Source organism: Caballeronia sp. dw_276 (genome assembly GCF_018449635.1).
Taxonomy (GTDB): domain Bacteria; phylum Pseudomonadota; class Gammaproteobacteria; order Burkholderiales; family Burkholderiaceae; genus Caballeronia.
Genome location: NZ_JAAVUV010000009.1, coordinates 228,365 through 286,035, shown reverse-complemented (window position 1 = coordinate 286,035; position 57,671 = coordinate 228,365). Strand labels below are relative to the sequence as shown.

The 57,671-nt window shown below is 60.4% G+C and carries 53 protein-coding genes and 1 tRNA gene (2 of these 54 running past the window's edge); 32 read left to right on the top strand and 22 right to left on the bottom strand.

Annotated elements, in window-relative coordinates:
- A protein-coding gene (locus tag HB633_RS20615) for a molybdopterin oxidoreductase family protein (protein WP_213780013.1) crosses the window boundary here: on the top strand, window positions 1-2,078 show its 3' portion. Its footprint begins 4 nt before the window's first position; only the last 2,078 of its 2,082 coding nucleotides appear in the window; its start codon lies off the left edge, out of view; its stop codon occupies window positions 2,076-2,078.
- Window positions 2,079-2,236: 158 nt separating this feature from the next.
- Complete coding sequence (locus HB633_RS20610) at window positions 2,237-3,910, top strand: long-chain fatty acid--CoA ligase (RefSeq protein WP_213780012.1); 1,674 nt, start codon at window positions 2,237-2,239, stop codon at window positions 3,908-3,910.
- Window positions 3,911-4,065: 155 nt separating this feature from the next.
- Here the strand turns inward: HB633_RS20610 and HB633_RS20605 are convergent, their stop codons facing one another.
- Window positions 4,066-5,217, bottom strand: coding sequence for a porin (locus HB633_RS20605; RefSeq protein WP_213780011.1), 1,152 nt, complete (start codon window positions 5,215-5,217; stop codon window positions 4,066-4,068).
- A 311-nt stretch (window positions 5,218-5,528) separates the two neighbouring features.
- Between HB633_RS20605 and coq7 the strand changes: the two genes are divergently transcribed.
- From coq7 to lpxC, 18 genes are all read left to right on the top strand, one after another.
- Entirely contained in the window at window positions 5,529-6,188 is a 660-nt protein-coding gene (coq7, locus tag HB633_RS20600) for a 2-polyprenyl-3-methyl-6-methoxy-1,4-benzoquinone monooxygenase (protein ID WP_213780010.1), read from the top strand.
- Between the two features lie 412 nt (window positions 6,189-6,600).
- The gene (mraZ, locus tag HB633_RS20595; RefSeq protein WP_062000341.1) at window positions 6,601-7,029 is read left to right on the top strand and encodes a division/cell wall cluster transcriptional repressor MraZ; all 429 of its coding nucleotides are present in this window, start codon (window positions 6,601-6,603) and stop codon (window positions 7,027-7,029) included.
- 16 nt (window positions 7,030-7,045) lie between these two features.
- The gene (gene rsmH, locus HB633_RS20590) at window positions 7,046-8,011 is read left to right on the top strand and encodes a 16S rRNA (cytosine(1402)-N(4))-methyltransferase RsmH (RefSeq protein ID WP_213780009.1); all 966 of its coding nucleotides are present in this window, start codon (window positions 7,046-7,048) and stop codon (window positions 8,009-8,011) included.
- Complete coding sequence (gene ftsL, locus HB633_RS20585) at window positions 8,008-8,352, top strand: cell division protein FtsL (protein WP_213780008.1); 345 nt, start codon at window positions 8,008-8,010, stop codon at window positions 8,350-8,352. Before rsmH ends, ftsL begins: the two co-directional genes overlap by 4 nt.
- A complete protein-coding gene (locus HB633_RS20580; RefSeq protein WP_213780007.1) occupies window positions 8,349-10,208 on the top strand; it encodes a penicillin-binding protein 2 in 1,860 nt (619 codons plus the stop codon). Before ftsL ends, HB633_RS20580 begins: the two co-directional genes overlap by 4 nt.
- Window positions 10,205-11,743, top strand: a complete 1,539-nt coding sequence (locus tag HB633_RS20575) for a UDP-N-acetylmuramoyl-L-alanyl-D-glutamate--2,6-diaminopimelate ligase (RefSeq protein ID WP_213780006.1) — start codon at window positions 10,205-10,207, stop codon at window positions 11,741-11,743. The genes HB633_RS20580 and HB633_RS20575 overlap by 4 nt, the downstream gene beginning before the upstream one ends.
- A complete protein-coding gene (murF, locus tag HB633_RS20570; RefSeq protein WP_213780005.1) occupies window positions 11,740-13,152 on the top strand; it encodes a UDP-N-acetylmuramoyl-tripeptide--D-alanyl-D-alanine ligase in 1,413 nt (470 codons plus the stop codon). The genes HB633_RS20575 and murF overlap by 4 nt, the downstream gene beginning before the upstream one ends.
- Window positions 13,153-13,167: 15 nt before the next feature.
- Window positions 13,168-14,337 carry a phospho-N-acetylmuramoyl-pentapeptide-transferase gene (mraY, locus tag HB633_RS20565; RefSeq protein WP_056354651.1) on the top strand — a complete coding sequence of 390 codons (1,170 nt, stop codon included), beginning with the start codon at window positions 13,168-13,170 and terminating at the stop codon, window positions 14,335-14,337.
- A 30-nt stretch (window positions 14,338-14,367) separates the two neighbouring features.
- Window positions 14,368-15,894: a UDP-N-acetylmuramoyl-L-alanine--D-glutamate ligase gene (gene murD / locus HB633_RS20560; RefSeq protein ID WP_213780004.1), complete on the top strand. Its 1,527-nt coding sequence runs from the start codon at window positions 14,368-14,370 to the stop codon at window positions 15,892-15,894.
- Window positions 15,891-17,219 carry a putative lipid II flippase FtsW gene (ftsW, locus tag HB633_RS20555; protein WP_213780003.1) on the top strand — a complete coding sequence of 443 codons (1,329 nt, stop codon included), beginning with the start codon at window positions 15,891-15,893 and terminating at the stop codon, window positions 17,217-17,219. The genes murD and ftsW overlap by 4 nt, the downstream gene beginning before the upstream one ends.
- Window positions 17,216-18,361, top strand: a complete 1,146-nt coding sequence (gene murG / locus HB633_RS20550; RefSeq protein WP_213780002.1) for an undecaprenyldiphospho-muramoylpentapeptide beta-N-acetylglucosaminyltransferase — start codon at window positions 17,216-17,218, stop codon at window positions 18,359-18,361. Before ftsW ends, murG begins: the two co-directional genes overlap by 4 nt.
- A complete protein-coding gene (gene murC / locus HB633_RS20545; protein ID WP_213780001.1) occupies window positions 18,358-19,770 on the top strand; it encodes a UDP-N-acetylmuramate--L-alanine ligase in 1,413 nt (470 codons plus the stop codon). Before murG ends, murC begins: the two co-directional genes overlap by 4 nt.
- Window positions 19,767-20,726 (top strand): D-alanine--D-alanine ligase, encoded by a 960-nt coding sequence (locus HB633_RS20540; RefSeq protein ID WP_213780000.1) that lies wholly within the window; start codon window positions 19,767-19,769, stop codon window positions 20,724-20,726. The genes murC and HB633_RS20540 overlap by 4 nt, the downstream gene beginning before the upstream one ends.
- A gap of 10 nt (window positions 20,727-20,736) precedes the next feature.
- A complete protein-coding gene (locus HB633_RS20535) occupies window positions 20,737-21,489 on the top strand; it encodes a cell division protein FtsQ/DivIB (RefSeq protein ID WP_213779999.1) in 753 nt (250 codons plus the stop codon).
- A gap of 26 nt (window positions 21,490-21,515) precedes the next feature.
- Window positions 21,516-22,748 (top strand): cell division protein FtsA, encoded by a 1,233-nt coding sequence (gene ftsA / locus HB633_RS20530; protein WP_031360698.1) that lies wholly within the window; start codon window positions 21,516-21,518, stop codon window positions 22,746-22,748.
- 96 nt (window positions 22,749-22,844) lie between these two features.
- Window positions 22,845-24,038 carry a cell division protein FtsZ gene (ftsZ, locus tag HB633_RS20525; RefSeq protein WP_056354673.1) on the top strand — a complete coding sequence of 398 codons (1,194 nt, stop codon included), beginning with the start codon at window positions 22,845-22,847 and terminating at the stop codon, window positions 24,036-24,038.
- 257 nt (window positions 24,039-24,295) lie between these two features.
- Window positions 24,296-24,799 carry a peroxiredoxin gene (locus tag HB633_RS20520; protein WP_213779998.1) on the top strand — a complete coding sequence of 168 codons (504 nt, stop codon included), beginning with the start codon at window positions 24,296-24,298 and terminating at the stop codon, window positions 24,797-24,799.
- A gap of 351 nt (window positions 24,800-25,150) precedes the next feature.
- A complete protein-coding gene (gene lpxC / locus HB633_RS20515; RefSeq protein WP_056354678.1) occupies window positions 25,151-26,068 on the top strand; it encodes a UDP-3-O-acyl-N-acetylglucosamine deacetylase in 918 nt (305 codons plus the stop codon).
- 48 nt (window positions 26,069-26,116) lie between these two features.
- On the opposite strand, the gene HB633_RS20510 is transcribed toward lpxC, so the two are convergent.
- Window positions 26,117-26,608, bottom strand: a complete 492-nt coding sequence (locus HB633_RS20510) for a DciA family protein (protein ID WP_213779997.1) — start codon at window positions 26,606-26,608, stop codon at window positions 26,117-26,119.
- A 262-nt stretch (window positions 26,609-26,870) separates the two neighbouring features.
- Here HB633_RS20510 and secA point away from each other — a divergent pair, with 262 nt between their 5' ends.
- The 4 genes from secA (at window position 26,871) to HB633_RS20490 (ending at window position 32,419) form a co-directional block, all read left to right on the top strand.
- Window positions 26,871-29,678, top strand: a complete 2,808-nt coding sequence (gene secA, locus HB633_RS20505) for a preprotein translocase subunit SecA (protein ID WP_213779996.1) — start codon at window positions 26,871-26,873, stop codon at window positions 29,676-29,678.
- A 193-nt stretch (window positions 29,679-29,871) separates the two neighbouring features.
- The gene (gene argJ, locus HB633_RS20500; RefSeq protein ID WP_213779995.1) at window positions 29,872-31,113 is read left to right on the top strand and encodes a bifunctional glutamate N-acetyltransferase/amino-acid acetyltransferase ArgJ; all 1,242 of its coding nucleotides are present in this window, start codon (window positions 29,872-29,874) and stop codon (window positions 31,111-31,113) included.
- Window positions 31,114-31,127: 14 nt separating this feature from the next.
- A complete protein-coding gene (locus HB633_RS20495) occupies window positions 31,128-31,991 on the top strand; it encodes an ATP-binding protein (protein WP_213779994.1) in 864 nt (287 codons plus the stop codon).
- On the top strand, window positions 31,988-32,419 hold the full coding sequence (locus HB633_RS20490; RefSeq protein ID WP_213779993.1) for an NUDIX domain-containing protein: 432 nt from the start codon (window positions 31,988-31,990) through the stop codon (window positions 32,417-32,419). Before HB633_RS20495 ends, HB633_RS20490 begins: the two co-directional genes overlap by 4 nt.
- Before the next feature lie 8 nt (window positions 32,420-32,427).
- Here HB633_RS20490 and yacG read toward each other — a convergent pair whose 3' ends face one another.
- The 10 genes from yacG to HB633_RS20440 form a co-directional block, all read right to left on the bottom strand.
- Entirely contained in the window at window positions 32,428-32,616 is a 189-nt protein-coding gene (gene yacG, locus HB633_RS20485) for a DNA gyrase inhibitor YacG (protein ID WP_062000319.1), read from the bottom strand.
- A gap of 57 nt (window positions 32,617-32,673) precedes the next feature.
- Complete coding sequence (gene zapD / locus HB633_RS20480) at window positions 32,674-33,429, bottom strand: cell division protein ZapD (RefSeq protein WP_213779992.1); 756 nt, start codon at window positions 33,427-33,429, stop codon at window positions 32,674-32,676.
- A gap of 155 nt (window positions 33,430-33,584) precedes the next feature.
- Entirely contained in the window at window positions 33,585-34,208 is a 624-nt protein-coding gene (gene coaE, locus HB633_RS20475; RefSeq protein ID WP_213779991.1) for a dephospho-CoA kinase, read from the bottom strand.
- Between the two features lie 16 nt (window positions 34,209-34,224).
- On the bottom strand, window positions 34,225-35,115 hold the full coding sequence (locus HB633_RS20470) for an A24 family peptidase (RefSeq protein ID WP_213779990.1): 891 nt from the start codon (window positions 35,113-35,115) through the stop codon (window positions 34,225-34,227).
- Window positions 35,116-35,154: 39 nt separating this feature from the next.
- Window positions 35,155-36,363: a type II secretion system F family protein gene (locus HB633_RS20465; protein ID WP_213779989.1), complete on the bottom strand. Its 1,209-nt coding sequence runs from the start codon at window positions 36,361-36,363 to the stop codon at window positions 35,155-35,157.
- Window positions 36,363-37,610 carry an ATPase, T2SS/T4P/T4SS family gene (locus HB633_RS20460; protein ID WP_213779988.1) on the bottom strand — a complete coding sequence of 416 codons (1,248 nt, stop codon included), beginning with the start codon at window positions 37,608-37,610 and terminating at the stop codon, window positions 36,363-36,365. The genes HB633_RS20465 and HB633_RS20460 overlap by 1 nt, the downstream gene beginning before the upstream one ends.
- Before the next feature lie 183 nt (window positions 37,611-37,793).
- A complete protein-coding gene (locus tag HB633_RS20455; protein ID WP_213779987.1) occupies window positions 37,794-39,083 on the bottom strand; it encodes a CNNM domain-containing protein in 1,290 nt (429 codons plus the stop codon).
- A gap of 126 nt (window positions 39,084-39,209) precedes the next feature.
- Window positions 39,210-40,868 (bottom strand): tannase/feruloyl esterase family alpha/beta hydrolase, encoded by a 1,659-nt coding sequence (locus HB633_RS20450; protein ID WP_255581033.1) that lies wholly within the window; start codon window positions 40,866-40,868, stop codon window positions 39,210-39,212.
- A 46-nt stretch (window positions 40,869-40,914) separates the two neighbouring features.
- The gene (locus HB633_RS20445) at window positions 40,915-41,925 is read right to left on the bottom strand and encodes a hypothetical protein (protein WP_213779986.1); all 1,011 of its coding nucleotides are present in this window, start codon (window positions 41,923-41,925) and stop codon (window positions 40,915-40,917) included.
- A complete protein-coding gene (locus tag HB633_RS20440) occupies window positions 41,926-43,278 on the bottom strand; it encodes an MFS transporter (protein ID WP_213779985.1) in 1,353 nt (450 codons plus the stop codon).
- Between the two features lie 122 nt (window positions 43,279-43,400).
- Between HB633_RS20440 and HB633_RS20435 the strand changes: the two genes are divergently transcribed.
- From HB633_RS20435 to HB633_RS20425, 3 genes are all read left to right on the top strand, one after another.
- Window positions 43,401-44,342: a LysR family transcriptional regulator gene (locus HB633_RS20435; RefSeq protein ID WP_213779984.1), complete on the top strand. Its 942-nt coding sequence runs from the start codon at window positions 43,401-43,403 to the stop codon at window positions 44,340-44,342.
- A gap of 187 nt (window positions 44,343-44,529) precedes the next feature.
- A complete protein-coding gene (locus HB633_RS20430) occupies window positions 44,530-45,132 on the top strand; it encodes a cytochrome b (protein ID WP_213779983.1) in 603 nt (200 codons plus the stop codon).
- 5 nt (window positions 45,133-45,137) lie between these two features.
- Window positions 45,138-46,643, top strand: coding sequence for a glycosyltransferase (locus HB633_RS20425; RefSeq protein WP_213780024.1), 1,506 nt, complete (start codon window positions 45,138-45,140; stop codon window positions 46,641-46,643).
- 12 nt (window positions 46,644-46,655) lie between these two features.
- Here HB633_RS20425 and HB633_RS20420 read toward each other — a convergent pair whose 3' ends face one another.
- The 4 genes from HB633_RS20420 to HB633_RS20405 form a co-directional block, all read right to left on the bottom strand.
- Window positions 46,656-47,201 (bottom strand): YbhB/YbcL family Raf kinase inhibitor-like protein, encoded by a 546-nt coding sequence (locus tag HB633_RS20420; RefSeq protein WP_255581032.1) that lies wholly within the window; start codon window positions 47,199-47,201, stop codon window positions 46,656-46,658.
- Window positions 47,198-47,992, bottom strand: coding sequence for an anti-sigma factor (locus HB633_RS20415; RefSeq protein ID WP_213779981.1), 795 nt, complete (start codon window positions 47,990-47,992; stop codon window positions 47,198-47,200). Before HB633_RS20415 ends, HB633_RS20420 begins: the two co-directional genes overlap by 4 nt.
- Entirely contained in the window at window positions 47,989-48,507 is a 519-nt protein-coding gene (locus HB633_RS20410; protein ID WP_056354731.1) for a sigma-70 family RNA polymerase sigma factor, read from the bottom strand. Before HB633_RS20410 ends, HB633_RS20415 begins: the two co-directional genes overlap by 4 nt.
- Before the next feature lie 62 nt (window positions 48,508-48,569).
- Window positions 48,570-48,896 (bottom strand): hypothetical protein, encoded by a 327-nt coding sequence (locus HB633_RS20405; RefSeq protein WP_255581043.1) that lies wholly within the window; start codon window positions 48,894-48,896, stop codon window positions 48,570-48,572.
- Between the two features lie 229 nt (window positions 48,897-49,125).
- Here HB633_RS20405 and HB633_RS20400 point away from each other — a divergent pair, with 229 nt between their 5' ends.
- Entirely contained in the window at window positions 49,126-50,388 is a 1,263-nt protein-coding gene (locus tag HB633_RS20400) for a CaiB/BaiF CoA-transferase family protein (protein WP_213779979.1), read from the top strand.
- Between the two features lies 1 nt (window position 50,389).
- Here the strand turns inward: HB633_RS20400 and cls are convergent, their stop codons facing one another.
- Both cls and HB633_RS20390 read right to left on the bottom strand, forming a co-directional pair.
- A complete protein-coding gene (gene cls / locus HB633_RS20395; protein ID WP_213779978.1) occupies window positions 50,390-51,673 on the bottom strand; it encodes a cardiolipin synthase in 1,284 nt (427 codons plus the stop codon).
- A gap of 66 nt (window positions 51,674-51,739) precedes the next feature.
- Window positions 51,740-52,183, bottom strand: a complete 444-nt coding sequence (locus tag HB633_RS20390) for a MarR family transcriptional regulator (protein ID WP_056354743.1) — start codon at window positions 52,181-52,183, stop codon at window positions 51,740-51,742.
- 151 nt (window positions 52,184-52,334) lie between these two features.
- Here HB633_RS20390 and HB633_RS20385 point away from each other — a divergent pair, with 151 nt between their 5' ends.
- A complete protein-coding gene (locus tag HB633_RS20385) occupies window positions 52,335-53,876 on the top strand; it encodes a DHA2 family efflux MFS transporter permease subunit (RefSeq protein WP_213779977.1) in 1,542 nt (513 codons plus the stop codon).
- 3 nt (window positions 53,877-53,879) lie between these two features.
- On the opposite strand, the gene HB633_RS20380 is transcribed toward HB633_RS20385, so the two are convergent.
- The 4 genes from HB633_RS20380 to HB633_RS20365 all read right to left on the bottom strand — a co-directional run bounded on the left by HB633_RS20380 (window position 53,880) and on the right by HB633_RS20365 (window position 56,023).
- Window positions 53,880-54,389, bottom strand: a complete 510-nt coding sequence (locus HB633_RS20380) for a M48 family metallopeptidase (RefSeq protein WP_213779976.1) — start codon at window positions 54,387-54,389, stop codon at window positions 53,880-53,882.
- A gap of 15 nt (window positions 54,390-54,404) precedes the next feature.
- Window positions 54,405-54,806, bottom strand: coding sequence for a hypothetical protein (locus HB633_RS20375; RefSeq protein WP_255581031.1), 402 nt, complete (start codon window positions 54,804-54,806; stop codon window positions 54,405-54,407).
- A gap of 116 nt (window positions 54,807-54,922) precedes the next feature.
- Window positions 54,923-54,999: transfer RNA gene (locus tag HB633_RS20370), tRNA-Pro, on the bottom strand.
- 31 nt (window positions 55,000-55,030) lie between these two features.
- A complete protein-coding gene (locus HB633_RS20365; protein ID WP_213779975.1) occupies window positions 55,031-56,023 on the bottom strand; it encodes a polyprenyl synthetase family protein in 993 nt (330 codons plus the stop codon).
- Window positions 56,024-56,300: 277 nt separating this feature from the next.
- Here HB633_RS20365 and rplU point away from each other — a divergent pair, with 277 nt between their 5' ends.
- The 3 genes from rplU to cgtA form a co-directional block, all read left to right on the top strand.
- Complete coding sequence (gene rplU, locus HB633_RS20360) at window positions 56,301-56,615, top strand: 50S ribosomal protein L21 (RefSeq protein ID WP_056354755.1); 315 nt, start codon at window positions 56,301-56,303, stop codon at window positions 56,613-56,615.
- Window positions 56,616-56,654: 39 nt separating this feature from the next.
- Window positions 56,655-56,915, top strand: coding sequence for a 50S ribosomal protein L27 (rpmA, locus tag HB633_RS20355; protein WP_056354760.1), 261 nt, complete (start codon window positions 56,655-56,657; stop codon window positions 56,913-56,915).
- A gap of 180 nt (window positions 56,916-57,095) precedes the next feature.
- Window positions 57,096-57,671 carry the 5' portion of an Obg family GTPase CgtA gene (gene cgtA, locus HB633_RS20350; RefSeq protein ID WP_213779974.1) on the top strand. Its footprint extends 558 nt past the window's final position, so 576 of the gene's 1,134 nt are visible here — the first part of the coding sequence; it begins with the start codon at window positions 57,096-57,098; its stop codon lies beyond the right edge, outside the window.

Here is a 57,671-nt window from a genome sequence, read left to right as displayed (position 1 = left end):
ACGCTCCCGCCGAATTCGTCCGTGCCGTATGCCCGCACGACTGCCCTGACACATGCGCAATGCGCGTCACGGTAAAGGACGGCCGCGCGATAAAGATTTCTGGCGACCCGGATCATCCGCCAACCCAAGGCGTGCTTTGCACGAAGGTGACGCGGTACGCGGAGCGCACGCATCACAAGGATCGGCTGCTTACGCCGATGCGCCGCGTTGGCCGTAAAGGGGAAGGTCGTTTCGAAGCGATCGGCTGGGACGAAGCGCTGAAACTTGCCGCTGATAGGCTCGGCGAGATTGCCGCCCGTTCACCCGAAGCGATCATGCCGTACAGCTATGCGGGCACGATGGGCCTCGTGCAAGGCGAAAGCATCGCGGCGCGTTTTTTCAATGTATTGGGTGCGTCCCGGCTGGATCGAACGATTTGTGCGGCAGCTGGCGCCGCGGGTTTGCGCTACACGTACGGCGGAAGTCTCGGCATGCATACCGAGTATTTCGAGGAGAGCGAGTTGATCCTGATTTGGGGATCGAATCCGATCGCATCGAATCTGCATTTCTGGACCCGTGCGCAGGAGGCCAAGCGGCGCGGAGCTCGGCTGATTGCAATCGATCCGTATCGATCACTCACAGCGGAAAAGTGCCATCAGCACATCGCGCTGAAACCAGGGACGGACGGCGCGCTCGCACTTGGCATGATCAACGTGCTGATCGGCGATGGATTGCTCGATCTGGAATATATCGCTGCGCATACCTTGGGTTTCGATCAATTGAAGGATCGGGCGCACGACTATCCTCCGTCACGCGTCGCGGAGATTTGCGGGATTGAAGCGCAAGTCGTCATCGATCTCGCGCGCGCGTTCGGCGCAACAAAGAAAGCATCCATCCGTCTCAACTACGGCATGCAGCGCGTGCGCGGCGGCGGCAATGCGGTTCGCGCGATCGCTTGCTTGCCATCGCTGACCGGTGCATGGCGCGAGCGGTCGGGCGGTTTGCTGCTTTCATCGTCGAATTGGGCGCCTGTGGACGTCAATGCGCTCGAACGCCCCGACTTGCTACCGGGTTGGCCATCGAAATTGCCGCGAATCGTGAATATGAACGCCATCGGCGACGCACTTCTGCATTCCGGCGATGCCACGTTCGGTCCGAAGATCGAAGCGATGATTGTCTACAACTCGAACCCGGTCGCCGTCGCGCCGGATTCGGTGAAAGTCGCGGCGGGTTTCGCGCGCGAAGATCTTTTCACAATCGTGCTCGAGCATTTCCAGACCGATACCGCCGATTACGCGGACCTGATTTTCCCGGCGACCACGCAACTCGAGCATCTCGATGCCCACAAATCCTACGGCCACACGCATGTGATGGCGAACTTGCCGGCGATCGCGCCGGTGGGCGAGTCGCGCGCGAACACGGAGATTTTCCGCGGCCTGGCGAAAGCGATGGGGCTGACGCATCCCGAATTGTTCGAAAGCGATGACGAGGTGGCATCGAAGGCATTCAGATGGAACGATTCCGCGCTTGCAGGCGTGACTTGGGAAACGCTGAAGTCAAGCGGATGGGCACAGCTCAAGCTTCCGGACGCGCCATTTGCGGAGGGCGGATTCCGCACGCCATCGGGGAAATGCGAGTTTTTCAGCGAGCGTCTTGAGCGCGCCGGGCTCGAACCGGTGCCCGACTATCTGCCGCCGTATGAATCGGCAGCATACGCACCGGCACTGGCCGCGCGTTATCCGCTCGCAATGATCTCGCCGCCTGCCCGGAACTTCCTCAATAGCAGCTTCGTCAACGTCGATAGCCTTCGTTCAACCGAAGGTGAGCCGCATCTCGACATCCATCCGGTCGATGCCCACGCCCGCCAGATCGCCGATGGCGAAATGGTGCGCATCTTCAACGATCGCGGATCGATGCAAGCCCGGGTTCGCATTACGGATCGGGCGCGCGAAGGCGTGGTGGTGGGATTGTCGATCTGGTGGAAGAAGCTCGCGCCGGACGGCTGCAATGCGAATCAGGTTACGAGTCAGGCGCTGACCGATCTCGGCGGTTCTGCGACATTTTATGACTGTCTTGTGGAGGTCGAGGCAGCTTACTGAATCAGCAGAAAAGCCAGGTGGAGAAAGGGGATGGCGCGTGCCGGCCCGGTTTGGAAGCTGGCGTCTAACCCGGTTGTCGGAAAGTGCTCCAGCCGCTACGATGCGCAAGAGACAAATTTTCGCACGACCATTCTAAAATCATACAAAGGAGACGCCGTATGGAAAAAATCTGGCTGAAGTCCTATCCGGCAGGCGTGCCCGAGGAAATCGATCCAACCCGCTACAACTCGCTGTCCGATCTGCTGCTGGAGAGCTTTCGCGAAAATCGCAGCAAGCGCGCGTTTGTCTGCATGGGCAAAGCCATCACGTACGGCGAACTCGACACTCTTTCGACCCGCCTCGCTGCCTGGTTCCAGGCCCGTGGTCTGAAGCCGGGCGCGCGCATCGCGATCATGATGCCCAACGTGCTGCAATATCCTGTCGCGATCGCCGCGATCTTGCGGGCCGGGTATGTCGTGGTGAACGTGAACCCGCTTTACACGCCGCGTGAACTCGAACACCAGTTGCGAGATTCCGGCGCACAAGCCATTGTCGTGCTCGAAAACTTCGCGCATACCGTGCAGTCGGTCGTGAAGAACACCGCGATCGAACACGTTGTAGTCGCCACGATGGGCGACCTGATGGGCGTGAAGGGCATGATCGTCAATTTCGTCGTGCGCCACGTGAAGAAACTCGTGCCCGCGTGGAATCTTCCGGGTCATGTCGGGTTCAACACCGCGCTTCGGCAAGGCGCGAGCGAATCGCTCAAGTCCGTCAGCCAGGGACCGAACGATATCGCTTTCCTGCAGTACACCGGCGGCACGACCGGCGTAGCGAAAGGTGCGATGTTGCTGCACCGGAATTTGATCGCGAACGTGCTGCAGTCGGAAGTGTGGCTCGAACCCGGACGCAGGAACCGGCCGGATATCGACCAGTTCATCACCGTCGTGGCGTTGCCGCTTTATCACATCTTCGCGCTGACGGTTTGCGGGTTCCTGACCATCCGAACGGGCGGCATGGGCATCCTGATTCCGAATCCGCGCGATATCGCCGGTACGATCAAGGAGCTGAAAGGCTTTCCGATCAATACGTTCCCCGCTGTGAACACGCTGTACAACGCGTTGCTGAACAACCCGGAATTCGCGAAGCTCGATTTCTCCAAATTGATCGCGGCGAATGGCGGTGGCATGGCGGTGCAGGAAGCCGTGGCAAAACGCTGGTTCGAGATCACGGGCTCGCCGATTATCGAAGGGTATGGATTGTCCGAAACATCGCCGTGCGTAACGTGCAATCCGGTGACCGCAACGGAATACACCGGGACAATTGGTTTGCCGTTTCCATCGACGGAAATTTCGATTCGCGACGACGACGACAACGAAGTGCCGCTCGGCCAACCAGGCGAAGTTTGCATCCGCGGACCGCAGGTGATGGCGGGTTACTGGAATCGTCCCGATGAAACCGCGAAGGTGATGACGCCCGACGGCTTCTTCAAATCCGGCGATGTCGGCGTGATGGACGAACGCGGCTACGTGAAGATCGTCGACCGTAAGAAGGACATGATCCTGGTGTCGGGCTTCAACGTGTACCCGAACGAGATCGAGGACGTGGTGGCCAAGCTTCCTGGTGTGTTCGAGGTGGCCGCGGTTGGCGTAAAGGACGCGGCATCAGGCGAGGCGGTGAAATTGTTCGTGGTGCGTCGGGACCCGCATCTGACCGAAGCCGATGTCATCGCCTATTGCAAGGAGCGGCTGACCGGCTACAAGCGGCCACGTGTGATCGAATTCCGGACCGAGTTGCCGAAGAGCAATGTCGGCAAGATTCTGCGCCGGGAGTTGCGCGACGGCAACGCCTGACACTTCCAGGCCAACGAATACAGCGCACTGATACGAAACCTCCGCATCGAAAGATCCGGAGGTTTTTTTCGTCCCAATAACCGCAGCAACATGCGCGCGGACGAAAAAAAGGCGCCCGAAGGCGCCTTTCAAGACAACTGTTTTATTACGACTTATTAGAACTTGTGGCGGATACCGACGATAGCCGCAACCTGGTTCGACGTCGTCGATGCCGACAGACCGTTGATCTGCGCAACCGCCTTGCCGACCGAGTCCGTGCCGCTTGCGTGCTGGTACACGCCATCGACGTAGACGTCCGTACGCTTGGACAGGAAGTAGTCCGCACCGATCACGCCTTGGTGGTACTTCGCGTCGTTCACGCCGTAGCCCTTGGTGTAGTCGTATGCAGCACCCACCAAGAACGCCGGCGTCAGCTGATACTTGAAGTTCACTTCGGCGTTGTGGAACTTGGCGCTGCCGTTGGTGACCTGGCCTGCGCCCGTCACGCCGCTTTGGCCCAGATCCTTGAACTGCGTATTGCTGTACGTTGCGCCGACAGTTGCCGGGCCGAATGTGTAAGCACCACCAGCCGTGATGATCTGCTGCGTCTTGGCCGTTGCATAACCCGAGTACACGCGCGAGCCGGTCATGTTCGAAGCCGTAGCGCTCGACGTTGCGTTGTTGCCGAAGAACGAGAAGTTCGGGTTCTTGACGTTCACGTAACCTGCGCCCAACGTCAACGGACCTTGTGCATAGCCAACACCGCCCGACCAGATCTGGTTACGGTTGAACTGGCCTGCCACGCCGCCCAAGCTGTACAAGCCGCCGAACGTGATGCCCGAGTAGTTTGCGCTCGTGTACTTGACCGCATTGTTCACGCGGTTCGAGTTGTTCATGTTGTCCAGGTCGCCCGGGTGCGCACCGTAGAACGTGCCCCATTGGCTACCGACTTCCAGCGCGCCGGTGTAGTCAACCACTGAGTCGTATTGACGACCGAGGGTAACCGTGCCGAATTGCGACGACAGACCAACATAAGCCTGACGGCCGAACTGGTCGCCACCTTGGTTCAGACGACCGGTGAACACGTTGAAGCCGTTTTCCAACACGAACAGCGCCTTCAGGCCACCGCCCAGGTCTTCAGTGCCACGCAGGCCCCAGCGATCGCCTTGCAGGTTGCCGGCGCTGGTTGCATACAGCTTCTGGCCGCCCGCGTTGTTGTTGTACACAAAACCGGCGTCGATAATACCGTACAGCGTCACGCTGCTCTGAGCGTGCGCGGCACCAGCAAACGTACCTAACGCAGCCAGAGCGAGAAGCGACTTTTTCATTGATGATCTCCAAAGGGTTGAAACTGTTTGGCGAGGTCACTGTTCTAGCGCCAGTGTGTTGACGTCCCCGCCGGGTACTTCAAAATTGAAGTTGAACGTAATGTAACAAAGAGCTTTTTGGCAACAAAGGAAAAGCCGTCCCTCCCTTTCCCTCGTGTGACGTTTACGCAACATGCGCTAAAATCAAGGCCTTACGGCGTTTTGCGACCCGTATTTGCCCTAGTTACGGCTTTCCAAGAGTATGTTTTTCGCAAGTTGATCGGCTCCGTGCGAACCAGAATCGCTCAGGAGATCGAAACAGGAGTTTTGAAATGACACTCGATGAACTGATCTCTGAGTTCGATCGTGGACTTCGGTCAATGACCGGTGTTTCCCGGATGTCCCGTCCGGTACCCGAGCCGCAAGCGGCGTATGTCGATGCAACCGATGCGATCGAGCATCCTGCGGAGACCGCTTTGACGGCCGAAGAGAAGGCGCATTCAGCCGGATTGATGCGCGTGAATCATGTCGGCGAGGTCTGCGCGCAGGCGCTGTATCAGGCGCAGAAACTGGCGACCAGCTCCGCGCCTTTGAAGCGCGGCTTCGAGGAAGCGGCGCGCGAAGAAGAAGACCATCTCGCGTGGACTGCGCAGCGTCTGCGCGATCTCGATTCAAGGCCGAGCCTGCTCAACCCTTTGTGGTACACGGGTTCGCTGGCGCTGGGTTTTCTCGCCGGGCGGTTTGGTGACCGCGTGAGTCTTGGCTTCATGGCCGAAACCGAGCGCCAGGTCGAGAAGCATCTGGACAGCCACATGACGAGTCTGCCGGCCAGCGATTACGCCTCGCGGGCGATCGTGGAACAAATGCGAGTCGATGAAGCCGCGCATGCCGTCGCCGCGACGGAGGCGGGTGGGATCGAATTGCCATTTCCGGTGCGGGCGCTGATGCGCGCGACATCGAAAGTCATGACCCGCACGGCGTACTATATTTAATCAACGCGCTCTGCTTTATCGCCTCTCGACGTTCGCGCGAGAGGCGTTTGCAACCTTCTGCACCGATCTGCGCTCAATCTGGCCCGTAATTCCCTTCTTCGCGGCTTTGAGCATCGAAATCTTCTCCCCACTCTCCCACCTCAATTCACGTAGTACCTTCACATTCTTCACTACCTCATTCATTCATAACGGTTTTCAAGAAATCAGCCTACTTTAGCGGTCTGCGCTAAGTCATTGTTCTAGCAAACAAATTTAGTCAAAAAATGCCGGATCGTATTGACCGGCGAAATGCCTTCCTCTACAGTGGGAAATGGTGTGAGAAAGTGTATTTTTGTGTGAGTCAAAGGACACTTTCAGGCAATATTCCAACAAAGTTCGCTGCGCGCCACCGGGCGCGAAGAGGAGAGGGCGAGTGTTCCAAGGGGCTTCAGCGCTATCGCTCGATGCGAAAGGACGGATGTCCGTCCCGTCTCGCTATCGCGACGCGCTGCAAGGACAGGCAGAAGGCCGGGTCACGCTCACCAAGAGCCCGGATGGATGCCTGTTGCTCTTTCCTCGCCCGGAGTGGGAAATCTTCCGTTCGAAAATCGCTGCACTCCCCATGGACGCAATCTGGGTTCGCCGCATCTATCTTGGCAACGCCATGGATGTCGAACTCGACAGCGCCGGGCGCGTGCTGGTATCGCCGGAATTGCGGGCTGCGGCCACGCTCGCTAAAGAAGTGACATTGCTTGGAATGGGTAATTACCTGGAAGTGTGGGACGCGGCTACATACGCCGAGAAGGAAAAAGCAGCAATGGCGCAAGGCATGCCCGACGCGCTGAAGAATTTCACGTTTTGACGCAGAGCTAAAGAACATGGCCCCTGCGATGAAAAACGAGTTGCAGCATCGCACGGTGCTGCTGGATGAAGCGGTCAATGCGCTGATTACGCGTGTTGACGGTACTTATATAGATGGCACGTTCGGGCGAGGCGGTCATAGCCGGCTCGTGTTGACGAAGCTGGGTGAAACCGGCCGGCTGATCGCTTTCGACAAAGACCCGCTGGCCATTGCCACGGCAGAGCAGATTCAGGATTCGCGGTTTTCGATCGTGCATGAGAGTTTCGCCTCGTTAGCCGATGCCGCAGCCGAGCGAGGAGTTGGGAAAGTGTCGGGCGTGTTGCTGGATCTGGGTGTGTCGTCGCCACAAGTGGACGACCCGGATCGCGGCTTCAGTTTCAGGGCTGATGGCCCGCTCGACATGCGGATGGACCCGAGCCGCGGCGAATCCGCAGCGGACTGGCTGGCGCGGGCAACGGTGCAGGAATTGACGGAGGTGATCAGAGATTATGGGGAAGAACGGTTTGCTTTTCAGATTGCAAAGGCGCTTGTTGCTCGCCGGGCAGAGTCCGACCGTCTTGGGCCTCTCGTCAGCACGGGCGAGCTTGCCCAAATCGTGGGTCACGTCGTCAAAACCCGTGAGAAGGGCAAGGATCCGGCAACCCGCACCTTTCAGGCTATACGGATTCACATCAATCAAGAGCTTGCGGAGCTGCAAGTAGTTCTGGACGCAGCATTGGCGTTGTTGGAGCAAGGGGGGCGCCTCGTCGTGATCAGCTTTCATTCGCTCGAGGACCGGATCGTCAAGCGTTTCATGCAGGCCCACGCAAGCGGGCCTGCGATCGATCGCCGCCTGCCCATTCGCGCCGCTGACATTCCCACGCCACCGCTCAAGTTGCTTGGTCGTGTATTCGCTTCCGAAGCCGAAGTTGCGGCCAACCCGCGCGCGCGTTCCGCAGTCATGCGGATCGCCGAACGCGTCACTGAGCAGACGGCGCCATGAACCGTCTGAATATCTTCCTGCTGATCGTCGTGCTGGGCTGCGCGTTGTCGGCGGTGAGCTCGTCGAACAAGCAGCGGCAGATTTTTATCAATGTGCAGCGGGCGCAGTCGCAAGAGCGTCAGCTGCAGCAGGATTTTTCCCAGCTTCAATATCAGCAGAGCGCGTTGTCCAAAACCTCGCGTATCGAGCAGTTGGCTATTACATCCCTGAAAATGCAGCCCGTCACGACGGGCCGCACGCAATATTTGAACTATGACCCGGCGACATCGAAGGCTACGGATGCGCCGTTGCCCGCGCCCGTGCCGGCGTCGGCGCCTCCCGCACGCGGGGTGAAACGATGAAACCCACGCCAAAGAAAAACAAGGGCGTCGCCTTCACGCCAAATCCCATTCTCTCCGTGCGCCTGCCAATGTGGCGCTCGAAGCTCGTCGTATTCCTGCTGTTCATGGCGTTCGTCGCGCTTGCCGGGCGTGCGTTCTGGATTCAGGGTCCGGGCAACGCGTTCTTCAAGAAACAAGGCGAGAGCCGCTATCAACGCACGCTCGAACTGCCGGCCACGCGCGGCCAGATCAAGGACCGTAACGGCCTCGTGCTTGCGACCAGCCTTCCCGTAAAGGCCATCTGGGCAATTCCCGAAGCCGTTCCCGACGACCTCGGCGCGGACAAGCTCGGCCAGCTTTCCACGCTGCTCGAGATGTCGCCGAAGGAATTGCGTTCCAAATTGTCGATGGACAAGACCTTCGTCTACGTGAAGCGCCAGGTGCCCATGGAAGTCGCGCAGAAAGTCGCTGCGCTGGATATCCCGGGCATTTACACGCGCGGCGAATACAAGCGGTTTTATCCGGAAGGCGAGATCACGGCGCATCTGATCGGCTTTACTAATATTGAAGACAAAGGTCAGGAAGGCGTCGAGCTGGGCGATCAGGGCATTCTCGCCGGAACGCCGGGCATGCGCCGCGTGATCAAGGACCGGATGGGACATATCGTCGAGGACGTCGATGAACAGGTCGTGCCGCATAACGGCGAAGACGTGGATCTGTCGATCGACAGCAAGATCCAGTACATCGCTTATACGAACCTGAAAGCGGCCGTCGAGAAGTTCAAGGCGAAAGCGGGCGCGGCCATTGTTATCGACGTGAAGACGGGCGAAGTGCTCGCGCTCGTCAACTATCCGACCTACAACCCGAACGACCGCTCGCGCATGACCGGCGAGCAATTGCGCAACCGCATCATGACGGACACGTTCGAGCCGGGCTCGATCATGAAGCCGTTCACGGTATCGCTCGCGCTCGATCTGCATCGGGTGACGCCGAACACGCTGGTCGAAACGGGCAACGGCCAGTTCGTGCTCGACGGTGCGCGTATTACCGACGATTCGGGCTTCGGCACGCTCACCGTGGGTGGCGTGATCCAGAAGTCGAGCAACATCGGCGCGACCAAGATTGCGATGCAGTTGAAGCCGGAAGAGATGTGGAACATGTACACGAGCATCGGGCTCGGGCAAGCGCCGAAAGTGGGATTTCCGGGCGCCGTGTCCGGACGTCTGCGGCCGTGGAAAAGCTGGCGCCGGATCGAACAGGCGACCATGTCGTACGGCTATGGTTTGTCGGCTTCTTTGTTCCAGTTGGCGCGCGCTTACACGGCTATCGCGCATGACGGGCAAGTGCTGCCGGTCTCCATTTTCCGCACGCCGGGCGATTCAGCCGTGACCGGCCCTCAAGTGTTTGCGCCGACCACCGCGCGTGAAGTGCGCGCCATGCTCGAGACCGTGACGGCGAAGGGCGGCACGTCGCCGGATGCGGCTGTGCCGGGTTATCGCGTGGGTGGGAAGTCAGGTACGGCTTATAAACACGCGGGCCGCGGCTACGATAAATCCAAATACCGCGCGTCGTTCGTCGGCATGGGTCCGATGCCGAATCCGCGCATCGTGGTGGCGGTTTCCGTCGATGAACCTACGGCCGGCAGTCACTTCGGCGGTCAGGTTTCGGGTCCGGTGTTCTCCGCGATCGTCGGGGATACGTTGCGTTCGCTGAATGTTCCGCCCGACATGGCCGTGAAGCAGATGGTCGTCTCTGACGACCCCGCGTCCGGCACGCCCGCAACCGACATCAAGAAGCCGAACGCGACGACGACGAATCCGCCGAAGAAGCTGAAGGTATCGGCGAATACGAAAACGCATCCGGGAGTCGTTCGATGAGCGACTTGATCAAGCAACAGGCGCAGATCGCGAAGGCGGTCGAGTGGTTGCGCGCGCACGCCGATGCCGGTGCACAACTGCACGCCGACTCGCGTTCGCTCAAACCCGGCGATGTGTTTTTCGCTTATGCCGTTGATGGTGCCGACAGCCGTCCGCATATCGATGCTGCCTTGCAAAATGGCGCCGCTGGCGTGCTGTATCAGCCGGAGAACTTTGCGGGCAAGCCGGACGCATCGCGTTCATTTGCCGTCAAGGCGCTGAACGAATTGGCCGGGCCGATAGCATCGGCATGGTATGGCGAGCCGACTGAATCCATGCTCGTCGTGGGCGTAACCGGAACGAACGGCAAGACGTCGTGCAGCCAGTGGCTTGCAACGGCGCTGTCCGCGCTGGGCACGCCGACTGCGGTGATCGGCACGCTTGGCAGCGGCATGCCGGGCAAGCTCGTGCACTCTGGTTTCACCACGCCCGACGCGCCGCAATTGCAACGCACGTTCGCGCAATTCAAGGCGGAAGGCGCGAAGGGTGTCGCCATGGAAGTGTCGTCGCACGCGTTGCATCAGGGACGCGCGAACGGCACGAAATTCGACATCGCCATCTTCACGAATCTCACGCAGGACCACCTCGACTATCACGGCACGTTCGCCGCATACGAAGGCGCGAAGGCGAAGCTGTTCGCGTGGCCGGCACTGAAAGCGGCCGTCATCAATCGCGACGATGCCGCCGGTCAACGCCTGATCGCCGCATGTCACGGCCGCACGCGAACGATTGCTTATGGCATTGAAGGTGCATCGGACGTGACGAACGTGAAAGCCGATGCGTCGCTGATCGCAAGCCGCGTGCGCGCGACCGCAACGGGAACGGCGTTTCACGTGAGTTCCGATTGGGGCAATGCCGACGTGGAAGTCGCGACGCTCGGCGAATTCAACGTCAGCAATTTGCTCGGCGTCCTGGGCGCATTGCTGGCCGCGCATGTCCCACTCGATGCCGCGCTCGCACAGATCGCAAAGCTCGAACCGGTGAACGGCCGCATGCAGCGTCTCGGCGGCCGCTTGCAGAACGACGAGCCTCTCGTCGTGATCGATTACGCGCATACGCCGGACGCGCTCGAAAAAACGCTTGAAGCACTGCGTCCCATTGCGCAAGCACGCGGCGGTCAGCTGATCTGCATGTTCGGTTGCGGCGGTGATCGCGATGCAACCAAGCGTCCGCTGATGGGTGGCATCGCGGAAAAGAATTCGGATCATGTGGTGATCACGAGCGATAACCCGCGCAGCGAAGATCCGCTCGCGATCATCGATCAGATTGCCGCAGGCTTTCAGGACGCGACCAGGGCGCGCCGCATTGAAGACCGCGCGAGCGCGATTCTTCAGGCGGTCCGCACGGCGGCTCGCGAGGACGTGGTCGTGCTGGCCGGAAAAGGCCACGAAGCCACGCAGGAAATCATGGGCAAGAAGCGCGCGTTCTCCGACCAGGATCATGCGCGCCTGGCTCTCGCCGCTCGCGCCACGCAAGCGCGCGGAGGTGGTGAATGACGCTATTTACATTGCGCGATGCAGCCCTGGAAATTCCCGGCGCGATCGTTATAGGTGACGAAAACATCGCGTTCGATCGTGTATCCACGGACAGCCGTACGGCCGGTCCGGGCGATCTGTTTATCGCGATCAAGGGCGATCGATTCGATGCCCACAATTTTCTGCCGCAAGTCGCGCAACGTGGCGTTGCCGCCGTGCTCGCTTCGCGTTTGCCCGACGACTTTGCAGCGCCAGCCATCAAGGTAAAGGACACGCGTATCGCGCTCGGTGCGCTGGCGCACGGCTGGCGCAAACGCTTTACGATTCCGCTGATTGCCGTGACCGGCAGCAACGGCAAAACTACGGTCAAGGAAATGATCTCGTCGATTTTCGCGGCGGCTGTGGGCGAAAGCGCGCGGCTTGCGACGGCGGGAAATTTCAACAACGACATCGGCTTGCCGTTGACGCTGTTCCGTCTGAACGAAACCCACAAGCTGGCCGTGATCGAACTCGGCATGAATCATCCGGGCGAAACCGAAACGCTCGGCAAGATCGCCGCGCCAACGGTCGCTGTCGTGAACAACGCGCAGCGCGAGCATCAGGAATTCATGGCAACGGTCGAAGCAGTCGCGCTGGAACATGCGTCCGTGATTCACGCACTTGGCGCGAACGGAACGGCCGTTTTCCCCGCGGATGACAAATACGCGAGCATCTGGCGCGTCGCCGCGACTGGCAATCCGATCCTGGATTTCGCGCTGCACACGGACGCTTCGCAAACGCAGGCTGCGGTGACCGGCAAGCTGGCTGGCGCGAAGCTGCACATCACAACGCCGGAGGGCGCAACGGAAGTCGCATTGCAAGTCCTCGGCGATCACAACGCGCGTAACGCTCTGGCGGCAACGGCAGCAGCGCTTGCAGCAAACGTCTCACTCGATGCCATCAAGCGCGGACTCGAAGCATTCGAGCCGGTGAAAGGCCGTTTGCAAGTGAAGCGCGCGGCGGTGAAGCCAATTGAAGGCGCGACGGTTATCGACGATACGTACAACTCGAATCCCGATTCCATGCGCGCGGCCATCGACGTGCTCGCTTCGCAAGCTTCGCCGCGTGTGCTCGTGATGGGCGACATGGGTGAAGTTGGCGATCAAGGTCCGGCGTTTCATCGTGAAGTGGGTGCGTATGCGGCGCAACAGAAAATTGATGTGCTCTTCGCACTTGGCGATGCAAGCACTGACGCCGCGAAATCCTTCGGCCCGGCAGGACAGCATTTCACTGATATTTCCTCACTCATTGCAGCACTCACCGGCGCGGGCTTCGGACCCGGCGCCACGTTTCTCGTGAAAGGCTCGCGCTTCATGCAGATGGAGCGCGTGGTGGACGCCGTGACGAGTCCACACCAACCCGCAGCGGGCGCTACGCCTGCTGTGCACTGAAGAAGAAGGTCCAGCATGCTACTCGCACTCGCGCAATGGCTTCAGAATGACGCCAGTTTTCTGCGCGTGTTTACCTACCTCACGTTCCGCGCAGTCGGCGCGACGATCACGGCGTTGTTCGTCGGTCTCGTTTGCGGCCCGTGGGTGATCCGCAAATTGACGCAGCTGAAAGTCGGTCAGGCCGTGCGCACGAACGGTCCGCAAACCCATTTGGTGAAGTCGGGCACACCGACCATGGGTGGTGTGCTGATTCTGCTGGGCATCGCGTTTTCGACTTTGCTGTGGGCCGATCTGGCCAATCGATTCGTATGGATCGTGATGCTCGTCACGTTCGGTTACGGTGTGATCGGTTGGGTCGATGATTACCGCAAGGTCGTGCACAAGGACCCGCGCGGCATGTCGTCGCGCGAAAAGTACTTCTGGCAATCGGCGATCGGCTTGTTTGCCGCCGTGTATCTCGCGTTCAGCGTGTCCGAGGCGAACAACGCGCGCGTGTTCGACCTGTTCATGGCGTGGGTGCGAAGCGGTTTATCGATGGGCTTGCCCGCGCGCGCCGACCTGATGCTGCCGTTCCTCAAATCGATCAGCTATCCGCTTGGCACGTGGGGCTTTATCGCGATGACGTATCTCGTGATCGTCGGGTCGAGCAATGCGGTGAATCTCACCGATGGCCTCGATGGTCTCGTGATCATGCCGGTGGTTCTGGTCGGTGCATCGCTTGGCGCGTTTGCCTATGTGATGGGCAGCTCGGTGTACTCGAAATACTTGTTGTTCCCACACATTCCTGGCGCCGGCGAATTACTTATTTTTTGTTCTGCAATGGGTGGCGCCGGACTCGCATTTCTCTGGTACAACACGCACCCCGCACAGGTCTTCATGGGCGACGTCGGCGCGCTCGCGCTCGGCGGCGCGCTTGGGACCATCGCTGTGATCGTGCGGCAGGAAGTCGTGCTGTTCATCATGGGAGGTGTGTTCGTCGCGGAAACACTGTCCGTGATGATGCAAGTGACCTATTTCAAGTACACGAAAAAACGCTTTGGCGAAGGGCGGCGCATCTTCAAGATGGCGCCGCTGCATCACCATTTCGAGTTGTCGGGATGGAAGGAAACGCAGGTCGTCGTGCGCTTCTGGATCATCACGCTGATGTTGTGTCTGTTTGGTTTGTCGACGCTGAAGCTGCGTTGATTCGGGTTGTTCAGGGAAAAAGGTAAAGCGATGTTTGGCGAGAAGTTCTTCGATCGGCAAAGTCCGATGGTGCTTGTGCTGGGACTCGGTGAATCCGGTCTCGCAATGACGCGCTGGTGCGCGCGTCACGGGTGCCGTCTGCGCGTGGCCGATACCCGCGCCACGCCGCCGAATTTGTCGGAACTCGCTGTGCATGGCATCGATGCGGATTTTGTCGGCGGTGAATTCACGCCGGCGCTGCTCGATGGCGGGATCGAAATTGTTGCAATCAGCCCGGGACTGTCGCCTCTGGCTGATGATTTGAGGCCGCTCCTTGACGCCGCGCGGGAACGCGGCGTCCCTGTGTGGGGCGAGCTGGAATTGTTCGCGCAAGCGTTGAAGTCGCTTGGCGCGAACGGCTACACGCCGAAGGTGATTGCCATTACGGGCACCAACGGCAAGACCACGACGACTGCCATGACGGGGTTGTTGTGCGAGCGTGCCGGCAAGACCGTGGCGGTGGCGGGAAACATCAGCCCGGCCATGCTGGACAAGCTCAGCGAAGCAATCGACAACACCGCGCTGCCCGATGTCTGGGTGCTGGAGTTGTCGAGTTTTCAGCTTGAGACGGCACACTCGTTCGCGCCGGACGCTGCTGCCGTGCTGAACATTACGCAGGACCATCTGGACTGGCATGGCGGGCTCGACGCGTATGCCGCCGCGAAGGGCCGCATCTTCGGTGAGAAAACGGTTCGCGTGTTGAATCGTGATGACGCGCGGACCATGGCGCTGGCGTCCGGGCTTCCGGTTTCAGGAATTGCGGCGAAGGTCGTGACGTTCGGGCTCAATGAACCGGCGCGTCTCGGCGATTTCGGCTTGTTGCGCGAGAACGGCATCGCGTGGCTGGCGCAAGGCCACGACCGCGATCTCAGCGATGAACCCGCGCCCACGCGCCGTCGTAAAAGCGATGCCGCCGCCGAGCCGAACGTGTATTCAAAGCGCCTGATGCCAGTCGATGCATTGCGCGTTCGCGGCCTGCACAACGCGGCGAATGCACTGGCCGCGCTGGCGCTGGCGCGCGCGGTGGACTTGCCGCTGGCGTCGTTGCTGCACGGCTTGCGTGAGTACAAGGGCGAGCCGCATCGCGTGGAAGTGATCGGGCAGATCGACGGCATCGATTTCGTCGATGACAGCAAAGGCACGAACGTTGGCGCAACCGTCGCGGCGCTGGATGGTCTCGCGCAGAAGTCAGTGCTGATCGCCGGCGGCGATGGCAAAGGCCAGGACTTTTCGCCGCTCGAAGCGCCGGTCGAACGCTGGTGCCGCGCGGTGATGCTGATCGGGCGTGATGCGCCGCAAATTCGTGAAGCGCTGGCAAACACGAACGTGCCGCTGCACGACCACGTAACACTCGAAGCCGCGACGCAAGCGGCGGCACAACTCGCCCAACCCGGCGACGCCGTGTTGCTCTCGCCAGCGTGCGCGAGTTTCGACATGTTCAAGAACTATGCACATCGCGCGGATGTTTTCCGGCAAGCGGTGGCTGATATTGCTGCAGACCGGGGGGTGATGCTATGAGCTGGTCCGAACGTTTTGGCTCGAAGCTGACAGGACAACGCAACGCCGTTGCTAACGACAGCGCGTCGCTTGGCGGACGTACATCGCGCGTGGCCGGCGTGGGCGCGCTCGGCGGCCTCGGCGCACGCGTCGCGGAGAAGGCCAGCGGCATTTCGAGTGCAGTGAATGGCGTGAAGCCGGCGCGCTCGCGCATGCTTGACTACGATTATTCGCTGTTGTGGGTCACCATCGCTTTGCTCGGGCTTGGCATTGTCATGGTGTATTCGGCTTCCATCGCCATGCCGGATTCGCCCAAGTACGCGCAATACCGCGATTACTTCTTCCTCGTGCGCCATCTCGTATCGATCGCAACGGCGGTTGTCGCGTCGATCATCGCGTTCAAGATTCCCGTTTCGACGTGGGACAAGTACGCCGGGAAATTCTTCCTGGCTTCGTTGTTCCTGCTCGTGATCGTACTGATTCCGCATATCGGCAAGGGCGTGAACGGCGCGCGCCGCTGGATTCCGCTTGGCATCACGAACATGCAGCCATCGGAAATCATGAAGCTCGCCGTGACCATCTACGCGGCGAACTACACGGTGCGCAAGCAAGAGTTCATGCACAGCATCGGGCGCGGCTTCTTGCCGATGGCAGTTGCGGTCGGCTTCGTCGGCGCGTTGTTGCTGCTCGAACCGGACATGGGCGCGTTCATGGTGATCGCGTGTATTGCAATGGGCGTGCTGTTCCTTGGCGGCGTGAACGCCAAGCTGTTCGGCGGACTGGTTGCCACTGCGGTCGGCACATTCGCGTTGCTGGTTTGGGCATCGCCCTGGCGTCGTGAGCGGATCTTCGCGTACCTCGACCCGTGGGATGACCGATACGCGCAAGGCAAGGCATATCAGTTGACGCACTCGCTGATCGCGTTTGGTCGCGGCGAATGGTTCGGCGTGGGACTGGGCGGCAGTGTAGAGAAGCTCAACTACCTTCCCGAAGCGCATACCGACTTCATCCTCGCGGTGATCGGCGAAGAGCTCGGGTTCGTTGGCGTGATCGTCGTGATCCTGCTGTTCTACTGGATCGTGCGCCGCGCGTTCGAAATCGGCCGTCAGGCGCTTGCGCTCGACCGCACGTTTGCCGGCCTGATGGCGAAAGGCATTGGCTTGTGGTTCGGTGCGCAGACGTTCATCAACATGGGCGTGAACCTCGGGCTGTTGCCGACCAAAGGTCTGACGTTACCGCTAGTGAGTTACGGCGGTTCGGGCATCTTGCTCAACTGTGTAGCGCTCGCCGTGCTGATGCGCGTTGACTACGAAAATCGCGTGCTGATGCGGGGAGGCAAGGTATGACGGCATCCGCGTCGAATCGCGCAGGCACGCTGATGGTGATGGCCGGCGGCACCGGGGGACATGTGTTCCCGGGGCTCGCGGTCGCTCACTGGATGCAGGCGCGTGGCTGGCGTGTGGTGTGGCTTGGCAACGCAGCAGGCATGGAAGCGACGCTCGTGCCGAAGCACGGCATCGCGATGGAATACGTGCGCTTTGGCGGCGTGCGCGGCAAGGGCCTCAAGACGAAGCTGATGCTGCCCGTGAACCTGCTGCGCGCGTGCTCGCAAAGCCTGCGCGCGCTGCGCACGGTGAAGCCTGACGTCGTGCTCGGCATGGGCGGATACATCACGTTCCCCGCGGGTTTGATGTCGAAGCTGAGCGGCACGCCGCTCGTGCTGCACGAACAGAATTCCATCGCGGGACTCGCGAACAAGGTGCTCGCACATATTGCCAAGCGCGTCCTGGTCGCGTTCCCGAATGCACTGCCGAACGCCGAATGGACCGGAAATCCAATTCGTGCGGAACTTGCTGAGACTCTGTCACCCAAAGAACGCTACGCCGCGCGGAATGTGAAGCCTCAGGCGCGTCTCAATGTTCTGGTCGTCGGGGGCAGTCTGGGTGCAGCCGCTTTGAATGAAACCGTACCGAAAGCGCTTGCGTTGCTCGATCCGGCGACGCGTCCGCACGTCGTGCATCAGGCGGGCGCAAAGCACATCGATGCGTTGAAGGCGAATTACGCGGCAGCGGGTTTGACCTCGGAAGAAGACGTGCAGCTCGTGCCGTTCATCGACGATATGGCGAGCGCGTACGCCGCTGCCGATCTCGTGATCTGCCGCTCGGGCGCGATGACCGTATCGGAGATCGCGGCGGTGGGCGTGGCGGCGTTGTTCGTGCCGTTCCCCTTCGCAGTCGATGACCACCAGACAACCAACGCTGCATTCCTCGCCAACGAGGGTGCGGCTCACTTGATACAACAGCGCGATTTGTCGGCGGAAAAGCTCGCCGGATGGTTGCGCGATCAGACCCGCGAGACGCTCAGCCAGATGGCGGTGAAAGCTCGCACCTTGGCGAAACCCGACGCAACTGAACGCGTCGGCCGGGTCTGTGCCGATGTAGCCGGCTTGAGCGCGCTGATTCAAGCGCCGAAGGAAATCCAGCCATGAAACATATCGTCAAACACATTCACTTCGTCGGCATCGGCGGCGCGGGAATGAGCGGCATCGCGGAGGTCTTGCTCAATCTCGGCTACCAGGTCAGCGGCTCGGACCTGGCGAGCAATGGCGTGACCGATCGATTGACCACGCTGGGCGCGCGCGTGGCGATCGGGCATCGTGAAGAGAATATCGATGGCGCGAACGCCGTGGTCGTATCGACCGCTGTTCGCTCCGATAACCCCGAAGTGCTGGCCGCGCGTCATCGCCGGATTCCGATCGTGCCGCGCGCGGTGATGCTCGCGGAATTGATGCGGCTTAAACAGGGCATCGCGATTGCCGGAACCCATGGCAAGACCACGACCACGTCGCTGGTCGCAAGCGTATTGGCCGCGGGCGGGCTCGATCCTACGTTTGTGATCGGCGGCCGTCTGATCAGCGCGGGTGCGAATGCGCGGCTCGGAACGGGCGATTTCATCGTGGCTGAAGCCGATGAATCGGACGCATCGTTCCTCAATCTTTTCCCGGTGATCGAAGTCATCACGAACATCGACGCCGATCACATGGACACATACGGCCACGACTTCGCGCGGCTGAAGCAGGCGTTCATCGAGTTCACGCATCGACTGCCGTTCTACGGAATCGCGGTGTTGTGCGTGGATGATCCGAACGTGCGCGAAATCCTGCCGTTCGTCTCGAAGCCGATCATCCGATACGGCCTCGGCGCCGAAGCACAAGTGCGCGCGGTGAACGTGGAAGCGCGCGACGGCAAGATGCATTTCACGACGCTGCGCGAAGACGCGAAGCCGCTGGACATCGTGTTGAATCTGCCGGGCACGCACAACGTGCAGAACGCGCTGGCGGCAATTGCAATTGCGACTGAACTTGAAGTCGCCGATGCCGATATCCAGAGGGCGTTGCAAGAATTCACAGGCGTGGGCCGGCGTTTTCAACGCTATGGCGAAGTGAAAGTGAAATCGGCGGACGGCGGCGCGTACACGTTGATCGATGACTACGGTCATCACCCGGTCGAGATGGCCGCGACGGTTGCAGCGGCGCGCGGCGCGTTCCCTGATCGACGCCTCGTGCTCGCATTCCAGCCGCATCGCTTCACGCGTACGCGCGATTGCTTCGAGGATTTCGTGCGCGTGCTGTCGACCGTCGATGCCCTCGTGCTCACCGAAGTGTATGCAGCAGGCGAAGCGCCGATCGTCGCCGCCGATGGCCGCGCGCTCGCTCGCGCCATTCGCGTCGCGGGAAAAGTGGAGCCGGTGTTCGTGGAAACCGTGGATGAGATGCCGGATGCGATTGCCATACTGGCACGCAACGGCGACGTAGTGATAACGATGGGCGCGGGTTCTATCGGCGGCGTGTGCGGCCGGCTGACCGCACAAGTTCAGGATTCGAAGGTTTTGAAATGACAAGTAACGTGAGTTCATCCGCAATCGACCCGAAGGTGTTCGGCAAAGTCGCCGTGCTGCTTGGCGGGGAAACGGCCGAACGCGAGGTATCGCTGAATTCGGGGCGTCTCGTGCTGCAAGGACTGCGTGACGCAGGTATCGATGCCCATCCGTTCGATCCCGCCGAACGGCCGCTCGCCGACTTGAAGTCGGAAGGCTTTTCGCGCGTGTTTATCGCGTTGCATGGCGGGTATGGCGAGAACGGCCAGTTGCAGGGCGCGCTCGATTTCTACGGCATCAAGTACACGGGCAGCGGCGTGCTGGGTTCGGCGCTCGGTCTCGACAAATTTCGCACCAAGCTCGTGTGGCAACAAACGGGCGTGCCTACGCCGCCGTTCGAAGTCGTGCTGCGCGGCGACGATTACGAAGACGCGGCGCAGCGCAGCATTGCGAAGCTCGGTCTGCCGCTTTTCGTGAAGCCGGCGAGCGAAGGGTCGAGCGTCGCGGTGATCAAGGTGAAGAGCGCGGAAACGCTGGTGCCGGCGCTGATCGAAGCGGCGAAGTTCGACAAGATCGTGCTCGTCGAGAAGAGCATTGAAGGCGGCGGCGAATACACGTGTTGTATCGCGGGCGACCTGGATTTGCCGATTATCAAGATCGTGCCGGCCGGCGAGTTCTACGACTACAACGCGAAGTACATCGCCGACGACACGCAGTACCCGATTCCCTGCGGCCTGACTCCCGCTGAGGAAACGCGCATGAAACAGCTTTCCCGCCGCGCGTTCGATGTGCTCGGCTGCACGGATTGGGGCCGCGCCGATTTCATGATGGACGCTGACGGCAATCCGTATTTCCTGGAAGTGAATACGGCTCCCGGCATGACGGATCACTCGCTGCCGCCGAAGGCGGCGCGGGCAGTGGGAATCAGCTACACGGAGCTGGTGGTGAAGGTGTTGTCGCTGACATTGCAGGACTAACGTAAAGAACATGTGGAATAACGCTCGCCAGATGAACCTCACGGCCAACGCACTGCACGTATTGCTCGTGTTCGTGCTGCTCGGTGCCGCCGGTTATTGGGCGATCCAGCGGCCGGAATTTCGGCTGCGCGAAATCCAGATCGATGGCGACACCTTGCACATCAATTCGCCGACGGTGCGCGCAAGCGTGGTCGGTCATTTGAAGGGCAACTTCTTCACCGTGGATCTCGACGCAGCGCGCGCCGCTTTCGAACAAATGCCGTGGGTGCGTCACGCGAGCGTACGTCGTGTATGGCCGAATGCGCTGGCGGTGACGCTGGAAGAATTCAAGCCGCTCGGTACGTGGGGCACGGATCAACTGGTGAGCGTGGACGGCGATCTGTTCACGGCGAACCAGGGTGAACTCGACGACGATTTGCCCGCGTTCGAAGGGCCGGAGGGATCGGCGAAAGAAGTCGTTGCGCGGTATCACGATTTCGAGAAGTGGTTTGCGCCACTCGATGCGCATCCGGAAGAAGTCATCTTGTCGCCGCGATACGCGTGGACAGTGAAGCTTTCGAACGGCACGCAGATCGAATTGGGACGCGAGCGCAATCAGGACACGTTGTTCGATCGCAGCAAACGGTTCGTGGCTGCGTGGACGTCGGTGACGGGGCGGTGGGGAAATGACATCGAGTACGCGGATTTGCGCTATCCGAACGGCTTCGCAATCAAGGCCGCCGGCATGCGCTTCATCAGCGACACCGACAAAGCGAAGAAGTAAGAGACAACACAGGCAATGAGCACGCTATGAGCAAAGACTACAAAGACTTGCTGGTCGCCCTCGACATCGGTACGTCGAAGGTGGTGGCGATCGTCGCCGAGTTGAAAGGCGAAGGCCACTACGAGGTGATCGGGCTCGGACAGAGCGACTCGAAGGGATTGAAGAAGGGCGTTGTCGTCAATATCGAGGCGACCGTCCAGTCGATCCAGCGCGCGCTCGAAGAAGCCGAACTGATGGCCGATTGCAAGATCACGAACGTGTTCACCGGCATTGCCGGCAGCCACATTCGCAGCTTCAATTCGAGCGGCATGGTTGCGATCAAGGACAAGGAAGTCACGCAGACCGACGTGGCGCGCGTGATCGAGACTGCGAAGGCGATCAACATCCCGACCGATCAGCAGGTGCTGCATATCCTCACGCAGGAATTCATCATCGACGGTCAGGAAGATGTGCGCGAGCCGATCGGCATGAGCGGCATCCGGCTGGAAGTGAAGGTGCATATCGTGACGGGCGCGGTGAGCGCGGCGCAGAACATCGTGAAATGCGTACGCCGCTGCGGGCTCGAAGTGAACGACCTGATTTTGCAACCGCTGGCTTCGTCGCTGGCGGTGCTGACGGAAGACGAAAAGGAACTGGGCGTGGTGCTCGTCGATATCGGCGGCGGCACCACGGACATCGCCATTTTCAGCGAAGGCGCGATTCGTCATACGGCGGTGATTCCTATCGCCGGCGACCAGATCACGAGCGACGTGGCCATGGCCTTGCGCACGCCGACGCCCGATGCCGAAGACATCAAGGTGAGCTACGGCATCGCGAAGCAGGCGCTCGCCGATCCGGACGAAATGATCGAAGTGCCGGGACTCGGCGAGCGCGGTCCGCGCACGTTGTCGCGTCAGGCGCTGGCCGCGGTCGTCGAACCGCGCGTGGAAGAACTGTTCTCGCTCGTGCAACAAGTGGTGCGCGAGTCGGGCTACGAAGAATTGCTCAGTAGCGGCGTGGTGCTGACCGGCGGCGCGTCGATGATGCCCGGCATGGTCGAACTCGGCGAAGACATTTTCCTGAAGCCGGTGCGCATTGGCGTGCCGGAATACGCGGGCGGTCTCGCGGACGTGGTTCGCAACCCGCGTTATTCCACCGCAATGGGCTTGCTCGTCGAAGGCCGTTCGCAACGCATGCGCGGCCGCAAGGTCGCGGTGCAATCGGGATCGATGGGACAGGTTTTGGGACGCATGAAAGACTGGTTCCTTGGGAATTTCTAATTACAAATTCGCGCTGGTGCCGGCGGCTGGCGCGCGACAAGAGGTTGCCCGATCTCTTGCCGAATAACGCCGATTTTCATTCTTGACGGAGGCAATATGGATTTCGAAATGCTGGAAACGGAAACCAACGGAACGATCATCAAGGTCGTGGGTGTTGGTGGCGCAGGCGGTAATGCAGTACAGCACATGATCAACCGCGGCGTGCAGGGCGTGGATTTCATCGTGATGAATACGGACGCGCAGGCGCTCGCACGTTCGCGCGCAACGTCTGTGATCCAGTTGGGCAACACGGGTCTTGGAGCTGGCGCCAAGCCGGACATGGGCCGTGCCGCAGCGGAAGATGCGCGCGAGCGTATTGCCGATGCATTGCGCGGCGCGCACATGGTGTTCATCACCGCAGGCATGGGTGGCGGCACGGGTACGGGTGCGGCGCCGGTCGTGGCTCAGATCGCGAAGGAAATGGGCATTCTCACCGTTGGTGTAGTCAGCAAGCCGTTCGAATTTGAAGGTGGCCGCCGCATGCGCGTGGCTGAAGCTGGATCGCAGCAACTGGAGGATCACGTCGACTCGCTGATCGTCGTTCTGAACGACAAGCTGTTCGAGGTGATGGGCGATGACGCCGAGATGGACAAGTGCTTCCAGTGCGCTGACGACGTATTGAACAACGCTGTTGCCGGCATCGCGGAAATCATCAACGTCGACGGGCTGGTCAACGTCGACTTCGAAGACGTGAAGACGGTGATGGGCGAGCAAGGCAAGGCAATGATGGGCACGGCGACGGTTGCCGGCGTCGATCGTGCGCGTCTTGCTGCTGAACAGGCGGTCGCAAGCCCGCTGCTGGAAGGCGTGGACCTGTCGGGCGCACGTGGCGTGCTGGTGAACATCACGTCGAGCCGTTCGCTGCGTTTGTCGGAAACGCGTGAAGTGATGAACACGATCAAGTCGTACGCTGCAGAAGACGCGACCGTGATCTTCGGTGCGGTCTATGACGACGCCATGGGCGATGCATTGCGCGTGACGGTGGTTGCAACGGGCCTTGGCCGCGCTGCGAAGAAACAACAAGCAGCACCGATGACGCTGCTGCGCACCGGCACGGATAACGCGCCGATCGCACATGCACAGCACAGCTACGCGCCGCAGCAGTCGAACGGTACAGACTACGGCGCACTGGATACGCCGGCTGTGTGGCGTTCGTCGCGTGAAACCGCGGCTTCGCACGTGCAGGCGCTGCAGGAAAAGGGTGTGGATACGTATGACATTCCGGCGTTTTTGCGCAAGCAAGCCGACTGAAGCGTTTTGCCGGGGCGTCTCGCTTTGATGTAAGCGCCCATAGGCAAAAGTTTCGGGAGATGGGTTGTTCTGCGTTCGTTTTCAGGCCGCGTCTTCTGGATGCTGGACTGTGGCGGCGCGACCGCTTCGATAACGTTCATCATCGTCTATATTGGGATGAGATCGATACGTGAAGCAGCGGTGGGACAAGCGTCTTCGGGCAGGAAAAAGTTTGAATCGCTGGCGTGTTCAGCACTGACTCAGTGAAAGGCCGATCAATGATCAAGACAGGTGAAACGCTCCCGGACGAGCGCCTCTACGAATTTATCGATGTGGCGACGGAAGGCTGCGCCGTGGGACCGAACGGTTTCGCGGTGCGCGAGCGGACGGCGGGCAAGCGCGTGGTGATCTTCGGATTGCCCGGCGCGTTCACGCCTACCTGTTCCGCCAGGCACGTGCCGGGGTTCATCGACAATGCGGAGAAGCTGGCCGCGGCGGGTATCGATGAAATCTGGTGTGTCTCCGTCAACGACGCGTTCGTGATGAGCGCGTGGGGACGCGATCTTCAAGCCTCGGGCAAGGTGAAGATGATTGCTGACGGCAGCGCGCGTTTTACTCGAGCACTCGGCCTCGATCAGGATCTGTCGGAACGTGGCATGGGAATTCGCTCCCAGCGCTACGCCATGGTGGTCGACAACAGCGTGGTCAAGACGCTGAACGTCGAAGCACCCGGCAAGTTTGAAGTCAGCAATGCTGAAAGCGTCCTCGCGACGTTGGGCTGATGTGTTTTAACGATGTTGTGCTGACGGCTGATCGCCCGGCGTTTTGTTGCATTGCCGCAACAAGAAAAGACGTCATCGCGTGTCTTCTGCAACCTGCATAACCAAGTCGCAACAAAGCCGTAACGCGGCGCCGATGTCCGGGAATGCCTCCATTCCGGCATCGGCCCGACCCTATTTGCTTTCGCGTGAATTTGGCTTTCACGTACCGAGCCGAAGCAGTAACGGGGAGAAACAAGTTGCAACGTTCCCGCTCGGGACGACGCGAAGGGATTGGAGTATACTTCGCGCTATTGAATACAAATTCACGATTGATTCTCTCAATCGAGAGTCACAATCGAAGCGAAAAAAATCATGTTGAAGCAGCGAACCATTAAAACCATCGTCAAAACTGTCGGGATCGGCCTGCACTCTGGCCGCAAGGTGGATTTGACGCTTCGGCCCGCACCGGCGAACACCGGGATCGTTTTTGCGCGTATCGACTTGCCTGTACCGGTCGATATTCCGGCGTCGGCATTGGCTATTGGCGACACGCGCCTGGCTTCTGTTCTGCAGAAGGACGGCGCGCGCGTTTCGACCATCGAACATTTGATGTCGGCTTGCGCGGGGCTGGGTATCGACAATCTCTACGTCGATGTCACGGCTGAAGAAATCCCGATCATGGACGGCAGTGCTGCTTCATTCGTGTTTCTGATTCAATCGGCGGGTATTGAAGAACAGAACGCGGCCAAGAAATTCATCAAGGTGACGAAGCCGGTTGAAATCCGCGACGGCGACAAGTTCGCACGTCTCGATCCGTATTTCGGCTTCAAACTGAAGTTCACCATTGATTTCCGCCATCCGGCCGTCGATAAAACCGGTCAGGCGCTTGAAGTCGATTTTGCCCATACGTCGTATGTTCGGGACATTGCCCGCGCACGGACGTTTGGTTTTGCGCATGAAGTCGAAATGATGCGAGAACTCGGTCTGGCGCGTGGCGGCAGCATGGATAACGCCATTGTTCTGGACGAATATCGTATTCTGAATAATGACGGTTTGCGCTATGAAGACGAGTTCGTGAAGCACAAGATGCTCGACGCAATTGGTGACCTTTACGTAGTCGGCCATCCGTTGCTGGCGTCTTACGCGGCATATAAAGGCGGTCACGCAATGAATAACATGTTGCTGCGTGAATTGCTGGCGCACGAAGACGCGTACGAGATCGTCACGTTTGAAGACAAGCAAGCGGCGCCTCGCGGTTTCGCTTTCGATACTCAAACGGCTTTCGCGTAAATAGTCAGAGAAATAATGTGGAAATGAGCGGCGGCTTTCGGGCGCCGCTCATTTTTTTTGTGCTTTCTCTTTATGACGCGCGGCCATTTTTGCGAGCGCATCTTTAAGCGGCGACGGTTCGAGCGTCTGAGCCAGAGTTTGAAGTGCATCGGCGCCGGCCGCGGACATGCGCGCTTGCTTCGGCGGAATGACTTCTTTCATCGCTTGAGGGCGGACGCGGATTTTCAGCGCATTGACGGCCCATCCGCGTTGCTGCAAATCGACCAAAAGACGCGGTTCGATGTGCCGCAGACGCGCCGCCAGGGCGTTATGTCCCGCAAAAAGCGAAAGCACGCCATCCTTTATGAACCCCGGTTCTACATTGGCGCCGAGATAATCCGGCAACAGCGCCGTAAGATCCCGCTGGAGCGCTGTCACCTGCTCGACCCCCGCGCGCAACGCGAGAAACTCACTGGTGCGGCCGAGGACGTCGGACAACGCCTGGGGCTTACGCGGATCAAAGCGCTGCGGCGGCCTTGAATTCGGCGGAAAACGGCTCATTTTTTATGTCGGTAGGGCTGGCGGCGATGCGACGATTGTAACGCCGCGCACCATGCGGCATGTCGGCGCGCTTTGCGTGTCAACGCGCATGAACATAACGCCAAATTGCTTTATCACAAAAGATGGCGGCACAGGCTCCAGCGGGGGCGCGTGCTAAAATCCCCGATTCGATTTCACCCATGGACTGAAGCCGCCGAGGTTCCCCGGACTGGGGCGCACCTAGCGCGCTCCAAGCCGATACCGCGACGCAGACACTGATCCGATGACCACCGGTTTCCTCCAAAAGTTTTTTGGCAGTCGCAACCAGCGCCTAGTCAAGCAATACCAAAAGACCGTTGCGGCGATCAATGCTTTCGAGCCCACGATCGAGCAGTACACGGACAAGCAACTGCGCGCCAAGACCGAAGAATTCCGTCAGCGCGTCGCAAGCGGCGAATCGCTCGACCGGTTGCTGCCTGAAGCATTCGCGGTGTGCCGCGAGGCCAGCAAACGCGTGCTGAAGATGCGTCACTTCGACGTCCAGCTCATCGGCGGCATGGTGCTGCATTACGGCAAGATCGCGGAAATGCGCACGGGTGAGGGCAAGACGCTCGTCGCCACGCTCGCCGCGTATCTGAATGCGCTCTCGGGGCGAGGCGTCCACGTTGTGACGGTGAACGATTACCTGGCACAACGCGACGCCGAGTGGATGGGCAAGCTCTACAACTTCCTCGGGTTGTCGTGGGGCATCAACCTGTCGCAAATGGAGCACGCGCAGAAGCAGGAAGCCTACGCCGCGGACATCACCTACGGCACGAACAACGAGTTCGGCTTCGACTATCTGCGCGACAACATGGTGTACGAGCCCCAGGCCCGTGTGCAGCGGCCGCTGAACTTTGCGGTCGTCGACGAAGTGGACTCGATTCTTATCGACGAAGCGCGTACGCCGCTGATCATTTCCGGTCAGGCCGAAGATCACACTGAACTCTATGTGCGCATGAATGCGCTGCCGCCGCTGCTGGAGCAGCAGATCGGCGAAGAGAAAGCGGATGGTACGGGCGTCGAAAAAGCGGGCGACTACACGCTCGACGAAAAAGCGCGCCAGGTTTTCCTCACTGAACAAGGTCACGAAAAAGCCGAGCGGCTTCTGGCCGAGTGGGGCCTGATCGGCGAAGGCGAAAGCCTCTATGCGCCGCAGAACATCACGCTGATGCACCACGTGTACGCCGCGTTGCGCGCACACACGCTGTTCTTCCGCGACCAGCATTATGTGGTTCAGGGCAACGAAGTCGTGATTGTCGACGAGTTCACGGGCCGCATGATGACCGGCCGCCGCTGGTCGGATGGTTTGCATCAGGCTGTGGAAGCGAAGGAACACGTCAAGATCCAGAACGAGAACCAGACGCTTGCGTCGATCACGTTCCAGAACTTCTTCCGCATGTATTCCAAGCTGTCCGGCATGACCGGAACGGCCGATACCGAAGCGTACGAATTCAACGAGATCTACGGTCTTGAAACAGTCGTGATCCCGACGAACCGTCCGCCGAAACGTATCGACAAGCAGGATCAGATCTACAAGACCGCGAAGGAACGCTACGACGCCGTCACGCGCGACATTCGCGATTGCGTCGAGCGCGGACAGCCGGTGCTGGTTGGTACTACTTCAATTGAAGCGTCGGAATTGCTTTCGGGATTGCTGACGCAAGCCGGCCTCAAGCACGAGGTGCTGAACGCCAAGCAGCACGCGCGCGAAGCGGCGATCGTCGCCGAAGCGGGACGTCCGAGCGCTGTGACCATCGCGACGAACATGGCCGGTCGCGGTACGGACATTGTGCTGGGCGGGAACGTCGAGAAGCAGTCGTCGTTCATCATTGCCGACGAAGCGTTGTCCGAAGACGAGAAACAACGCCGCATCAAGGCGCTCGAAGACGAATGGCAAGCGCTGCATGATCGCGTGAAGGCAGCGGGCGGATTGCATATTGTCGGTACGGAACGCCATGAATCGCGTCGTATCGATAACCAATTGCGCGGCCGTGCCGGCCGTCAGGGCGATCCGGGGTCATCGCGGTTCTATCTGTCGCTGGACGATCCGCTTTTGCGTATTTTCGCCGGGGATCGCGTGCGTTCCATCATGGATCGCCTGAAGATGCCGGAAGGCGAGGCGATCGAGGCGGGCATCGTGACGCGTTCGATCGAATCGGCGCAGCGCAAGGTCGAAGCGCGCAACTTCGATATCCGCAAGCAATTGCTCGAATACGACGACGTATCGAACGATCAGCGCAAGGTAATCTATCAGCAGCGCAACGAATTGCTCGAAGCAACGGACGTCGCCGAGACGATCACCGCCATGCGCCAGAGCGTGATCACGGAAGTGACGCGCACGTATGTGCCGGCGGGAAGCATCGAAGAGCAATGGAGTGCGCCGGAACTCGAGGAAGCGCTGCGCAACGACTGGTCGCTCGATCTCGCAGTTCAGGAGATGATCAACGAGTCGAATTCAATCGATGCCGACGAAATTCTCGAAGCCGTGGTGGCTGCCGCCGACGAAGCCTACGAGGCGAAAGTTGCGCTCGTCGGGCGTGAATCGTTTAGCGCGTTCGAGCGTTCGATCATGCTGCAGACGCTCGACAGCCGTTGGCGCGAACATCTCGCCGCTCTCGATCACTTGCGTCAGGGCATCCATTTGCGCGGTTATGCGCAAAAGAACCCGAAGCAGGAATACAAGCGCGAGGCGTTCGAATTGTTCGCCGCCATGCTGGATTCGGTGAAGCAGGAAGTGACGCGCGTTGTGATGAACGTGCAGATCCAGTCGCCGGAGCAGCTTGAAGAAGCCGCCGAGCAGTACGAAGAGAAGGGCAGCCATTTGGAAAACGTATCGTTCCAGCACGCCGATTTCGACGGCAGCGGCGCAGCCGCGGCAGTTGCCGCCGACGCCACCGCCCAAATGGTCAATCAGGCGATGGCTTACGGCGACGACACAACGGTTGCGACCCACGTCTCCGCCGACGACGTGCCGAAGGTCGGCCGTAACGACCCATGCCCATGCGGCAGCGGCAAGAAGTACAAAAACTGTCACGGCAAGCTCGCATAATCAGCGGTCTACACGCTTTGGCACGTTGAGGTATCCAGGACAGGCGACGCAGTGATGCGTCGTTTGTCTTTGGCAGATTGGTTTTACGTTTCGCGGCGTTCGTCTTTCATCGAGTCAGGCGCCGTTTCATTCATCTTTCGTGTCGTTGCGCTTCCTGCGCACCGGCACTCGCCACTTTCAGCGAGTCGCGAACATGGCCGTCAATTTCCCCTCGATCGATCCCGCCAACCTGTTTCCCGTCGCCGGCGTCACGCTAGGCTGGGCCGAGGCGAATATCCGAAAACCGAATCGCAAGGATTTGCTCGTTGTGCAGATCGATGCAGGCGCGACGGTGGGCGGGGTGTTCACCTTGAATCGCTTTTGCGCTGCGCCTGTGACCGTGTGCCGCGAGCATCTCGACGCCGTGCGCGCGGGCGGCAAGGGCATTCGCGCGTTGGTCGTGAACACCGGCAACGCGAACGCCGGAACGGGCGAGTCCGGCATGGCGCATACGCGCGAAACATGTACGGCGTTGGCCGCGTTGCTGGGTCTCGACGCTGCACAGATCCTGCCGTTTTCGACGGGCGTGATTCTTGAACCCTTGCCTATCGACCGGTTGAAGGCGGGGTTGCCAGCGGCGATCGCGAATCAAAAACCGGCTCATTGGTTCGACGCGGCGCAAACCATCATGACCACCGATACGCTGCCGAAAGCGGCATCGCGTCAGGTTGAGATTGACGGCCACACGATCACGCTTTCGGGTATCAGCAAGGGCGCCGGCATGATCAAGCCGAACATGGCGACCATGCTGGGTTTCCTGGCGTGCGACGCCGCCGTGTCCCAGCCCGTGCTCGACACGCTGATCAAGCACGTCGCGGATCGCTCGTTCAATTGCATCACCATCGACGGGGATACTTCCACGAACGATTCGTTCATCGTGATTGCGTCGGGCAAGTCGACGCTGCCTTTGATCGATTCCACGGATTCGGCGGCTTATGCGGCGTTGCGCGATGCGGTCACGTCGGTGGCGCAAGAGCTCGCGCAGTTGATCGTGCGCGACGGCGAAGGCGCGACGAAGTTCATGACGGTGACGGTCGAAGGCGGCACGAGCGAAGCGGAATGCCGGCAGATCGCGTACGCTATCGGTCACTCGCCGCTGGTCAAGACCGCGTTTTATGCATCGGATCCGAACCTCGGCCGGATTTTGGCGGCTATCGGTTATGCCGGCGTGACAGATCTGGACGTGAACAAGATCGACCTGTATCTCGACGATGTTCTCGTCGCGAAAAAGGGCGGCCGGAATCCGGAATATCGCGAGGAAGACGGCCAGCGCGTGATGAAAAAAAGCGAGATCGCGATTCGCGTCTTGCTCGGCCGCGGTCAGGCCAACGCCACCATCTGGACGTGCGACCTTTCGCACGATTACGTCAGCATCAACGCCGACTATCGCTCCTGAACCCGAACTTTCCCATGGATAAACTCGAACAATTTCTGACGCGCGCCGAAGCTGTCCTCGCGCGCGTTGAAGGGATGTTGCCGCCTGCCGCGCCTGAAATCGACTGGGACAAGGCCGTGGCGTTCCGCTGGCGCAAGCGTCAGGGGCGCGGTTTTTTGCAGCCGGTGCCGAACCTTTCGGCGCTTTCGCTCGACGACCTTTGCAATATCGAACGTCAGAAAGAGTTGATCGAGCAGAACACGCGGCAGTTCGTACGCAAGGCGCCCGCGAACAACGTATTGCTCACGGGCGCGCGCGGGACGGGCAAGTCGTCGCTGATCAAGGCGTGTCTGAACGCGTATGCGTCGGAAGGTTTGCGTCTGATCGAAGTCGATAAAGACGATTTGCACGATCTTGGCGATATCGTCGACCTGATTTCCACACGGCCGGAGCGGTTTATCGTTTTCTGCGATGACCTCTCGTTCGAAGACGGTGAGTCGGGTTACAAGGCGCTGAAAGTGGCGCTCGACGGCTCGATTTCGGCGCAATCGGACAACGTGCTGATCTACGCGACGTCGAATCGCCGCCACTTGTTGCCGGAATACATGAGCGACAACGAGACCTACAAACACACATCGGATGGCGAGATTCATCCGGGCGAAGTGGTTGAAGAGAAGATTTCGCTGTCAGAGCGATTCGGCCTGTGGGTGAGCTTTTATCCGTTCAAACAAGACGATTATTTGACGATCGTCGGGCACTGGTTGAAGCATTTCGGCTGCCAAGAGGAAGAGATTGCAAACGCTCGCGGCGACGCGCTTGTGTGGGCGCTCGAACGCGGCTCACGTTCCGGTCGCGTGGCGTGGCAGTTCGCGCGTGACTATTCGGGCCGCAAGGCATGAGCACGGCGCCGCTTTCAACCACGGCGCCCGACGGGCGCAAGATGACCGATGTCGCTGTAGGCGTGCTCGTGCAACCGGACGGACGGTATTTACTCGCGCAACGTCCGGAAGGCAAACCGTACGAGGGGTACTGGGAGTTTCCAGGCGGAAAGCTGGAGGCGGGCGAAAGCGTTGAAGCCGCGCTCGTGCGGGAATTGCACGAGGAACTGGGTATCGATGTGACTGCCTGCGAGCGCTGGCGGACGCTGGAACACGACTATCCGCATGCTTACGTGCGGCTCTATTTCTGCAAGGTGACGGCGTGGGAAGGCGAACCGGCTGGACGGGAAGGTCAGGCGCTTGCCTGGCAACATCTTCCCGCCGATGTGAACCCGTTGCTGCCCGCAGCCATTCCGGTACTTGAATGGCTTGCGGCAGAGGCGGTCTGAGCGGCTTTTTAGTTGAGACCGCTATGGTCGTCGTCTGGGGGCGTGTCCTGCTGACCGCCGCCAATCTTGTACTTCTCGGTTGCCCACGCACCGAGATCGATCTGCTTGCAACGGTCTGAACAAAACGGGCGGAACCGGCTTTCCGGGACCCAGCGTACATCCTTCGCGCAAGTCGGGCATTTAACGATGGTAGTCATTCGGCAGTGCGGATCTGATAAAGGTTGAGTTCAGTAAATAAGGGTTTTTAGCCTGATTTAAAGACTGCACAGTGTCAGGTGAAACGGAATGTCTGCATCGACGGCACGTGGTCTCAAGTCGCCGTCCTGCACCGTGAAGCGCACCCAAAGCATATATTTGTTCGCGCTCGCCTCGGGAATCAGGCGCGTATCCGACGGTACGCGGACTTGCATCAATTGATACGTCCGGCCAGACAGCATTTGCTGGTAGCTGCCCTGCATTGCCATCACTTTCGACGCCTGACCCGATTCGCGTGCAAGCCGCAGCACGATTGTGGCCGCATCGCGCAAAGGCAGCATGGGCGTGACCCACTTCGCGATATCGCCGCGGCGCTGCTCAGCCGGGCATTGCTGCCAGGCGAAATACGACGGCAGGTCGAAGCGGCACGTTCCACCCGGAATGATCGTCCGGCTGCGAATACTGGCAAGCCACTCATTGTCCGCGAGATGCTGGCCTGTCTTGCCCTGCATCTGGCCGAGTCCTGCCAATGTTTGCTCGATCTCGCCAAGCACCGATTCCAGAGCGTCCTGCTCGATCCCTGGGTTTCCCCGAAACGGCGCAAGCGTCTGGCGTTGCCGTTCCAATTCCTTCATCAGATCGGCTTTCAGGTCCGTACGGCCGGCGACTTCAGCGATCTCGAACAGTGTGGTCAGTGCAGCGTGATGTTCGCGCGGGTCTTCTTGAGTCAGAAAGAAGGTGAAGCGCTCGAAAAGATCTTCGAGACGCAGCAGCGTCCTGATTCGCTCGTTGAAGGGGTACTCGTAAAGGATCAAGCGCGCTCGCCTCGGCGTTGGTCGAAAGTTTCGATGCGGAAAGTGAGGACATTCTAATGCCGCATCAAACCCCAAGCAAATCTCCACGATTAATCACATCTGGCGCGCATTTTCAGCGCCGATCGTGACGCGTTCGGACGTGTTGCACGCACTTGTTAGGTACGCGGCTTGCTGCGCGCGGTGGCCATTTCGAGATAACGCGCGTGCAGAACGTCGACCTCCCGCTGCAGCGTTTCCAGTGTGGCGGCAGAGTCGTTGACGACGACATCATCTGCCGCTGCGAGCCGTGCTTCACGCGTTGCCTGGCGGGCGATGATGGCAAGAACCTGCTCGCGCTCGAAACCGTTGCGCCGGATCACCCGCTCGATCTGCGTTTCAACGGGGCAATCGACCACGAGGATTCGATCAACCTTGCTGGCCCGCTCCCCGGCCTCGATCAGCAACGGCACCACTACGATGTGATACGCGCTGAGCGCTTCGCTGCGTTGGCGCTCGCTTTCCGCGCGGATCAGCGGATGCGTGATGGCTTCGAGTTGCACTTTGGCGGCGGGATCGGCGAATACACGAGCACGCATTTTCGCGCGATCCATGGCGCCATCGGCGGTGACGAACTCGGGGCCGAACGCGCTTTCAATAAGCGGCATGGCTATGCCGCCCGGCGCCGTGATCTGATGCGCGATCAAGTCGGCGTCGATAACCGTCACTCCGCGCGCCCCGAACATGTCCGCCACGGTCGTCTTGCCGCTGCCGATTCCACCCGTCAGGCCAATGCTGAACATCTCGTGACTCTCCTCTTTATCCAAATAGCGTATAGAACGGCGTGCCGAAGAAAAGCGTGATCACGCCGCCTGCTGCGAGAAATGGCCCGAACGGCAGCGGTTCCTCGAAACGCATCTTGCCTATGCTGGTGGCCGCCAACCCGAAAATCGCGCCCGCAATGGCCGACAGCAGCACGATCTGGGGCAGCGCCTCCCAGCCGAGCCATGCGCCGAGTGCGGCGAGCAGCTTGAAGTCCCCGTAGCCCATTCCTTCAACGCCGCGAACGAGGCGGAACAGCCAATACACGCACCACAAAAACAAATATCCCGCGATTGCACCGATGACCGCTTCGTGGAGTGGGACGAAGGCGGTATCGCCGAGATTGACGATCAAACCCGCCCAAAGCAGCGGCAAAGTGAGCGAATCGGGGAGATAGCGGGTATCGAAGTCGATCAGGCTCATGGCGAGCAGCATGGCGCAAAGGCCGAATGCCACGAGCGCAATCCACGTCGGGCCGAACGCGAAGAGCGATAGCGCTGCGAACAGCGCGGTCGCGAGCTCCGTCAGCGGATAGCGTGCACTGACCCGAGCGTGACACTTGGCGCAACGGCCGCGCAGCAGCACGTAGCTCACGACCGGGATGTTCTCCCATGCCCGTAGCACGTGGCCGCAATGCGGGCATGCGCTGCGCGGGACGGCAAGGTTGTAGTGTTCTGCCGGCGGCGTGTGTTCAGTCAAGGTCTCTGCCTGCCATGCGCGCTCCAGCATGATCGGCAAACGGTGCACGACGACCGTCAGAAAACTGCCGATCACGAGCCCGAAGATGATCGCGAAACCGTACTGCGCCGCAAGCGGCAAGGTGCCGAAAGCGGAACCGTAAGCGTCGAGATAGCGGCCTGAAAACTCCGCCTGATACAAGGGATGCATGACTGTCCTGGGTCGAATTCGGCTGCGATCCTACACCACCTACACCACATTCCCGAGCTGCACGATCGGAAGATACATTGCCACAACAAGGCCGCCTACCAGTGCGCCGAGTACGACGATCACCACTGGCTCGCACAAGCTCGCGAAGGCGCCGGTCTGTTCGTCGACCTGACGGTCGCCCAGTGTAGCCAGGTCGAGCAGCATTGCGTCCAGTGAGCCGGATTCTTCGGCGACTGCTATTGGCTGGACGACGTCTGGCGGGAAGCAGGCCGCCGCGCGCATGGCCGCGGCAAGCCGTTCACCGCGCCGGAGGCGTCCTGCGATCTCGACGGTGGCCGTATCGAAGATACGGTTGCCCGTGGCTTTCGATAATGAATCAAAAGCGTCCGATAGCGGCGTTCCCGCCGCCAGCAACGTGCCGAGCGCACGGCTCCATCTGGCGACTGCCAGCGCGCGCAGCAGCGAGCCGGCAAGTGGCAACTTCAGCATGGCGCGGTCGAACGCGCTGCGAGCCGACGGCACGCGTTGTAGCAACCGCTTGAATGCAACCAACGACACCACGCAGAAGAGTCCGAACGGTACGCTCCAGCGCGCGACACCATCCGACAGAGCCAGCACGAACAGCGTGGGCGCGGGCAGCTTCGCGCCGAAGCCATCGAAGATGGTCTTGAAAGTTGGTACCACGCCGATCAGCAATCCTGCAGTAATGGCAAGAGACAACAGCAGCACGGCGACCGGGTACGTGAGCGCGGCGCGCAGCTTCGCGCGCTGAGCGCCGGCCCGTTCGCGATCTTCAGCGAGGCGTGCGAGCACGGTAGGCAGCGCGCCGGCCAGTTCGCCGACGGATACAAGCTGGCAGTACAGCGCGTTGAAGCACGCGGGATGACGCGCCAGTGCTTCCGAAAACGCGACGCCTTGCGTGATGTCGCGCGCGACCGATCCCACTATCCGAGGCAAGCCGCCACGCGAAGGTGTCTGCGCGATGAGGTCGAGACATGGTGCGAGTGGCAGTCCGGCCCGCAACAGGCCAGCAAGTTGCCGCGTAAAAAGGGTGACGTCGGCGGCTTTGGCTTTGGGCGGCGGCGCCGGTCCTGTGCCAGTGAGTTCGAGCACTGTTATGCCATCGCGTTTGAGTGCGGCGCGCGCAGCCGTGGTGTCCATGGCTATGGTCTTGCCGCGTTTATTCGTGCCCGTGGCGTCGATGCCGCGCCAGGTGAAGCGTGTATCGGATGGTTGCGACGACTGCATTAGCCGACCTCCGTCGCGCTGGCAGCTTCCGCCACGCTCGTAACGCCTTCTCGTACCCGGGCGAGAGCGGCGTCGCTCAGACTCGGCATGCCTTCGCGTTGCGCCTGCCGCGTAATGGCGTGGGTCGCGGCGCGAGCCACGATGAGTTCGCGCAGAGCATCGGAGACTGGCATCAGTTGATGCACACCAACACGCCCGCGATAACCAATGCCGTGGCACGCGGCACAGCCGCGCGGTTCGAATGGCCGGAAGCCCGGCTCCAGTTCCAGATCCGACGGCACCCGGCACGCTTCGCAAAGCCGGCGCACGAGCCGTTGGGCTGTGACGAGCTTGAGTGCCGATGCGAGGTTGTACGGCGCAATGCCGATATCGATCAGACGTGCAATAGCGGCGGGCGCGTCGTTCGTATGCAGTGTGGAGAGCACCAGATGCCCGGTTTGCGCAGCTTTCACGGCGACGTCGGCGGTTTCGGCATCTCGAATCTCACCCACCATGATCACATCCGGGTCCTGCCGCATGAACGCCCGCAGCGCGACCGCGAAGGTAAGGCCGGCTTTGTCGCGCACGCTGACCTGGTTGATGCCGGCAAGCTGGATCTCCGCCGGATCTTCGACCGAGCAGACATTGCGCGATTCGGCGTTGAGCATTTGCAGGAAGCAATACAACGACAAGGTCTTGCCGCTGCCGGTCGGCCCGGTGACGAGCACGAGGCCGTGCGGCGCGTGGATTGCGGCCTTGACACTCTCTTGTTGCTTGCCCGAGAGCCCGAGCGCCGCCAGCGACAGATCCTTGGGCAAAGAATCCAGCCGGCGCAAAACCAGCTTTTCGCCGAATAGCACGGGCAGGGAATTGACCCGGTAGTCCTCCGGATTGCCATTGGCAAGCGGCAACCGCAGGCGCCCGTCTTGTGGCACGCGCCGCTCTGCAATGTCCATCCGCGCCAACACTTTGATGCGCGTGGTGAAGGCATCGCGCAAATGCAACGGCGGTGTGAGATAGGTGTGCAGCGCGCCGTCGATGCGCAATCGGATTCGCCATTCGTGCTCGCCGGGTTCGACGTGAATATCCGATGCGCCGCGTGCCGCGGCTTCACGTAGCGTGTCCGCGAGCAACGCGACGGCGGGTGCGCTGTCCGCCTCGGCGATAGCTTCAACTGGCCGGGCGTTGAATTGCGGCGGCGGTCGGGAAAATGTGGCGGGCAGCGAAGACGGCATGGCGTAGCTCGGTGAACGGGATGCCCCGATCATGGCCTTGTGCGCCATCGATTAAAACTAGACCGAATGGCTAACCCTCGCACGTGCAAAAAACTAGACCGAATGGCTAACGCGAAGTAACCGGCAACGCAAATCGCGCAAAACAGGGCAAGCTGATGCAACCCTCTGCAACCCGAGACCCCGTGCGCCAACAGCCTTATGACACCGCCTTTTTTCTTACTTTTGTTTCTTCGGCAGTACGCCCTGTGGCCTGAAGATCTTCACGGTGCGGATAGCCTGATCGTCGCTGCGCATCACCTCAAAATGCACGCCCGCAATGCGCACGCTCACGTCGCCGTCGGGAATCTCTTCCAGCGTTTCGAGGATCAACCCGTTCAGGGTTTTCGGGCCGTCCGTGGGAAGCGTCAGCTTGAGCCAGCGGTTCAGTTCGCGCAGCGGCATGCTGCCGGCCACGATGCACTCGCCGTTCTCGTTCCAGCCGGCGCTCGAACCGGCGCCCCGCGGAATGGTCGTCGTGAACTCGCCAATCAGTTCTTCGATGATGTCTTCGGGCGTGACGAGTCCCTGCAACTCGCCGTATTCGTTCACCACGATTGCTATCCGATGGCGGCTTTCCTGGAAAAACTGCAGTTGCTGGAACACGGGCGTTCCGGCCGGCACGAAGTACGGCTCGGCCAGCAATTCGCGCAACGTCTCGCGCTCGAACTCCTGGTTATGCAGCGCCGACAGCGTTTTTCTTACGTGCAGCACGCCCAGCACGCGATCTATATCGCCTTGATATACGACCAGCTTGTTGTGATAGCAGGTTTCAAGCTGGTGAAGAATCGTATCGAATGGAGCGTCGAAATCCAGCGCTTCAATCCGGCGGCGCGGAACCATCACGTCGTCGACCGTGATGTTTTCGAGGTCGAACAGGTTCAGCAAAATGCTACGGTGCTTGGTTGGCATGAAGTTGCCGGATTCCAGCACGACGGTGCGCAATTCCTCCGTGGAAAGGCGTTGGTCCCGGCCGCCTTTTGTATTGATACGCAGTACGCGCAACACGCCGTTTGCGAACAGGTTGACGAACCAGACAAGCGGCCGAGCCACGCGCATCAGCGGCGAAAGGATCAGGCTCGCCGGCAGCGCGACTTTTTCCGGATATGTCGCGCCAACAATCTTCGGCGCAATTTCCGCGAACACAATAATGAGGAAGGCCACTATCCCGGTTGCAACCGACAGCACGATGTTGTCGTGACCGAACGTGCGCAGCGCAATGGAGGTCGTCAGCGCCGAAATGATCGTGTTGATCAGATTGTTGCCGATCAGGATCACGCTCAGCAGCTGATCGGTCTTGGCAAGCAGGCCCTGCGTGACGCGGGCGCGCAGTGAACCCTGGTTGGCAAGGTGTTTGAGGCGATGGCGATTGAGCGCCATCATCGATGTTTCGGAAATCGAGAAAAAAGCGGAGAAAAACAGCAGCAGAAAAATGGCGCAAATTTGCGCCCATAAGGGAATGTGGTCCACGCGAGATTCAGATAGGGAGGATGGGAAAGACTATAGCAGAGGCCAAAACGATTGCTTCTCTTGGCCGGCCACAGCTTTTGGACGGCCGTCGGGACGGCCGGTCCTCCCTCTCAGTTGCGAATTTTTCTACTGACTGCAGGTGAAGCTGCCTGCCGAATTGACGTCGCCGTTGGTGAATTTCGGCCATGTCGGATAACGGCAGAGGGGCCGCGTGCGCCCGAGTGTTGCCGGCGTGGAATCCGTCATCGTCAACGTGCCCGGCGCCGTGCCGTTCTCCACCCACTGTTCGAGCGCGCCGAGCGAATCGACCTGCGGCAGGAACGGGCCGGTGCCGTGGCCGACGCCCGGCATCAGGTAGAAACGCGCGAAGTTATCGACGGAAGATTGGCCGAACTTCTGCACCAGGGCGTTGTAGTAGTCGACAGACGAATCCGTGCTGACGATTTCATCGGCGAGACCGTGGGTGATGATCGCCTTGCCGCCCTTTGCGATGAACGCCGAAAGATCCGGATTGGTGGCATCGCTTTCGGCGGAAACCTGCTGGACCTGTGCCTGGTACGTGCCCGGATTGAGCGGATCGAAGGTGAGCGAATTGAAGGTCGGAATGCGCGTGATGAAGTACTTGACCCACTGGTCACCGGTTACCCACTGGTTTGCGTCGTTCTTGCCGGCGGGGTTTGAGGGCGTCGGAGATGTGCCGAAATCGCGGGTGGTGTACTGACCCGCGAACACTGAACCGGCCAGGATGTTGTAGCCGGCGTAACGCGTGACGCCGTTTGCAAGCGGGTAGGGCAGCACCATGGGTGAAGCAATCGTGTTGACGGTTGCGATCTGGGCATCGGAGAGACATGTGTCTCCAGTGTCCTTGCCGTCCGCGCAGCGCACGGCGGCCAGAACCGCGGGCGCCTGCAGCTTGCAGGCGGCCACGTTGGAGATGATGCCGTCCGCCACGCCATCGAGCGTATCGCAGGCTTTGGTCACGGCGTTTTGCAGCAGGACAGTCTTTTTGACATCGAGCCAGCCAGCGCCGCCGTTCAGATAAAGCGCCCGGCCGAGCACGACGTTCGATAGCCGCAAGCCCGTGTAATTGAGTGCGGGACGGTTGACGACAATGCCGTCGTAGTCCGCGGGCCAGCGCTGGATCACGGTGAGACCGTCGCGGCCGCCGGTGGAACTTCCGAAGAAGTAGGTTTTGGTTGGCGCAGTGTTGTAACGCGCCTTGAGCAGAAGCATGGCGACATCGTGCGTTTTCTTCAGCGTCAGGCCCCCATAGTTGGCGAGGGCTTCGTCGTTGGCGGCGAACGAGCCGTCGGTAATGCTTTTGCTCTGGTGGCCGGAGTCATCGCCGAAAGTGACGTAGCCGCGGGCGAGGGGTGTGGATGAACCCGCGGGCGCCATGTCCAGCGCGGCAAGTCCGGTAATGAGCGTGCCGTCGAAGCCGCCGCCGCCATACTGCAGCGCCTTGTTGTTCCAGGCGGTCGGCAGGTTGACTTCGAAGTTGATGTTGGGCGCGGTGGTATCGACGGGGGCGATCGTGCCGTTCACCTGGCAATACTCGCCGGACGTAGCCGATGCCGCCACCAGCGTCGCGCTCGCTACAGTCGCGCCGTTGCTGGGTGCGCCGATGGAGGCCGCCGCGATTTTCATCCCGCCGAGTGCGGAGCATGCGGCGGCGGCAGTAACCGCAGGCGGTGTGCCGCCCGAATCCGATGACGACGACCCGCCGCAACCCGAAAGCGCGGCGGCGAGAAGCGATAAGCCGCACGCGGCCATATAGGTTTTCATGATGCTGTCTCCGTATGTTTGTGAACTGCTGCCTTGCAAAATCTGTTCAGTCGGTCGCGCCGGCTGTAGATGGAGATAAGACGTGAGCTGCTCTTTCCACGCCGAACAACGCCCGCACGCCTTCGCGCGAGCCGAGCATCGCGGCGCCGTTGTGGCCGACATCGGGCACTTCCCAGCACTGATGAGCCAGCGCCGGGTGTCGTGCCTTGATGTACGCAAAATACGAACGCCCGCGCGCCAGCCTGTGCGGCCCTTGAGCGGCCGCTGCGCAAGAAAGATCAAGTGCTTCGTGACGCGGATCGCAATCCTTTTGACCGAGGAGGTAGATCACATCGGCGGCGGCGTAGCGTTGTTCGAGCGTTTCGAAGTGCGCCGACTCGACATAACGAGGCGCTTTCTGGATCCCGTACTTCCAGTCGTCCACGCCGGGGCACTTGTGCATATCGGCGGGGCGGAAGACGCCTTCGGCATCCGGGCGCATCGAATCGAAGTACACATAGGACGATGGATTTGCGATCACGTACCGGCAATGCACGTCGGGTGCATTACCCCCGGCGCCAACGATCGCGTACCGGTGCGCGACCTGCGCGCCACCCGAATGCCCGGCAATGACCACGTCGCGCAACGCCGGATACCGAACCCGATCTGCAAATTGTTCGATGAACGCATCGAGGACATCGAAGGAACTGATTGGCGCGGGACCGAGCGCGTCGTCGCCGCCCATCCACGAGGTCCATTCCCAATGCAGGGTATCGGCGGGCAGTCCGTGCGCGCCGATATCCGCGGTCGCGAGAAATTGCGGCACGAGCAACAACGTGCGGGCGGGGTCGGTCTGCGCCGCCGCCAGCGCGTTTTGAGCCGAGAGCAAATACGCGTCGGCATCGCGCAGACGGCCGTGGAGCAAAATCACAATGCGCGAAACATTCGCAGCATCGCGTTCTTCCAACGAACGATAAAACGGCACCACACCCGTTCCGCGCGGCGTGGAGACACGCATCCATTCATTGCCGACAGCGCTGACGGGCTGCTCGTTACGAGGTTTATCGAGAAGGGTCATTCAATCCACCGCGACAGCTTCAGGATCGCGGCGCAGGCGCTGCCCGGAGTGGGTCAGCCCGACCAGCGCGAGCGACACGACGCCGGCAAAAATCAGGTAGTACGCCGGAACGATGTTCGATCCGGTCAAAGTGATCAGCGTGGAAACGGTCAATGGCGCGAGGCCGCCGAACAAGGTAACCGCGATGTTGTACGAGAGCGCCACGCCGGTCGAGCGGGTCGCCGTGGGGAAAAGTTGCGTCAGCATGCCGGGATGCGGGCCGGACATCAGGCTGAGCACAACGGACGCGACCATTTGCGCAGCAAAAACGCGTCCCGGCGTAGGCGATGCAAGCACCCACGCGAACAGCGGATACGCGATCACAATCCACACAATTGTCACCGGAAAGAACAACCTGAACGCGCCGATGCGATCCGCGAGTTTTCCGGCCAGCGGATATCCCACGATTGCGATGAGGCCGGAAACTGCCGTCCCCATCAGCGCGTTTTTGAGGGGCAGGTGCAACTGCCGCTCCACATAAAGCGGCAAGAACGTATGCCACAGATAATTTGTGGCCGTCCCCACGATGATCACGCCCATCGCGCACAAGGAAGCATCGCCGCGTTGCCGGAAGAAACCACGGATGGTCTGACGCGGCGCATGACCGAGCCGTTCGCGCAACTCGACGAACTCGGGAGATTCCGCGACCTTATGTCGGATATAGAAGCCGACCGGCCCGACCAGCGCGCCGAGCAGGAACGGCACGCGCCAGCCCCACGATTCAAGCGATGCACGATCAAGGTTTGTCGTCAGCAAATAACCGCAAGCCGACGACAACACGAGCGCAACCGCCTGCGACGTCATCTGGAAGCTGCCGAAGAACATCTTCTTGCCGCGCGGGGCGTACTCGGTGAGCATCGCGGCGGCGGTGGCGAACTCGCCGCCAACGGACAAACCCTGCAGCACCCGAGCCAGCAACACAAGCAACGGCGCCGCAACGCCGATGGTCGAATACCCCGGCGTCAGCCCCATCAGCAAGGTGCTCGCGGCCATCAGCAGAATGAGCATGGAAAGCGTACGCCTGCGGCCAACACGATCGGCATAGGCGCCAATCGCAATCCCGCCAAGCGGCCGTACGATAAACCCGACCGCGAACGTGCCGAGCGTCAGGGTGGTCGAAAGCGCCGTGTTGCCGACCGGAAAAAACACGTGCGCGATGATCTTCGCGAAGTACCCGTAAATGAGGAAATCGAACCATTCCAGCCCATTGCCAATCACGGACGCCAGTACGGCGCGGCGAATCTGCGATTTGCTGAGCGTCGATGTCGACGCCGGCGGGAACGCCGCTGAGCCTGAAGGGAAGGTGGTTTCCATACGTCTCCTGAATCTTCTGTTCATCTACTTGTATTTGAACCGAAGAGTATGAGACGGGTTGGCAAATGTAAAATACATATGAGATGGCATTGCCATACGTCATGGATATGTGAGGCCCTTGCATGGAACTGCGTCACCTTCGGTATTTCCTCACCGTTGCGGAAGAACGCCAGTTCACGCGCGCGGCGGCGCGGTTGCATATCCAGCAACCGCCGTTATCGCAGCAGATTCAGGAACTGGAGCGTGAACTGGGATTCGCGTTGTTCACGCGGTTGCCGCGCGGGGTGGAATTGACATCGGCGGGAGCGGCGTTTGTCGTCGATGCCCGGGCCGTGCTCGATGCCCTCGATCAAGGCATCACTAACGCGCGCCGTGTGGCGAACGGGCAATTGGGATCGGTGCGAATCGCGCTGACGAGTTCGGCGGCGTTCCATCCGCTCACGACCGCCGCGATCCGCCAGTTTCGCGCGACGCATCCTGACATTGCCATCGATCTGAACGAGGTCAATGCGGCGGGGATTATCGAACGGATGATGAGCGGTCGTATCGATGCCGCGATTTTGCGCAAGCCGATCGAGACGCCGGCCGAGTTGCGTTTCGATCTGTTGCACGAGGAGCGCATGGTGCTCGTGCTGCCGGTCGGGCACGCGTTGCTGGTGCGTCCAAAAGGTACGCGGCAGCGTAAATCAAATGGGCAACCCCAGGTTCCATTGAAAGCGCTTGCCGGCGAGTCTTTCATTTTCGTACGGCGTCCAGGCGCGCCGGGCATGTACGCCGACTTTATCCGCGCTTGCGAGGCGGCGGGTTTCAAGCCGGACGTAGTAAGCGAGGTACCGCGGATGTCGAGCGCGATCAATCTCGTGGCGGCAGGGGCGGGCATCACGCTCGTGCCGGCGTCCATGCAGCGATACCAGCAGGAAAGCGTCGTGTATTGCGTTGTCGCTGGCGACGAGGCGTTTTCAGCGCCGCTTCATCTCGTCACGCATCGGGAATCGGCGAACCCGGCGGCGGCGCGGTTTGCGCAGGCCGTGCTCGATTTCGTGGTGCCGCAAACGCAGCGCTGAAACGCCGTGAAATATTACGAAAGGCTTCAGATCAAATCGGGCACGAACGCGACTCCGCGTTTTCCCTCAGAATCGGTGGAATAAACGGGTTCGATGGCGCGTTTGATGAGTGTCGGTCTGCAGCGCTTGACATGGTGGACCACCGCACAAAAAGCTCGATCCACCCCCATTTCCGCACGGAGTTTCAATGTCCACGCAAGCCGCCAACGTGGCGACACAACCGCCTGAAGCCGAGACACCGCTGCGCTACACGCGCACCGCGATGGTCCTGCACTGGCTCGTCGCATTGCTGATCATCTGCAACGTCGTGCTGGGACTGACGGCGGAATCGTTTCCGGATAACTGGATCCGGCCGATCGTCGATACCCACAAGTCCATCGGCATCACGGTCCTCGGGCTCGTGTTGCTGCGCATTTTGTGGCGCGTGTCGCATCGGCCGCCGCCGTTGCCGAAGACGTTTCCGAAGTGGGAGCACGTTGCTGCGCATATCGCGCATTTCCTCTTGTATCTGCTGATGATCGGCCTGCCCTTGTCCGGCTGGCTGCACGATTCAGCGTGGAGCGGCGCGGCCACGCATCCCATGCATCTGTTCGGCGTGATTCCGTGGCCGCGCGTGGGTTACGTGATGAATCTCGATCCGGCGCTGAAGGAAACGCTGCACGATCGCTTCGGCGCATTGCACGCGTGGCTTGGTTACGCGCTGTACGCATTGTTCGCGATGCATGTTGGCGGCGCGCTCAAGCATCAATGGATAGACCGCAAGTCGGTGATTTCGCGGATGGTGCCGTAATGGATATGGAGCTTAAAAAAACCGTGCCGGCGCTCGCACCAAAACACGCGTCCCGACCAGCACAAACGTCCCTGGAAGCCGCGCTCGCGAAGGCATCGCCGCGGATTGCCCCGCGTCCGGTCACGCTCGCAAGCGTGCTGATCCACGGCAGCGTGATCGTGCTCTGGCTCGTGCTCTTTGCCCGCGCGTTCTTCCTGCATGGCGTGGTCGCGTGGTCGACGGGTATTGCCTACGTGGTCTATGACACCTTGTTGCTGATGTTCGTCGGGGCCAAGTCGTGGACGCTGGTGAAGCGGCCCAAGCCGCTCGATCGTCAGCAACTTGAACACGGTTTGCCGCAGTTGGGCGTGATCGTGGCTTCGCACAATGAAGCCGCCGTATTGCCGAACACGCTTGCCAAGTTGCTCGGCCAGACGCACAGCGCGGCGCAAATCGTGATCGCGGACGATGGTTCCACCGACGCCACCGCCGAGCTTCTCACGCAACGTTTCGGCTTGATCACGCCGGTCGAGGGTGAGTTGAGCGCGGCATCGACGCTGTATCCCAATTTATATTGGCTGCGCGTTGCGCACGGTGGAAAGGCGCGGGCGCTGAACGCGGCCATCGAAAAGATCAGCACGCCGATTGTGATGACGTGCGACGCCGACACACGCCTCGCCGACGACGCCATTCTCGCCATGCGCAGCGCCTTCGCAGCACGTCCGAATCTCGTGGCGGCGGCGGGCATCCTGGTGCCGGTGTGCAGCAAGACACTCAGCGGACGGTTTTTCCAGTGGTTCCAGACCTACGAATACATTCGTAATTTCATCTCGCGTTTCGCCTGGATGCGCGCTGACAGCCTGCTTTTGATCTCGGGCGCGTTTGCATCGTTTCGACGTGAGGCGCTGGTCGCGGTCGGCGGCTTCGATGCCGAATGTCTCGTCGAAGATTACGAGCTGATCCACCGGCTACGCCGCCACGCGGTCGATCACGGCCTCGACTGGGACGTGCGCGTGGTTGGAAACGCGCACGCAATCACCGACGCGCCGAGTTCGCTCAGCGGTTTCATGCGCCAGCGCCGTCGCTGGTTCGCGGGTTTCCTGCAGACGCAGTACTGGAACCGCGACATGACCGGCAATCGCCGATACGGCAAGCTCGGCCTCTTGATGCTGCCCGTCAAGGCGTTCGATACCCTGCAACCCATCTATGGCCTGACGGCGTTTGCGTTGCTGATCGGGTTTATCGTGGAGCGGCGTGGCGCGGTGGTGCTGCCAATTTTCAGTGTGATCGGCGCGAAGATCCTGCTGGATTTCGCGTTCCACTTGTGGACCGTGCATCTGTACCGCCGATGGACCGGCGACACCGCCGGATCGAGCTTGTGGATGGCGGTTGTATCGGCGGTGGTCGAGCCGTTCACGTTCCAGTTGTTGCGCCACACGGGCGCGGCGTTGGGCTGGGTCGACTTTCTGGGACGTTCGCGTGCATGGGGCGTGCAGACAAGAGCGGGACTCGCCGCAGCCGACGAAGCGTGAACGTCAAGCCGATCAGCGAGCGTACCGGACCACCATACTTGACGACGCCAGCACGTGGTCCTTCATCGCGGCAATCAGCGTGTCGCGGTTGAGCGCGGCGGGCATCGTCTCTCCGGCGATATCGAGCGCGTAGGCTTGCACCACGTAGTGATGGGGTGCATCGCCGCGCGGTGGACAGGGTCCGTAATAGCCATCCTTCCCCGTGCGGTTGATCCCGCCGATACTTCCCGCCGGCGGCGGTCCGCCTTCCGCCAGCGTGGTCACGGATGCCGGAATCCCGTACAAAACCCAATGCACGATGCCGAGTCCTTTGGCGCCATCGGGATCGTAGATGGTGACCGCGAAGCTCTTCGTTCCAGCAGGCACGTTGCTCCACGCGAGCGGCAACGAGACGTTCTTGCCGCCGCAATCCTGCGCGCTCGCAGCGTGACGGGAATCGAGGGTGGCGTTACCGGAGAGCGTGGGGGAGGTGAGGGTGAAGCGGTCATCGGCGATGGCGGCGGCGCTCAGGCCAAGTCCCGCGCATAGTGCAATCGCGTGAATCTTTCGAAAGTTCATTGCCATTTTTTAGGATCGCCACCTAACGCGGCGCAAGTATCAAAGGTGATTGCGCGCAGCTTCGCCTCGCCAATCTGGCCCGACAGCGCATAACCCGCTTGCTCCGTGGTCCAGTAGAACGTGCGTCGCGCGCCGTCGCGCAACATGCGGATCGCGTATTCCTCGCGTCGTTTGCCGGTGCTGCTGGTCATATAAAGCGTGAGCCGCTCGCCGCTGGCGTTCTGATACATGAATTGCGCGGCCGGGCCGTCCTCTCCCGGCAACAAACGGCCGCCGACAAGTTCGAAGCCGTATTCGTGCAGCGAAGGAATGGTCAGCGACCGGTTGAGCCGCTTCGAAAGCCACGTCACCAGATGATCTTCCTGCGACGCCGCGACTTCCACCGCGTGCCGCTGCTCGGGCGCGTACACGGCATAGGCAATGTCCGCGCGCTGCGCGAAAACCGGCGCCGGCCGGTCGCGATCGATCATCGGCAACATCATGTGCATCAGGAACCCGCACGCGATACCCACGACCAGCCAGCTCGCCGCCATCAGATAACGCCGGCGCGGCCGCACGACAACCACTTGGGGTTCCTGGTCCGCCGTCCCGGCAAACAGCGCGCGCAAGGCGTTGTCCTGTGCGCGATACGCCGCCACCGTCGCCGCGCTCGCCGGATCACGCGCGATGCGCGCGGCGGTTTCGGCGCGCTCGGCGTCCGTCGTTTCATCGTCGATAAACGCCGACAGCGCTCGCAGCTCATCGGCTGAAGCGCTCGATTCCGGGCGGTCCGGATTTTCGGGTTTCGTCATGTGCCACTCACGATTTTCAACGATGCCGATTTGCGGCCAGGTTCCTCTCCGAGCATCACGCGCATGTGTTCGCGGGCGCGGGACAGGCGCGACATCACCGTCCCGGGCGGCACGTTCAGCACCGCTGATGCCTCTTGATAACTCATATCCTCTACGCACACGAGCAGCATGACTTCGCGTTGCTCGACAGGCAGGCAATATAACGCGCGCTGCACGTCGCGCAGCACGAGCCCGTCCACTTCGCCAACCGGCGCGGCCATCTGGCGCCAGGGCGCGGTTTCATCGTCGACTGCAATATCGCGCCGGCCACGCAATTGATCGATATAGAGATTGCGCATGATCGTGAACAGCCACGCGCGCAGATTGCTGCCCACGCGAAAAGCGCCCGAGCGACCGAGCGCGCGCTCGGTGACGTCCTGCACGAGGTCATCGGCCCAGGCGCGGTCTCCCGTCAGCGCGCGCGCATAACGCCGCAACTGCGGGAGAATCCCAACGAGATCAGTATCGAAACTCAACGCCCTTGGCTCATTACATGTTCAGGTTTGGTGTCAGGTCTCACGCGCGCCAGTCCCTGGCCTTATTGCTTCACCGTGTGCCAGACGTCCTTGAAGTTCTCACCCTTGGCGTCGCCCGCCTTGGTGTCTTTCGCGAACGTGTACACGCGCTTGCCCTTGTAAGCCCATTGTTTGCCGCCGTCGGCGGTGGAGACGACGCTCCAGTCGCCCTGCGCCTTGTCGGACGCATCGGCCATTGCCGCCGGCCAGGCCTGCGCGCAGCCGCCCGAGCAGGCGCTTGGACCGGAAGCCGTGTCTTTGTCGAAGGTATAGAGCGTCATGCCCTTTGAGTCGGTGTACATGCCGTTGGCGGCCACGGGCGGCGCGGCGTGAACAGTCAGGGCGGTCATGCTGAAAGTGGCGGCGAGCGCCACGGCGAGCATCGGGATTCGCGTTTTCATTTGTCTCTTCCATTTGTCGATACGGTTTAAACGAACAACGCCCGCGCAATATTCCGGCGGGCTGCGAATATTCTGGTCCGATTTGCGAAGGTCGTCCGGGTTTTCTTCTTCCGAGGGGTGATTCACGGACGTCGCTACAATCGACACGTCTCCGTAACCCTGAAACAGGCGAGGTGAAATGGTGCAGGACAGCAAGAAGTCGTCGGCTGAGAGAAAGCGTCCACTCGATGGAATCCGCGTGCTGGATTTATCGCGGGTATTGGCCGGTCCGTGGTGCACGCAAAATCTCGCGGATCTTGGCGCGCAAGTGTTCAAGATCGAACGCCCGGGTACGGGCGACGATACCCGCACGTGGGGGCCGCCGTTCCTGCGCGACGCTGATGGCCGCGACACCTCCGAAAGCGCCTATTTCCTTTGCGCGAATCGCAACAAGCAGTCGGTCGCCATCGATATGAGTTCGCCCGAAGGCGCTGCGCTCATCCGCGAGTTCGCGAAAACCTGCGATGTGGTCGTCGAAAACTTCAAGGTCGGCGGCCTGAAGAAATATGGTCTGGATTACGCGAGTCTTTCGGAGCTGAATCCGCGGCTGGTGTATTGCTCGATAACGGGTTTCGGCCAGACCGGTCCGTTGTCGCAACGCGCCGGATACGACTTCCTGATCCAGGGCATGGGCGGTCTGATGAGCATCACCGGTGAACCCGACAGCGTAGCCGGCGGCGGCCCGGAAAAAGTCGGCGTCGCGGTGACCGACCTGATGGCCGGCATGTACGCGACCACCGGCATCCTTGCGGCCTTGATGGAGCGCGAAAAGAGCGGCCTCGGCCAGCATCTCGACATCGCGTTGCTCGACGCCCAGCTTGCCATGCTCGCCAACCAGTCGATGAACTACCTCACCACCGGCATTGCGCCCAAGCGCATGGGCAATGCGCATCCGAACATCGTGCCGTACCAGACGTTCGCCGCAAGCGATGGACACGTGATCGTCGCGTGCGGAAACGACGGCCAGTTCCGCGCGCTCTGCACGGCGATGAACGTGCCGGAACTGGCCATCGACATACGCTTCGCGACCAATAGCGGCCGCAGCGTGAATCGGGCGGAACTGTTGCCGCAACTGGCGGCCGTGTTCATGACCCGCACACGCGACGCGTGGGTCGACGCGCTCGAAGCGTGCGGCGTGCCGTGCGGGCCTATCAATGATATCGAGCAGGCGTTCGGTTCGGATCAGGCGGTGTATCGCGGGGCGGCGCGAGAGATTGCGCATCCGGTCGCGGGCGTGGCGCCGACGGTCGCGAGTCCGCTGCGTTTATCGGCGACGCCGGTTGAATACAACCAGGCGCCGCCGATGCTTGGTCAGCACACGAACGCGGTCTTGCGCGAGGTCCTGGGTCTGGACGATGCCCGGATCGACGAACTTCTGAAGGCCGGCGTGATCGGCGAATAGGTTAAAGCTGCCAGTCGAGCAAGGGCACGACTTTCTCGATCAGCTTTTCCAGCGCGGGCCGATTCAGCCAGTCCTGATACGTGACCAACTGCGAATTTTTTATATCGGCGTCGAAGATCGCGCTTTGCTGCCTGGCAAATTCGCGGTCGTAGATATTGAGGTTGGCTTCGTCGTTGAGCTTGAACGAACGGCTGTCGAAATTCGTCGATCCCACAGATACGAGGAATTCATCCACCACCAGCAGCTTGCAGTGAAACATGGTCGGCTGATATTCGTGAATTTCGATGCCCGCCGCCAAAAGATCACCCCAGCATGCGCGTGACGCCTCGCGCACGGTATGGGTATCGATATGTTTTCCCGGCGTCACAATCCGCACCTTTACGCCGCGCCGGGCGGCTTCGACCAGCGCGTTGATCGCAAGACCGTCCGGCACGAAATACGCGCTCGCCAGATCGATCCGTTCGGACGCCGCCGTGATCGCCATCAAGTACATGAGTTCCATGTCGTCCGCGCCGTGCGTCGGCGAACTGCTGAACATGTGCGCGACGCCATTGCTCGCTTCGCCTTCGGGCAGCGGTTTGACATCGGGAAAATACTTCGGACCGTGCAGCACGTCGCCGGTCACCTTGATCCAGTTGTCCATGAACACCGCCTGCATGTGCCCGACAACCGGGCCTTCCACGCGGAAATGGGTATCGCGCCAGTGCTTTTCGTCCTGCGCGTGGCCCGTCCATTCTTCGGCAATCCCCACGCCGCCGGTGAAACCCACACGTCCATCGATGATCAGCAACTTACGATGCGTCCGGTTGTTCATGCGTCCGAGGCCGGTCCAATGCGGCTTGTGATACTGGATGACCTCGGCGCCGGCCTGGCGCAATTGCTCCAGATACTTGTGGTCCATTTTCTTGCAGCCTACCCAGTCGAGCAGGACGTGCACGGCCACGCCTGAACGCGCTTTCTCGGATAACGCCGCTGCAAACTGCGCCCCGATCTCGCCGGACCAGTAGATGAACGTCTCGAACGTGATGGTTTCTTTGGCGGAGCGGATGCCGTCGAGCATCGATGGGAAGATTTCGTCGCCGTTGAGCAGCACGCGGTACCGGTTCCCCGATGTCACCGGAGGCCCGAGCAGTAGGCTCATCGAGCGGATGAATTGCGGGTCGTCGCTTGGGTACAACCGGTCGATATTGTGTTCGACCTTCTTCTCACCGCTTACAAAATTCGCGAGGATCACCACGACAATCAGCGTGATCAGAACCGTAAGCGGGATGGCAAAAAGGAGCATGTCGGATCCGAAAGAGGGCGGCGCGGGATGCGACACGCCTCGTAGCAAGACCCGGACCTTCTGTGTTTATTCGTCCACGATCGTGCTGAGATTGACGCGCACGCGGCGCAGCAAAGAGATCAATTGCGCGCGTTCTTCTGCGTCGAGGCCAGCGAGCGCTTCGGTCGCGACCGAGTCGCCGACGCGCCGCGCGCGGCCCAGCGCACCTTCGGCCTTGGCCGTCATGCGCACCGTTCGCTCGCGGCGGTCGTCGGGATTGGAAAAGCGTTCTATCCAGCCGCCTTCCTCCATCCGGTCGAGCAAACGGCCCGCCGATATGGGCGCGACTTCCAGCAGGTCAGCAAGGCGCGCTTGATTGACATCGCCGAAATGGGACAGATACGCGAGCGCGCGGCATTGCGCCCGCGTGAGGTCGAGGGACGATTTCGCGAGTTCGTCGAAGCGCTTGCTGCACAGGCGCCCCACGTCCGAGATCAGAAATCCAAAGCGCTTGTCGAGATGCGTTTCCATGCAGGGGATTATACGAAAGATGCACGCAATTACCGGAAGATAAGGCGTGTCGCAACGTACGGGTTTATCCGGGTTAATGACATCTTGTGACGATCATTAGCATGTTTATAATAAGCATGCTTACTATTCGATCCAACGATCCGGCGCCTGAATGTCCTCAGAATCAACGTCGTTGAGCGCTGCAAACGTGCCGCTCAACCGGCCCATGCTGACCGTTTCGATCATGCTTGCCACGCTGATCCAGACGCTCGACAGCACAATCGCCAACGTTGCGTTGCCGCATATGCAGGGCACGCTGTCGGCGTCGCAGGACGAGATCACGTGGGTGCTGACGTCGTACATCGTTGCCGCGGCCATTGCCACGCCGCTCACCGGCTGGCTTTCCGATCGCCTGAGCACAAAGCGTTTGCTGATCATATCGATTGGCGGATTTACGCTTGCGTCCGCGTTGTGCGGGTTATCGGAAACGCTCGCGCAGATTGTTGCGTCGCGTTTGCTGCAGGGCATATTCGGCGCGTCGCTCGTGCCGCTTTCGCAATCCATCCTGCTCGATATCAACCCGCGCGAAAAGCAAGGCCAGGCAATGGCCGTCTGGGGCATGGGCGTGATGGTGGGGCCGATACTCGGGCCAACGCTCGGCGGATGGCTCACCGACAGCTACAACTGGCGTTGGGTGTTCTTCATCAACGTGCCCATCGGCGCGTTTGCGTTGTTTGGCGTGTTCACTTTCCTGCCGGCGCGCGCCGCGAAACACGGCGTGAAATTCGATGCATTCGGCTTTGCCACGTTAGGCTTGGCGATCGGTGCATTCCAGGCGATGCTCGATCGCGGCGAACAGCTCGACTGGTTTGGTTCGACAGAAATTCGCATCGAGGCCATTCTTGCGGCGCTCAGCTTCATCTTCTTTCTCGCGCACACCGCGACGGCAGGCAAGCGGTCGTTCTTCAAGTACGAGCTCTTGAAGGACCGCAACTTCGCGACCGGCGTATTTTTCATCTTCGTGATCGGCGCGGTGATGTACGCCACTCGCGCGCTCTTGCCGCCGATGCTGCAAAACCTGATGAACTATCCCGTCGCGACCACGGGTCTTGTCACCGCCCCGAGCGGCGCGGGCACGATGTTCGCCATGTTGATCGCGGGCCGCATGCTGCGTCGCACCGACGCAAGGCTTCTGCTGCTCGCGGGCTTCCTGATTTCGGCGTTCGCGTTATGGCAGATGATGCAATACACGCTGGTGCTGTCGGTGTCCGACATCGTGTGGCCGGGTGTGATCCAGGGCTTTGGACTGGGTTTCGTATTCGTGCCGCTGAGCGCGCTGACGTTCTCGACCTTGACGCCCGAGCTTCGTGCCGACGGCACCGCAACCTACAGCCTGATGCGCAACATTGGCAGCAGTATCGGCATTTCGATTGTGCAAACCATGATGACGCGCGGCACGCAGGTCGCGCACGCGGATCTTTCGGCGAACGTGAACGTCTTCAATCCGTCGATGCAACCCATGCTCGAAACCGGTTCGCAGATGAGTCTCGCGCTGATGGACCAGACGATCAACCAGCAGGCGCAGATGATCGCGTACCTGAACGACTTCAAGCTGATGTTCGTCGCGACCTTGCTGGTCGTGCCGCTGGTTTTGCTGATCCGTCCCGCGCGGCCGATCCCGGGCGAAACCCTCGTGCACGCGGCGGCGGATTGAGAACTACTTGATGGAAGAATCGCGCGCGATATCGCGCTGCGTCAGGTACACGCGCAGATCGAACTCGATCTGGTGATACCCGGGCTGCATGAATTCACACAGCCGGTAAAACGCCTTGTTGTGATCGCTTTCCTTCAGATGCGCGAGTTCGTGCACGACGATCATGCGCAAGAATTCCGGCGGCGCTTCCTTGAACAGCGACGCCACGCGGATCTCCTTCTTCGCTTTCAGCTTGCCGCCTTGCACACGGGATATCGCCGTATGCAAACCGAGCGCATGACGCAGCACGTCGAGCTTGGCGTCGTACATGACCTTGTCGATAGCCGGCGCCACGCGCAAAAACTCCTGCTTGAGGTCGGTCGTGTACTCGTACAACGCGCGATCGGACTGCACCGCATGCCGATGCGGATATCGATCAGCGAGATACATGCCGAGTTTGTCATCCGCAATGAGCTTGCGGACCTTGTCCTGAAGCGTTTCCGGATACGCGCTCAGGTATTTGAGAGGAAGCATGGCGATACCAATTACTTAGTGAGTGCGACGCGTGCTCCACAAGATACACGCGATCAACGCAAGCTGAAGCGGCAGGCGTGCAACGAGGAGCCAGACGGGAATGCCCGGAAAACGCTCGGCATGCTGGAGCATGAAAACGTTGGCCGGCGTCACCGCGATGGTCAAAAGCGCGAGCCCGATTCCAGCCATATGGCGAGTGCGTTTGATCGTGATGCCGGCGGCGCCGAGCAATTCGAAGATCCCGCTGACGATCACGGCCAGGATAGGCACGGGCACGAACGGCGGCACGATCTGCACGAACAGCGGCATGAACAGGAAATGACAGACCCCGCCGATCGCGAACCAGAGGAACACAAACGCAAGCGCGAGGCGTCGCGCGACGGACATCGGCGGCAATGCAATGCTCGATAAACCCATGATGTCCCCGGCAGTAAAGCAGGAAAGTAACTACACGACCACTCGATACCCGCACGCAAAAACCAGCCCCAAAACAAAAAACCGCCCAGCAAGCTGGGCGGTTTTTTGATCAATTCTGGTCGGGGTGAGAGGATTCGAACCTCCGGCCTCTACGTCCCGAACGTAGCGCTCTACCAGGCTAAGCTACACCCCGAATATTCACTCAGAGACGGTTTGTTTCCTTTTCAGGACTGTCTTGCCGTCGAGTAAGAACATAATTCTAGCAGGCTCTCTTTAAAAATGGAATCCGGAAACGAAGAAATTGCATTCGCGGCGGCTTGCGCTTCCTGACGTGCGCATTTCAGCGTGTGATCGAGTGCGCCGGACGTGGTGATGGCTTCGAAAATAGTATCGAATTTATCGGTGCCGCCTTGCTCGATGGCTTCGCGTGCAAGCGCTGCCTGTTCCGCTGTTCCATGCTCCATCAAGTAGATGAGCGGAAGAGTGGGTTTGCCTTCGCGCAGATCGTCGCCGGCGTTCTTGCCCATGGATTCAGCCGTGCCCGTGTAATCGAGCCAGTCGTCCATGATCTGGAACGCCGTGCCAATGCGCCGGCCAAATTCCGCCGCTGCCGCTTCCGTCTTGGCGTCCGATCCGGAAAGCACGGCGCCGAGCTGCGCCGCCGCTTCAAAAAGCTTCGCCGTCTTGTAGCGGATCACCTGCATGTAACGCGCTTCGTCCACATCCGGGTCGTGCATGTTCAGCAACTGCAGCACTTCGCCTTCGGAAATCACGTTGGTCGCGACCGACAGGATTTCCATCACGCGCATCTTGCCTACGCCGACCATCATCTCGAACGAACGCGAGTACAGGAAGTCGCCGACCAGCACGCTCGCCGCGTTGCCGAACAGCGCGTTCGCGGTCTTGCGGCCGCGCCGGAGATCGGATTCGTCGACTACGTCGTCGTGCAGCAAGGTCGCCGTATGGATGAACTCGACGACCGCGGCCAGTTCGTGCCGGTGGCCGGTTGTATCGCCGAGAGCGCCCGATACCAGAAGCAGCAGCGCAGGACGAAGCCGTTTGCCGCCGGCCCCGATGATGTACTCGGAAATCTGGTTGATCAGCATCACTTCGGATGCCAGGCGCTGCCGGATGACGCGATTGACCTGCTGCATGTCCTCGGCGATAGGCTCGAGCACGTTGGCGGCGTTTGGGGAGGAAGTGGCTGTGGACGACATGATCGGCAATTAGGGTAGTGCCGCGAATTATAAGGCGAATCGGCCGATAGACGCCTCTAATAGACGTCCCTCTCGCGCCGTGTCTGCCTCAAGTACAGGATGTTGCGGTATTAATCAGGATATTGTTGCGTGCGCCCGGCCGTCTTCGCGTTAATCCCGGCGTGGCGGCCGCGCGTTTCGCGACCAACAAGGGTTTTGACGGAGAGCCTAACTCTCTGTATAATCACGCGTTTTCGCGCACGGTGTGCGGAAAAATGAATTCAGAGTGAGGTTCTCAATGTACGCGGTCATAAAAACCGGTGGCAAGCAGTATAAAGTTGCTGTCGGCGAAAAATTGAAAGTAGAACAGATACCGGCAGACATTGACGCTGAAATCACGCTCGACCAGGTTCTCGCAGTAGGCGAAGGTGAATCGATTCAGTTCGGTGCACCGCTGGTCAGTGGGGCTTCCGTCACATGTACCGTCGTGTCCCAGGGTCGTCACAAGAAGGTCACGATCTTCAAGATGCGTCGCCGGAAGCACTACCAAAAGCACGCTGGCCATCGCCAGAACTACACCGAACTGCGTATCGACGCTATCAACGCTGCGTAAGCGTTGAGTCGATAAGCTAAACGGTCAAGGAGCTATCAAATGGCACACAAAAAAGCAGGCGGGTCATCCCGCAATGGTCGCGACTCAGAATCAAAGCGCCTCGGCGTGAAGGTTTATGGCGGCCAGGCAATCAACGCGGGCGGCATCATTGTTCGCCAGCGCGGCACGCGCATGCACCCGGGCGACAACGTCGGCATTGGCAAGGATCACACCTTGTTCGCGCTGACTGACGGCCACGTCACGTTCACGACGAAGGGCGCAGCAAAGAAGCATCTGGTCAACGTAGTCCCGGCTGCCTAAGTAACATATAGGCACGGGCTTCAGGACCGGAACAGGCCCCGCGAAGTTCGCGGGGCCTTTTTTATTGGCTGGTTTTTTTGACCACCCAGCTGGTGACATATATCGAATGGTCTAGTGGCTGGCATCGGCTGGTCGCGGCAAAATAGCGGAACACCGCTGAAACACGGGACGGAGCAACTCATGAAGTTCATTGACGAAGCGAGAATTGAAGTCATCGCCGGAGACGGAGGGGATGGCAGCGCGTCGATGCGGCGCGAGAAGTTCGTCCCGTTCGGCGGACCGGACGGCGGCGACGGCGGCCGGGGCGGCAGCGTGTATGCGGTCGCAGATCGCAATATCAATACGCTGATCGATTACCGGTATGCCAAGAAGCATCAGGCGCGTAACGGCGAAAATGGCCGTGGCGCGGACTGCTACGGCAAGGGCGGCGACGACATCGTCTTGCGCATGCCGGTCGGCACGATCATCGCGGATACGGAAACGGGCGAGCTGATCGCCGATCTGACCGAGCACAACCAGAGCGTGCTGATTGCGCATGGCGGCGCGGGCGGCCTCGGCAACCTGCATTTCAAGTCGAGCACGAACCGCGCGCCACGTCAGAAAACCGAAGGCAAGCCCGGCGACCGGCGCATGTTGCGGCTCGAGCTGAAAGTGCTCGCCGACGTCGGTCTGCTCGGCATGCCGAACGCCGGGAAGTCGACTTTTATCTCGTCGGTATCGAATGCGCGGCCGAAAATCGCGGACTATCCATTTACC

Bases quoted from the DNA above. Each gene is read 5' to 3' on its own strand.
- HB633_RS20385 (WP_213779977.1), top strand. From the start codon at position 52,335: ATGTCCTCAGAATCAACGTCGTTGAGCGCTGCAAACGTGCCGCTCAAC.
- HB633_RS20375 (WP_255581031.1), bottom strand. From the start codon at position 54,806: ATGGGTTTATCGAGCATTGCATTGCCGCCGATGTCCGTCGCGCGACGC.
- ftsL (WP_213780008.1), top strand. From the start codon at position 8,008: ATGAACCGTCTGAATATCTTCCTGCTGATCGTCGTGCTGGGCTGCGCG.
- ftsZ (WP_056354673.1), top strand. From the start codon at position 22,845: ATGGATTTCGAAATGCTGGAAACGGAAACCAACGGAACGATCATCAAG.
- HB633_RS20445 (WP_213779986.1), bottom strand. From the start codon at position 41,925: ATGACCCTTCTCGATAAACCTCGTAACGAGCAGCCCGTCAGCGCTGTC.
- cls (WP_213779978.1), bottom strand. From the start codon at position 51,673: ATGCTCCTTTTTGCCATCCCGCTTACGGTTCTGATCACGCTGATTGTC.
- murC (WP_213780001.1), top strand. From the start codon at position 18,358: ATGAAACATATCGTCAAACACATTCACTTCGTCGGCATCGGCGGCGCG.
- HB633_RS20510 (WP_213779997.1), bottom strand. From the start codon at position 26,608: ATGAGCCGTTTTCCGCCGAATTCAAGGCCGCCGCAGCGCTTTGATCCG.
- HB633_RS20575 (WP_213780006.1), top strand. From the start codon at position 10,205: ATGAGCGACTTGATCAAGCAACAGGCGCAGATCGCGAAGGCGGTCGAG.
- HB633_RS20425 (WP_213780024.1), top strand. From the start codon at position 45,138: ATGGAGCTTAAAAAAACCGTGCCGGCGCTCGCACCAAAACACGCGTCC.
- HB633_RS20430 (WP_213779983.1), top strand. From the start codon at position 44,530: ATGTCCACGCAAGCCGCCAACGTGGCGACACAACCGCCTGAAGCCGAG.
- secA (WP_213779996.1), top strand. From the start codon at position 26,871: ATGACCACCGGTTTCCTCCAAAAGTTTTTTGGCAGTCGCAACCAGCGC.
- HB633_RS20465 (WP_213779989.1), bottom strand. From the start codon at position 36,363: ATGCAGTCGTCGCAACCATCCGATACACGCTTCACCTGGCGCGGCATC.
- HB633_RS20520 (WP_213779998.1), top strand. From the start codon at position 24,296: ATGATCAAGACAGGTGAAACGCTCCCGGACGAGCGCCTCTACGAATTT.
- HB633_RS20495 (WP_213779994.1), top strand. From the start codon at position 31,128: ATGGATAAACTCGAACAATTTCTGACGCGCGCCGAAGCTGTCCTCGCG.
- HB633_RS20435 (WP_213779984.1), top strand. From the start codon at position 43,401: ATGGAACTGCGTCACCTTCGGTATTTCCTCACCGTTGCGGAAGAACGC.
- HB633_RS20405 (WP_255581043.1), bottom strand. From the start codon at position 48,896: ATGACCGCCCTGACTGTTCACGCCGCGCCGCCCGTGGCCGCCAACGGC.
- coaE (WP_213779991.1), bottom strand. From the start codon at position 34,208: ATGTTCAGCATTGGCCTGACGGGTGGAATCGGCAGCGGCAAGACGACC.
- rpmA (WP_056354760.1), top strand. From the start codon at position 56,655: ATGGCACACAAAAAAGCAGGCGGGTCATCCCGCAATGGTCGCGACTCA.
- HB633_RS20450 (WP_255581033.1), bottom strand. From the start codon at position 40,868: ATGAAAACCTATATGGCCGCGTGCGGCTTATCGCTTCTCGCCGCCGCG.
- HB633_RS20605 (WP_213780011.1), bottom strand. From the start codon at position 5,217: ATGAAAAAGTCGCTTCTCGCTCTGGCTGCGTTAGGTACGTTTGCTGGT.
- HB633_RS20380 (WP_213779976.1), bottom strand. From the start codon at position 54,389: ATGCTTCCTCTCAAATACCTGAGCGCGTATCCGGAAACGCTTCAGGAC.
- murF (WP_213780005.1), top strand. From the start codon at position 11,740: ATGACGCTATTTACATTGCGCGATGCAGCCCTGGAAATTCCCGGCGCG.
- HB633_RS20460 (WP_213779988.1), bottom strand. From the start codon at position 37,610: ATGATCGGGGCATCCCGTTCACCGAGCTACGCCATGCCGTCTTCGCTG.
- rsmH (WP_213780009.1), top strand. From the start codon at position 7,046: ATGGCCCCTGCGATGAAAAACGAGTTGCAGCATCGCACGGTGCTGCTG.
- coq7 (WP_213780010.1), top strand. From the start codon at position 5,529: ATGACACTCGATGAACTGATCTCTGAGTTCGATCGTGGACTTCGGTCA.
- ftsA (WP_031360698.1), top strand. From the start codon at position 21,516: ATGAGCAAAGACTACAAAGACTTGCTGGTCGCCCTCGACATCGGTACG.
- argJ (WP_213779995.1), top strand. From the start codon at position 29,872: ATGGCCGTCAATTTCCCCTCGATCGATCCCGCCAACCTGTTTCCCGTC.
- yacG (WP_062000319.1), bottom strand. From the start codon at position 32,616: ATGACTACCATCGTTAAATGCCCGACTTGCGCGAAGGATGTACGCTGG.
- rplU (WP_056354755.1), top strand. From the start codon at position 56,301: ATGTACGCGGTCATAAAAACCGGTGGCAAGCAGTATAAAGTTGCTGTC.
- HB633_RS20470 (WP_213779990.1), bottom strand. From the start codon at position 35,115: ATGCATCCCTTGTATCAGGCGGAGTTTTCAGGCCGCTATCTCGACGCT.
- murD (WP_213780004.1), top strand. From the start codon at position 14,368: ATGTTTGGCGAGAAGTTCTTCGATCGGCAAAGTCCGATGGTGCTTGTG.
- HB633_RS20415 (WP_213779981.1), bottom strand. From the start codon at position 47,992: ATGACGAAACCCGAAAATCCGGACCGCCCGGAATCGAGCGCTTCAGCC.
- mraY (WP_056354651.1), top strand. From the start codon at position 13,168: ATGCTACTCGCACTCGCGCAATGGCTTCAGAATGACGCCAGTTTTCTG.
- HB633_RS20540 (WP_213780000.1), top strand. From the start codon at position 19,767: ATGACAAGTAACGTGAGTTCATCCGCAATCGACCCGAAGGTGTTCGGC.
- HB633_RS20610 (WP_213780012.1), top strand. From the start codon at position 2,237: ATGGAAAAAATCTGGCTGAAGTCCTATCCGGCAGGCGTGCCCGAGGAA.
- HB633_RS20490 (WP_213779993.1), top strand. From the start codon at position 31,988: ATGAGCACGGCGCCGCTTTCAACCACGGCGCCCGACGGGCGCAAGATG.
- HB633_RS20400 (WP_213779979.1), top strand. From the start codon at position 49,126: ATGGTGCAGGACAGCAAGAAGTCGTCGGCTGAGAGAAAGCGTCCACTC.
- HB633_RS20420 (WP_255581032.1), bottom strand. From the start codon at position 47,201: ATGAACTTTCGAAAGATTCACGCGATTGCACTATGCGCGGGACTTGGC.
- lpxC (WP_056354678.1), top strand. From the start codon at position 25,151: ATGTTGAAGCAGCGAACCATTAAAACCATCGTCAAAACTGTCGGGATC.
- ftsW (WP_213780003.1), top strand. From the start codon at position 15,891: ATGAGCTGGTCCGAACGTTTTGGCTCGAAGCTGACAGGACAACGCAAC.
- HB633_RS20580 (WP_213780007.1), top strand. From the start codon at position 8,349: ATGAAACCCACGCCAAAGAAAAACAAGGGCGTCGCCTTCACGCCAAAT.
- HB633_RS20440 (WP_213779985.1), bottom strand. From the start codon at position 43,278: ATGGAAACCACCTTCCCTTCAGGCTCAGCGGCGTTCCCGCCGGCGTCG.
- HB633_RS20390 (WP_056354743.1), bottom strand. From the start codon at position 52,183: ATGGAAACGCATCTCGACAAGCGCTTTGGATTTCTGATCTCGGACGTG.
- murG (WP_213780002.1), top strand. From the start codon at position 17,216: ATGACGGCATCCGCGTCGAATCGCGCAGGCACGCTGATGGTGATGGCC.
- HB633_RS20535 (WP_213779999.1), top strand. From the start codon at position 20,737: ATGTGGAATAACGCTCGCCAGATGAACCTCACGGCCAACGCACTGCAC.
- HB633_RS20365 (WP_213779975.1), bottom strand. From the start codon at position 56,023: ATGTCGTCCACAGCCACTTCCTCCCCAAACGCCGCCAACGTGCTCGAG.